General features: G+C 51.2%; 45 protein-coding genes and 1 pseudogene (1 of these 46 running past the window's edge). 41 read left to right on the top strand and 5 right to left on the bottom strand.

Annotated features, from left to right (window positions below):
• A protein-coding gene (locus ABID13_RS16375; protein ID WP_048929523.1) for a 2-hydroxyacyl-CoA dehydratase crosses the window boundary here: on the bottom strand, positions 1-4,094 show its 5' portion. It extends 226 nt beyond the left edge of the window; the window shows 4,094 of its 4,320 coding nt (coding positions 1-4,094); it begins with the start codon at positions 4,092-4,094; the stop codon falls past the left edge of the window.
• Positions 4,095-4,430: 336 nt separating this feature from the next.
• Between ABID13_RS16375 and ABID13_RS16370 the strand changes: the two genes are divergently transcribed.
• From ABID13_RS16370 to ABID13_RS16300, 15 genes and pseudogenes are all read left to right on the top strand, one after another.
• On the top strand, positions 4,431-5,372 hold the full coding sequence (locus ABID13_RS16370; protein ID WP_007863286.1) for a magnesium transporter CorA family protein: 942 nt from the start codon (positions 4,431-4,433) through the stop codon (positions 5,370-5,372).
• A 22-nt stretch (positions 5,373-5,394) separates the two neighbouring features.
• A complete protein-coding gene (locus tag ABID13_RS16365; protein ID WP_007863284.1) occupies positions 5,395-6,246 on the top strand; it encodes a rhomboid family intramembrane serine protease in 852 nt (283 codons plus the stop codon).
• Between the two features lie 163 nt (positions 6,247-6,409).
• Positions 6,410-7,846 carry a pyruvate kinase gene (gene pyk, locus ABID13_RS16360; protein WP_007863283.1) on the top strand — a complete coding sequence of 479 codons (1,437 nt, stop codon included), beginning with the start codon at positions 6,410-6,412 and terminating at the stop codon, positions 7,844-7,846.
• Between the two features lie 116 nt (positions 7,847-7,962).
• Positions 7,963-9,231 (top strand): diaminopimelate decarboxylase, encoded by a 1,269-nt coding sequence (locus ABID13_RS16355; RefSeq protein ID WP_048929522.1) that lies wholly within the window; start codon positions 7,963-7,965, stop codon positions 9,229-9,231.
• A 182-nt stretch (positions 9,232-9,413) separates the two neighbouring features.
• Positions 9,414-10,211 (top strand): pyrroline-5-carboxylate reductase, encoded by a 798-nt coding sequence (gene proC / locus ABID13_RS16350; protein ID WP_048929521.1) that lies wholly within the window; start codon positions 9,414-9,416, stop codon positions 10,209-10,211.
• A 48-nt stretch (positions 10,212-10,259) separates the two neighbouring features.
• A complete protein-coding gene (locus ABID13_RS16345) occupies positions 10,260-10,850 on the top strand; it encodes an NUDIX hydrolase (protein WP_007863280.1) in 591 nt (196 codons plus the stop codon).
• 85 nt (positions 10,851-10,935) lie between these two features.
• Positions 10,936-11,478: a hypothetical protein gene (locus ABID13_RS16340; RefSeq protein WP_007863279.1), complete on the top strand. Its 543-nt coding sequence runs from the start codon at positions 10,936-10,938 to the stop codon at positions 11,476-11,478.
• 1 nt (position 11,479) lies between these two features.
• Positions 11,480-12,052: pseudogene (locus ABID13_RS16335) on the top strand (EamA family transporter); the annotation flags it as partial.
• 57 nt (positions 12,053-12,109) lie between these two features.
• Complete coding sequence (locus ABID13_RS16330) at positions 12,110-13,417, top strand: esterase/lipase family protein (protein WP_242849234.1); 1,308 nt, start codon at positions 12,110-12,112, stop codon at positions 13,415-13,417.
• 318 nt (positions 13,418-13,735) lie between these two features.
• Positions 13,736-14,620, top strand: a complete 885-nt coding sequence (gene xerD, locus ABID13_RS16325) for a site-specific tyrosine recombinase XerD (RefSeq protein ID WP_045091790.1) — start codon at positions 13,736-13,738, stop codon at positions 14,618-14,620.
• Between the two features lie 511 nt (positions 14,621-15,131).
• A complete protein-coding gene (locus ABID13_RS16320; protein WP_007863269.1) occupies positions 15,132-16,169 on the top strand; it encodes a tripartite tricarboxylate transporter substrate binding protein in 1,038 nt (345 codons plus the stop codon).
• A 94-nt stretch (positions 16,170-16,263) separates the two neighbouring features.
• Complete coding sequence (locus tag ABID13_RS16315; protein ID WP_007863267.1) at positions 16,264-16,791, top strand: tripartite tricarboxylate transporter TctB family protein; 528 nt, start codon at positions 16,264-16,266, stop codon at positions 16,789-16,791.
• A 13-nt stretch (positions 16,792-16,804) separates the two neighbouring features.
• A complete protein-coding gene (locus ABID13_RS16310) occupies positions 16,805-18,301 on the top strand; it encodes a tripartite tricarboxylate transporter permease (RefSeq protein WP_007863265.1) in 1,497 nt (498 codons plus the stop codon).
• A 16-nt stretch (positions 18,302-18,317) separates the two neighbouring features.
• Positions 18,318-19,769 carry a sulfatase family protein gene (locus ABID13_RS16305; RefSeq protein ID WP_048929519.1) on the top strand — a complete coding sequence of 484 codons (1,452 nt, stop codon included), beginning with the start codon at positions 18,318-18,320 and terminating at the stop codon, positions 19,767-19,769.
• Between the two features lie 119 nt (positions 19,770-19,888).
• Positions 19,889-21,103 (top strand): ROK family transcriptional regulator, encoded by a 1,215-nt coding sequence (locus ABID13_RS16300; RefSeq protein ID WP_048929518.1) that lies wholly within the window; start codon positions 19,889-19,891, stop codon positions 21,101-21,103.
• Positions 21,104-21,161: 58 nt separating this feature from the next.
• Here ABID13_RS16300 and ABID13_RS16295 read toward each other — a convergent pair whose 3' ends face one another.
• Positions 21,162-22,259, bottom strand: coding sequence for an exonuclease (locus tag ABID13_RS16295; protein ID WP_007863260.1), 1,098 nt, complete (start codon positions 22,257-22,259; stop codon positions 21,162-21,164).
• Between the two features lie 185 nt (positions 22,260-22,444).
• Between ABID13_RS16295 and ruvA the strand changes: the two genes are divergently transcribed.
• The 20 genes from ruvA (at position 22,445) to ABID13_RS16195 (ending at position 48,796) form a co-directional block, all read left to right on the top strand.
• The gene (gene ruvA / locus ABID13_RS16290; protein WP_007863259.1) at positions 22,445-23,074 is read left to right on the top strand and encodes a Holliday junction branch migration protein RuvA; all 630 of its coding nucleotides are present in this window, start codon (positions 22,445-22,447) and stop codon (positions 23,072-23,074) included.
• Between the two features lie 85 nt (positions 23,075-23,159).
• On the top strand, positions 23,160-24,152 hold the full coding sequence (ruvB, locus tag ABID13_RS16285) for a Holliday junction branch migration DNA helicase RuvB (RefSeq protein ID WP_007863258.1): 993 nt from the start codon (positions 23,160-23,162) through the stop codon (positions 24,150-24,152).
• A 104-nt stretch (positions 24,153-24,256) separates the two neighbouring features.
• Positions 24,257-25,123 (top strand): cell division protein ZapA, encoded by an 867-nt coding sequence (locus ABID13_RS16280; RefSeq protein ID WP_048929517.1) that lies wholly within the window; start codon positions 24,257-24,259, stop codon positions 25,121-25,123.
• Positions 25,124-25,221: 98 nt separating this feature from the next.
• Positions 25,222-27,453, top strand: coding sequence for a U32 family peptidase (locus ABID13_RS16275; RefSeq protein ID WP_048929516.1), 2,232 nt, complete (start codon positions 25,222-25,224; stop codon positions 27,451-27,453).
• A gap of 5 nt (positions 27,454-27,458) precedes the next feature.
• Positions 27,459-28,805, top strand: a complete 1,347-nt coding sequence (locus ABID13_RS16270; protein ID WP_045091796.1) for an FtsW/RodA/SpoVE family cell cycle protein — start codon at positions 27,459-27,461, stop codon at positions 28,803-28,805.
• 59 nt (positions 28,806-28,864) lie between these two features.
• The gene (locus ABID13_RS16265) at positions 28,865-30,298 is read left to right on the top strand and encodes a peptidoglycan D,D-transpeptidase FtsI family protein (RefSeq protein ID WP_007863253.1); all 1,434 of its coding nucleotides are present in this window, start codon (positions 28,865-28,867) and stop codon (positions 30,296-30,298) included.
• A 188-nt stretch (positions 30,299-30,486) separates the two neighbouring features.
• Positions 30,487-31,281: an FAD binding domain-containing protein gene (locus ABID13_RS16260; protein WP_007863251.1), complete on the top strand. Its 795-nt coding sequence runs from the start codon at positions 30,487-30,489 to the stop codon at positions 31,279-31,281.
• Entirely contained in the window at positions 31,278-31,748 is a 471-nt protein-coding gene (locus ABID13_RS16255; RefSeq protein WP_007863249.1) for a (2Fe-2S)-binding protein, read from the top strand. The genes ABID13_RS16260 and ABID13_RS16255 overlap by 4 nt, the downstream gene beginning before the upstream one ends.
• On the top strand, positions 31,748-34,066 hold the full coding sequence (locus tag ABID13_RS16250) for a xanthine dehydrogenase family protein molybdopterin-binding subunit (protein WP_007863248.1): 2,319 nt from the start codon (positions 31,748-31,750) through the stop codon (positions 34,064-34,066). The genes ABID13_RS16255 and ABID13_RS16250 overlap by 1 nt, the downstream gene beginning before the upstream one ends.
• 214 nt (positions 34,067-34,280) lie before the next feature.
• A complete protein-coding gene (locus tag ABID13_RS16245) occupies positions 34,281-34,733 on the top strand; it encodes an NUDIX hydrolase (RefSeq protein ID WP_002567924.1) in 453 nt (150 codons plus the stop codon).
• 350 nt (positions 34,734-35,083) lie between these two features.
• The gene (locus ABID13_RS16240) at positions 35,084-36,478 is read left to right on the top strand and encodes an ABC transporter substrate-binding protein (RefSeq protein ID WP_048929515.1); all 1,395 of its coding nucleotides are present in this window, start codon (positions 35,084-35,086) and stop codon (positions 36,476-36,478) included.
• Between the two features lie 19 nt (positions 36,479-36,497).
• Positions 36,498-37,406 carry a carbohydrate ABC transporter permease gene (locus ABID13_RS16235; RefSeq protein WP_048929514.1) on the top strand — a complete coding sequence of 303 codons (909 nt, stop codon included), beginning with the start codon at positions 36,498-36,500 and terminating at the stop codon, positions 37,404-37,406.
• Positions 37,407-37,411: 5 nt separating this feature from the next.
• The gene (locus ABID13_RS16230) at positions 37,412-38,275 is read left to right on the top strand and encodes a carbohydrate ABC transporter permease (protein ID WP_156200038.1); all 864 of its coding nucleotides are present in this window, start codon (positions 37,412-37,414) and stop codon (positions 38,273-38,275) included.
• 9 nt (positions 38,276-38,284) lie between these two features.
• Positions 38,285-40,327 (top strand): glycoside hydrolase family 127 protein, encoded by a 2,043-nt coding sequence (locus ABID13_RS16225; RefSeq protein ID WP_048929513.1) that lies wholly within the window; start codon positions 38,285-38,287, stop codon positions 40,325-40,327.
• An 84-nt stretch (positions 40,328-40,411) separates the two neighbouring features.
• The gene (locus ABID13_RS16220) at positions 40,412-42,073 is read left to right on the top strand and encodes a response regulator transcription factor (protein ID WP_048929512.1); all 1,662 of its coding nucleotides are present in this window, start codon (positions 40,412-40,414) and stop codon (positions 42,071-42,073) included.
• Complete coding sequence (locus ABID13_RS16215; RefSeq protein ID WP_048929511.1) at positions 42,021-43,862, top strand: sensor histidine kinase; 1,842 nt, start codon at positions 42,021-42,023, stop codon at positions 43,860-43,862. Before ABID13_RS16220 ends, ABID13_RS16215 begins: the two co-directional genes overlap by 53 nt.
• 161 nt (positions 43,863-44,023) lie before the next feature.
• Positions 44,024-45,520 carry a carboxypeptidase M32 gene (locus ABID13_RS16210; protein ID WP_007863211.1) on the top strand — a complete coding sequence of 499 codons (1,497 nt, stop codon included), beginning with the start codon at positions 44,024-44,026 and terminating at the stop codon, positions 45,518-45,520.
• 236 nt (positions 45,521-45,756) lie between these two features.
• On the top strand, positions 45,757-46,797 hold the full coding sequence (locus tag ABID13_RS16205) for a M42 family metallopeptidase (protein WP_007863210.1): 1,041 nt from the start codon (positions 45,757-45,759) through the stop codon (positions 46,795-46,797).
• Positions 46,798-47,046: 249 nt separating this feature from the next.
• Positions 47,047-48,000, top strand: a complete 954-nt coding sequence (locus ABID13_RS16200; protein ID WP_048929620.1) for a SpoIID/LytB domain-containing protein — start codon at positions 47,047-47,049, stop codon at positions 47,998-48,000.
• 40 nt (positions 48,001-48,040) lie between these two features.
• The gene (locus tag ABID13_RS16195) at positions 48,041-48,796 is read left to right on the top strand and encodes a M23 family metallopeptidase (protein WP_007863204.1); all 756 of its coding nucleotides are present in this window, start codon (positions 48,041-48,043) and stop codon (positions 48,794-48,796) included.
• A gap of 81 nt (positions 48,797-48,877) precedes the next feature.
• Here the strand turns inward: ABID13_RS16195 and ABID13_RS16190 are convergent, their stop codons facing one another.
• The gene (locus ABID13_RS16190; protein WP_242849233.1) at positions 48,878-49,747 is read right to left on the bottom strand and encodes a YjjW family glycine radical enzyme activase; all 870 of its coding nucleotides are present in this window, start codon (positions 49,745-49,747) and stop codon (positions 48,878-48,880) included.
• A 185-nt stretch (positions 49,748-49,932) separates the two neighbouring features.
• On the opposite strand from ABID13_RS16190, the gene ABID13_RS16185 reads away from it, so the two are divergent.
• Complete coding sequence (locus tag ABID13_RS16185) at positions 49,933-50,442, top strand: CBS domain-containing protein (protein ID WP_007863201.1); 510 nt, start codon at positions 49,933-49,935, stop codon at positions 50,440-50,442.
• Positions 50,443-50,520: 78 nt separating this feature from the next.
• Here the strand turns inward: ABID13_RS16185 and ABID13_RS16180 are convergent, their stop codons facing one another.
• Positions 50,521-51,132, bottom strand: coding sequence for a class I SAM-dependent methyltransferase (locus tag ABID13_RS16180; RefSeq protein ID WP_048929509.1), 612 nt, complete (start codon positions 51,130-51,132; stop codon positions 50,521-50,523).
• A gap of 292 nt (positions 51,133-51,424) precedes the next feature.
• Between ABID13_RS16180 and ABID13_RS16175 the strand changes: the two genes are divergently transcribed.
• Genes ABID13_RS16175 through ABID13_RS16155 form a run of 5 tightly spaced genes read left to right on the top strand, consistent with a single transcriptional unit; the run spans position 51,425 to position 56,894 of the window.
• A complete protein-coding gene (locus ABID13_RS16175; RefSeq protein ID WP_007863196.1) occupies positions 51,425-52,741 on the top strand; it encodes a phenylacetate--CoA ligase family protein in 1,317 nt (438 codons plus the stop codon).
• A gap of 52 nt (positions 52,742-52,793) precedes the next feature.
• The gene (iorA, locus tag ABID13_RS16170) at positions 52,794-54,542 is read left to right on the top strand and encodes an indolepyruvate ferredoxin oxidoreductase subunit alpha (RefSeq protein WP_048929508.1); all 1,749 of its coding nucleotides are present in this window, start codon (positions 52,794-52,796) and stop codon (positions 54,540-54,542) included.
• Between the two features lies 1 nt (position 54,543).
• The gene (locus ABID13_RS16165) at positions 54,544-55,119 is read left to right on the top strand and encodes an indolepyruvate oxidoreductase subunit beta (RefSeq protein WP_007863193.1); all 576 of its coding nucleotides are present in this window, start codon (positions 54,544-54,546) and stop codon (positions 55,117-55,119) included.
• A gap of 36 nt (positions 55,120-55,155) precedes the next feature.
• Positions 55,156-56,454 carry a phenylacetate--CoA ligase family protein gene (locus tag ABID13_RS16160; protein WP_007863191.1) on the top strand — a complete coding sequence of 433 codons (1,299 nt, stop codon included), beginning with the start codon at positions 55,156-55,158 and terminating at the stop codon, positions 56,452-56,454.
• A 17-nt stretch (positions 56,455-56,471) separates the two neighbouring features.
• Positions 56,472-56,894 (top strand): hypothetical protein, encoded by a 423-nt coding sequence (locus ABID13_RS16155; protein WP_007863189.1) that lies wholly within the window; start codon positions 56,472-56,474, stop codon positions 56,892-56,894.
• Between the two features lie 113 nt (positions 56,895-57,007).
• Here the strand turns inward: ABID13_RS16155 and ABID13_RS16150 are convergent, their stop codons facing one another.
• Positions 57,008-57,409 carry a PaaI family thioesterase gene (locus ABID13_RS16150; RefSeq protein WP_007863187.1) on the bottom strand — a complete coding sequence of 134 codons (402 nt, stop codon included), beginning with the start codon at positions 57,407-57,409 and terminating at the stop codon, positions 57,008-57,010.
• Between the last annotated feature and the right edge of the window lie 262 nt (positions 57,410-57,671).

The raw sequence follows: 57,671 nt of genomic DNA, 5'->3' as shown, positions 1-57,671 counted from the left end.
TTGGGCAGACAGCCAAAGGGCTGGGTGCAGATGATATTGTTCACACCGCTGTGGATCAGCTCCAGCATCTCTCCTGTGAGGAACCATCCCTCGCCGGTCTGGTTGCCCAGGGACACAAAGCCCTTGGCCATCTCAGCCAGTTCATTGATGGCGGACGGGGGCGTAAAATGCATGCTGGCTTTCAGCTCTTTCTTAGCTGTCCTGCGGAAATACTCCAGCAGGGAGATACCGGCATTGCACAGCCTTGCGGTAGATTTCTTGGTGCCCAGGTGCTCTGCCTTAAAGTTGCTGTTATAGAAACTGTATAATAGGAAATCCATCAGGTCGGGCATCACTGCCTCAGCCCCCTCGGACTCCAGAAGCTCCACAATGTGGTTGTTGGCAAGAGGGGAGAACTTTACAAGGATCTCACCCACAATACCCACCTTGGGTTTTCTCACATCACGTCTTGGCAGATTGTCAAAATCCCGGACAATTCCCCGGATGTTGCGGCCGAATTCCATCATGGCGGCGTTCCGTTTGGACAGAGACTGGATACAACGGACCTTCCACTTTTCGTGAAGGGCGTTGGCGCTGCCCGGTTCCGCCTCATAGGGCCGTGTGGCGTAAAGCACACGCATGAAGATATCGCCGTACACAATGGCCTGCATGGCCTTTGTGAGCAGAGGGACTGTAAATGTAAAGCCGGGGTTGGTCTCCATGCCGTTGGCATTCACGGAGACAACGGGGATCTGAGGCATACCGGCCTTTTCCAGGGCGCGGCGGATGAATCCCACATAGTTGGATGCGCGGCAGCCGCCGCCTGTCTGGCTCATAAGCACGGCGGTGTGGTCCAGGTCGTATTTCCCCGACAGCAGGGCGTCCATGATCTGTCCGATGACGATCAGGGACGGATAGCAGGCATCGTTGTTCACATACTGGAGCCCCACATCCACCGCGCTGCGGTTATGGTTTTGCAGTACCTCGATCTTATAGCCAAAGGAGCGGATAGCCGGTTCCAGAAGGTCAAAATGGATGGGCGACATCTGGGGGCAGAGAAGGGTATATGTCTTCTTCATCTCCTTGGTAAAATACACACGGTTGTAAGCGCTGGACACCACCTTGCGCTCATAGTGCTTCTGGTCGCGGACCTTTAAGGCGGCGATCAGGGAGCGGATCCGGATCCTGGCAGCGCCCAGGTTGTTCACCTCATCGATCTTCAGCACGGTGTAGATCTTGCCGGAGCGTGTCAGTATCTCGGCAACCTGGTCCGTGGTCACTGCGTCCAGTCCGCATCCAAAGGAGTTGAGTTGTATGAGATCCAGGTTTTCCTGGGTCTTTACAAAGCTGGCCGCCGCATAGAGGCGCGTGTGGTACATCCACTGGTCCGTCACCACCAGGGGCCGTTCCACCTGACCCAGATGGGAGATGGAGTCCTCTGTGAGTACCGCGAACCCATAGGACGTGATCAGTTCCGGGATCCCGTGGTGGATCTCAGGATCCACATGGTAAGGCCGGCCAGCCAGCACCACTGCCCGCTTTCCTGTCTCCTTCAGCCATGCAAGGGTTTCCTCACCCTTTTTCTCCATGTCCAGGCGGGATGCAAGAAGTTCCTGCCAGGCCGCGTGGGCAGCCATCCTGATCTCAGCAGCGGGGATCTCCCCCCGTTTTGTGAATTCCTTTACCAGGGCATCGGTGAGCACCTGCTCATTGGTAAATGCCATAAAGGGATTGACAAAGGAAACATGCTCCTCCTCCAGTGCCTCCACATTGTTTTTGATATTCTCAGCATAGGAGGTGACCATGGGGCAGTTGTAGTGGTTGCCTGCATCCGGGCTTTCATTGCGCTCATATGGAATGCATGGATAAAATATAAACTTGATCCCCTGTTTGATCAGCCAGGATATGTGGCCGTGCACCAGCTTGGCGGGATAACACTCGGACTCGCTGGGAATGGATTCAATCCCCAGTTCATAGAGCTGTCTGGTGGACTGGGGGGAAAGCACCACATGGTAGCGCAGCTTCTGGAAAAATACGGCCCAGAAGGGGAAATTCTCATACATGTTGAGGACACGCGGGATCCCCACCGTGCCGCGGTCCGCCTGGTCTAAGGGCAGGGGATCGTAATCAAACATGCGGTGGTATTTATAATCGAAGAGATTGGGAATCTCTTTTTTGGCCTTCTCAAGCCCCAGCCCGCGTTCACACCGGTTCCCGGAAATGAAACGGCGGCCGCTGCCAAACTGGTTAATGGTCAGTACACAATGGTTGTTGCAGCCCTTGCACCTGGTCATGGAGGTGGTATATTTCAGGGAAATGATCTTATCCAGAGGGAGCATGGAAGTGGCTTCCTCACCGTTCATGTGGAAGCGCTCCTTTGCGATCAGGGCAGCGCCGAATGCGCCCATTATGCCCGCAATGTCAGGGCGGACCGCCTCACACCCGGATATTTTCTCAAAGCTTCTGAGCACCGCGTCATTATAAAAGGTGCCGCCCTGGACCACCACATGGTTTCCCAGGTCAGAGGCATTGGTGATCTTTATAACCTTAAACAGGGCGTTCTTGATAACGGAGTAAGCCAGGCCCGCGGAGATATCCGCCACCGTGGCCCCTTCCTTCTGGGCCTGTTTTACGTTGGAGTTCATGAACACGGTGCAGCGCGTGCCCAGGTCCGTGGGGTTCTTTGCAAACAAGGCTTCCTTTGCAAAATCCTCCACACTGTAGTTCAGGCTCTTTGCAAAGGTCTCAATAAAGGAGCCGCAGCCGGAGGAGCACGCCTCGTTCAGCTGTACACTGTCCACTGTGCCGTCCTTAATCTTGATACACTTCATGTCCTGACCGCCGATATCCAGGATACAGTCCACATCCGGCTCAAAGAACGCGGCGGCATAGTAGTGGGAGATGGTCTCCACCTCCCCCTCATCCAGCATCAGGGCTGCCTTTAACAGGGCCTCCCCATATCCTGTGGAGCAGGAGTAGGCAATATGGGCCGTATCAGGGAGCAGGCCACGTATCTCGCTCAGGGCGTGGATCGCGGTTGCCAGGGGGCTTCCGTTATTATTATCGTAGAAACGGTACAAAAGGGTTCCGTCCTCGGCCACCACAGCCACCTTGGTGGTGGTGGAGCCTGCGTCAATGCCCAGATAGCAGTTCCCTTCATAGGATGCCAGGTCGCCGGACTTTACATGGTTGCAGGCATGGCGGCAGGAGAATTCTTCATAGTCGGCCTGATCCTTAAACAGGGGCTCCATGCGCTTTACCTCAATATCCATCTGGATGCCTGAGGACAGGCGTTGGATGATGGTATCAAGGGCCACAGGGACCTGATCTTCCTGAGGGTTCATGGCAGCTCCCACTGCCGCAAACAGATGGGAGTGGTCCGGTGCGATGATCTGCTCCGGGGTCAGGCGCAGGGTGCGGATAAAACTTTCCCTCAGCTGGGGAAGGAAGTGGAGCGGGCCTCCTAAAAAGGCTACGTTCCCCCTGATGGGTTTGCCGCAGGCCAGACCGCTGATGGTCTGGTTTACAACTGCCTGGAAAATGGAAGCCGCCAGGTCCTCCCTGGTGGCCCCCTCATTGATCAGGGGCTGTATATCGGATTTGGCAAATACGCCGCACCGGGCCGCAATTGGATAGATGGCCTTGTAGTGCTTGGCGTATTGATCCAGGCCCGCGGCGTCTGTCTGGAGCAGGGATGCCATCTGGTCAATAAAAGAACCGGTGCCTCCTGCACAGATTCCGTTCATCCGCTGGTCGATCCCATTGGTAAAATATATAATTTTTGCATCTTCCCCGCCAAGCTCAATGGCTACGTCCGTGTGAGGCGCGTAGTCCTGAAGGGCGGAGGCCACAGCCACCACTTCCTGGACAAAGGGAACATCCAGATGGGATGACAGCGTAAGGCCGCCGGAGCCGGTAATGACGGGGACAACGTCCGTGGGGCCGGTTACCCTGCATGCTTTTTTCAGAAGTTCTGCCAGAGTTTCCTGTATATTGGCATAATGGCGCTCATAATCGGAGAATACTATATGGTAGTTCTGATCCAGTAATGCTATTTTAACGGTTGTGGAACCAATGTCGATTCCAAGTGTAAGGGTAGTTGTATGTAAGCTCATATACGTGGGGTTTTACCCTAACCTCCTTTGTGACTTACAGCCCAGAGGACCGTGAAGTTGTTTTGCGTTCATCATATTACAGTTTTATGGAAAAAACTGTGATTTATGCAACAATCCGCAGACGAGGCTGCGAATACTCACCATAGAGTTTAGCATAAATTAGGAAGGAATACAATTGGGGACAGGCGTTAAAAAATCGTGAAGAAATGGCAAAAATTGTGCATGATTCTAGTAAAATTATTTTGTTTATAAAAAATGGCAGGCTATTTTATTTGACAAACCGCGGGGCAGTCACTATAATGAGAACGTATAATTTCAAAATGGGGGAGAGTTCGCATGATACGGATTTTTAAGACCGAAGACGGTGCTATGCACGAAAAAGAAGAGATGCAGCCTGGCTGCTGGATTGCGTTAACAAACCCTACAGCCTCTGAGATCATTGACATTGCGGATGCATATCAGATTGACCCGGACCACTTAAAGGCGCCTCTGGATGAGGAGGAACGCTCGCGTATTGAGGTGGAGGATGATTACACCCTGGTTCTGGTGGATATCCCGTCCATTGAGGAGCGCAGCGGCAAGGACTGGTTTGTGACCATTCCTTTGGCTATTATTACCACCAACGAGGTGCTGATTACTGTCTGCCTGGAGGAGACACCGGTGCTCACGTCATTTATGGACGGAAGGGTGAGGGATTTCCACACCTTTATGAAGACCAGGTTTATCCTGCAGATCCTTTATAAAAACGCTACCCAATACCTGCAGTACCTCCGGATCATAGACAAAAAGAGTGAGGTCATAGAGCGCAAGCTCCACCAGTCCCAGAAGAACGAGGAGCTGATCGAGCTTTTGGAGCTGGAGAAGTCCCTGGTATATTTTACCACCTCCCTGCGTTCCAATGAGGTGGTGCTGGAAAAACTTCTCAGAACTGAGAAGATCAAGAAGTATCCTGAGGACACGGATCTGCTGGAAGACGTTATCGTGGAAAACAAACAGGCCATTGAGATGGCCAATATCTATAGCGGTATCCTCAGCGGAACCATGGATGCGTTTGCCTCTGTTATTTCCAACAACCTGAATATTGTGATGAAGTTTCTGGCAACCGTGACCATTGTCATGTCCATCCCCACCATGGTGGCCAGCTTCTACGGTATGAATGTCAATTCCAGAGGCATGCCCTTTGCGACCCATCCATACGGATTCGTCATTGTCCTGGGATTTGCCCTGGCTCTGTCACTGCTGGTAGCTTATATTTTTAATAAGAAGGATTTGTTCTGATATCATAAAGAAGGAGTCGTTAATGAAATTTCTAAAGAAGCTTGAACAGAAATTAAGCAGGTATGCCATTGGAGGCATCATCAACTATGTGTGCGCGCTCCAGGCGCTGGGTATTGTGCTGTACCTGATTGCACCGCAGTTTCTGTTTAATTACCTGACGCTGAACCCTGCGGCCATTATGCAGGGACAAATATGGAGAATTTTTACATTTCTTGTGTTCCCACCTGCATTTACCGGGGGCAGTACCATGGGATTTATCCTGTTTAATGCCCTGGCCCTTTACTGTATCCGTACCTTCGGCATGATCGTAGAGCAGGTGTGGGGAAAGTTCCGTTTTAACTGCTATATCATACTGGGCGTGCTGCTGAACGTGATCGCCTCCCTGGTGGTGTACCTGCTTTCTGGTTTCCCGCTGATGCTCACACCCATCCACCTGGTATACTCCTTCTTCTTTGTGTTTGCCCTTATGTTCCCGGAGTCCCAGATCCTTCTGATGATGGTCCTGCCCCTGAAGGCCAAATGGATCGCCGTGGCAGAGGCCGTGATCTATGTGTACGATTTTTACAAGGGCGGCATTTTCACAAAGGTGGAGATCTTTGTATGTATCCTGCACATGTTCATCTTCTTTGGATGGATGGTGGTGGCAGGTGAAACAAGCTATAAGCAGAAGAAACGCCAGAAAGAGTTCCAGAAAAAGATCAAGCCCATGACAGCTGCCAAGACAGGTCATAAGTGCGCGGTATGCGGACGTACGGACAAGGACAGCCCGGGCATGGAGTTCCGCTATTGTTCAAAATGTGAAGGCAGCTATGAGTACTGCATGGATCATTTATATACACATCAGCACGTGAAAAAATCGGATCCCCCCAGCTAACGGACCACAGGCACCCACTGCGGACCTCCGTTATACCCCACTATCTATTCCGGTATTTTCACCATCTTTCAAATAGGATGCATTAAATATCACGAACCAAATATCACGAACAAGGTATCACGAACCAAATATCACACTGTACGAAGTTTATGGAGGACTGACAATGAAGAAAACCAAGATTATCTGTACCATGGGCCCCAATACCAGCGACAAGAACATAATGATGGAACTTGCAAAAAACGGCATGGATGTGGCGCGTTTTAACTTTTCCCACGGGGATTATGAGGAGCATCAGGGACGCCTGGAGCTGTTAAAGGATGTGCGCAAGGAGCTGGATATTCCGGTTGCAGCGCTTTTGGATACAAAAGGACCGGAGATCCGCACCGGCCAGCTGAAGGACGGAAAAAAGGTAACGCTGAAGGAAGGCCAGACCTATACCCTGACCACCCGTGAAGTGACGGGAGATGATACCATCGGTTACATCAACTACAGCGGGCTTAATTCCGATGTGGCTCCCGGCAACAAGATCCTGATTGACGATGGCCTGATTGAGATGGACGTGGTGGAGGTTAAGGACACCGACATCATCTGTACGGTTGTCAACGGCGGAGAGCTGGGAGAGAAGAAGGGCGTGAATGTGCCCAATGTAAAGATCAAGCTTCCGGCCCTGACAGACAAGGATAAGGAGGATATCCGCTTTGGCATCAAGCATGGCTTTGACTTTATTGCGGCTTCCTTTGTCCGTACCGCGGATTGTATCCGGGAGATTAAGGAAATGCTGGAGGAACAGGGTTCCAGCATGAAGGTTATTGCGAAGATTGAGAACGCGGAGGGGATCGAGAACCTGGACGCCATTATTGAGGCGGCTGACGGTATCATGGTGGCCCGAGGCGATATGGGCGTGGAGATCCCGGCTGAGAAGGTACCCCATATCCAGAAGAAGATCATCCGCAAGTGCAATGAGGCATGTAAGATCGTTATCACCGCCACCCAGATGCTGGACTCCATGATCCGCAATCCAAGGCCTACCAGGGCTGAGGTGACGGATGTGGCCAATGCGGTATATGACGGCACCGATGCGGTAATGCTCTCCGGAGAGACAGCCATGGGCAGGTATCCCATCGAGGCGCTGAAGATGATGGTTTCCATCACCCAGGAGACAGAGTCCCATCTGGACTATGCGGGATACCGCCAGAGAAAGGTCACAGAGCAGAACATGAAGAATGTTTCCAATGCCGTGTGCTTTGCCTCTGTGTCCACTGCCCATGACCTGGAAGCGGATGTGATCATTGCTCCCAGCATTACAGGATTTACCACTCAGATGCTTTCCAAATGGAGACCCGGGGCAAGGATCATCGGCATGTCTCCAAGCATGGCAACCGTGCGCCAGATGCAGCTGCAGTGGGGCGTTGTCCCGGTATGGTCACGCCGGGCGGAGTCAACGGACGAACTGATCGAGAGCTCCGTGGAAGAGCTTAAAAACAGAGGTTTTGTGACGGTTGGGGAACTGGCGGTCATCACCGCAGGTGTGGTGACATACGCAAGAAGGCATGAGGCAGCCACACAGACCAATATTATGAGAGTTATTAATATCGAGTAATCAAATAATACTGGACAAAGGAGTCTGACTGGGGGTACAATAATGCGCAAGGATTATTGTGCTTCCTGACAGACTTTTTGCGTTTTACTGTTCTTTAAGAGAAAGGAGTTAGAGTAGTGGAGAAGAGACCATTTGCAACACTTGAACAGCTGAGAGAGATTGAAAAAACATACCCAACCCCCTTCTATCTTTATGATGAAAAGGGAATCAGGGAGAACGCGGCTAAATTAAAACAGGCATTTTCATGGAACAAGGGATATAAGGAGTACTTTGCAGTAAAGGCAACCCCCAATCCATTTTTACTGAATATTTTAAAGGACATGGGATGCGGCACGGACTGCTCGTCCATGACCGAACTTATGATGTCAAAGGCCTGCGGGTTTACAGGCCATGATATCATGTTTTCATCCAATGATACACCTCCTGAGGAGTTTGCCTATGCTCAGAAGATGGGAGCCATCATAAACCTGGACGATATCACCCATATTGAATGCCTGGAGCAGACCTTGGGATATATACCGGAAACCATCAGCTGCCGCTACAATCCGGGCGGGGTCTTTAAGGTGAGCAATGACATTATGGACAATCCCGGGGATTCCAAGTACGGAATGACCAGGGATCAGATGTTCCAGGCATTTAAGACCCTTAAGGCAAAGGGGGCAAAGCATTTCGGCATTCATGCCTTTTTGGCCAGCAATACGGTGACCAATGAGTATTACCCCATGCTGGCAAAGATCCTCTTTGAGCTGGCAGTGGATCTGAAAGAGGAGACAGGGGCGCATGTATCATTTATAAACCTTTCCGGAGGCATCGGCATTCCTTACCGTCCGGACCAGGAGCCCAACGACATCCTGGCCATTGGTGACGGGGTGAGGAAGGTCTATGAGGAGGTTCTGGTACAGGCAGGCATGGATGATGTGGCAGTGTGCACGGAGCTGGGACGCTTTATGATGGGTCCGTACGGCGCTCTGGTCACCAAGGCCATACACGAAAAGCATACCCACAAGGAGTACGTGGGCGTGGACGCCTGCGCGGTCAATCTTATGCGGCCTGCCATGTATGGTGCATATCACCATATTACGGTCATGGGCAAAGAGGAAGCTCCCTGTGACCACGTGTATGATGTGGTGGGATCCCTGTGTGAGAACAATGACAAGTTTGCCATTGACCGCAGCCTTCCGGAGATTGAGAAGGGCGACCTGCTGTTTATCCATGACGCGGGCGCCCATGGATTTGCCATGGGGTATAATTACAACGGCAAATTAAAGTCGGCCGAGCTGCTGCTAAAAGAGGACGGTTCCGTGGAAATGATCCGCCGTGCGGAAACTCCCGAAGATTACTTTGCTACCTTTGATTTTTGTGATATACTGAAATGTGTTGATTGACGGATAAATACTTAATGTCCCTGGCGGGCCGCAAACATGCGGCCTGCCGGGGCTTTTTGGCAGTTTCGTACAGGTATCCGTATCATTTTTCGTTAAGCGGCATCAGAGGGTGCTGGTACGGGAAAAATAGTGTACTCTCGGAGTCTCCTAGAGTACACAATAAGGAAAAGGAGAAAAGGATTATGGCTAAGATCGGCTTTATTGGAATGGGAAATATGGGAAGCGCCATTTTAAACGGGCTTCTCAAGGTATATCAGCCCGGGGATATGATTTTTACAGCCGCACACAGGGAAAAGATGGAGAAGGTTACGGCTGAGACAAAGGTAAAGCATGCCTCATCCAACCGGGAGTGTGCCGGGCAGGTAAAATACCTGATCCTGGCCGTGAAACCCCAGTATTTTGACATTGTATTTGAGGAGATCAGGGATGTGGTGGGACCGGAGCAGGTGATCATTTCTCTGGCTCCCGGGATTTCCATAGAAAATATCAGGACCAGGCTGGGAGGCGGCGTGAGGGTGGTCCGGGCCATGCCCAACACTCCCGCCATGCTGGGCGAGGGGATGACAGGGGTGGCATATGAGGCAGCCGCCTATGATGAGGAGGAGAAGCGGGAGATCGGGCTTATCTTTTCTTCCTGCGGCCGCATGGAGCTGGTGGAGGAACGGCTGATGGACGCGGTGGGCTGTGTCAGCGGAAGTTCCCCTGCGTTTGTGTATATGTTTATCGAAGCCCTGGCCGACAGCGGAGTAAAGTACGGGCTTCCCAGAAAGACCGCCTATGCCATGGCTGCACAGACCGTGATGGGAAGCGCAAAGATGGTGCTGGAAACAGGAAGGCATCCAGGCCAGTTAAAGGATGAGGTGTGTTCACCGGGAGGCACCACCATTGCTGGGGTTTCCGCCCTGGAGGAACATGGGTTCAGAAGTTCTGTGATCCAGGCGGCGGATGCCTGCTATGACAAGACCCAGAGGATGAAATAGGATTTAAAACAGTATGGACAAATAAAAATCAGGAAAGGGTTAAGAAAGATGGAACGCAAAGTTGAAAATGAGGGAATGCCGGTGGTGCGCCTGGGCAGGGAACTGAAATATGAGGGCAATATCCTGAAAATGTATGAGGATACGGTCCTTGCCAATGGCCATGAGGCAAAGTGGGATTTCATCCACCATGACGGCGCTGCCGCAGTGCTGCCTGTTGCAGATGACGGAAAGATACTGATGGTGCGCCAGTACAGGAATGCGCTGAACCGCTTTACCCTGGAGATACCAGCGGGAAAGCTGGATGCCCCGGATGAGCCAAAGGTGGAGTGCGCCTTCAGGGAGCTGGAGGAGGAGACAGGATTTAGGGTGGAGTCCAAAGAAAAGCTGGAGTATCTTATGAGCCTTACCACCACGGTGGCATTCTGCGATGAGGCCATTGATATTTTTGTGGCCCACAACCTGATCCCATCCCATCAGCACCTGGACGAGGATGAGGTGATCAATGTGGTTCCCTGTGAACTGGCGGAGCTGGAGGAAATGATCTATACAGGAAAGATTACGGACGGGAAAACCATAGCCGCTGTCATGGCCTATGCCAGAAAGTACCGCTCCGTGGATAAGAAGGACGACATGGTGTAAGAGGACATGGCATATTGTCCCATTTACCCGCATACATTAATTTGAACATGAAAGAAAACACACTCCGGAAGGGAGGATGTATGCTGTGGGGATGAGACGGTTGAGACTGAGTCTTGCAACACTTACATACCAGGACTGGCTTCTGTTCTGCTTTGTCCTGGGGATTTTTGGCGGGACGGCGGCAGCTCTGGCATTTGGCGGGCCGGTGGTTCAGGGAAGCATCCTTGGGGCGGCCGGAGCGGCTGGTATAGGGGGAGAATACGGCTTAAAGGAGTTTCTGGGAGTGTGGAAGCAGAGGGCCTTTGAGACAGGGGCAGGGTGGCTGGCAGGGCTTACGGTGTGCAGCCAGATGCTGTTTGGCTTTCTCACCTTTTACGCGGGCATGTCCCTGGCCGTTGTGATGTCCGTGCTCACCATGCAAAAGGGAATTTTGGGAATTGCAGCCTTCCTTTTTGCCGTGCTTCCCCATGGACTGGTCTACCTTATGATCTGGTATGTGCTTTCCGGATGGTCCGGACAGTTTCAGAAAAAACTGCATATCCTGCCTGGAATGCTTTTGGTCGCCATGGCCGGTGCGGGGGCATTTCTGGAAGTGTACATATCGCCTTTACTGACAGGACTATTATAAAATGCTTTTATTTGCTTTTGGATCAACTTTATTTGCCGGCCTTACGGCGGTTTTATCAAAAATCGGGGTCAGGGACACGGATTCGGATGTGGCTACGGCGATCCGGACCGGGGTTGTATTATTATTTTCATGGATCATGGTGTTTCTTACAGGATCCATTGAAACCATAGGTTTGATCAGTGCCAGGACATGTTTGTTCCTGGTGCTTTCCGGCCTTGCCACAGGGGCGTCCTGGCTGCTCTATTTTCAGGCCCTGTACCTGGGGGATGTGAATAAGGTGGCACCCATTGATAAGTCCAGTACCATCATCACCATGATCCTGGCAGCTGTGATCTTAGGTGAGGGACTGGGGGCCATGAAGCTTTTCTGCATGGTGTTAATGGGTACGGGAACCATGCTTATGATCCGGCGGACTCCCGGGGTTACTGAGGGACGGGGAGGAAAGGGCTGGATGGCGGCAGCCCTCATGTCAGCTGTATTTGCAAGCCTGACAGCTATATTAGGAAAAATCGGGATCCAGCGGCTGTTCCTGGGAGAAAAGCTGACTGTGAAGTCCGCTGCAGGCCTGGCGCTGATGATTGCGGGGACCTTGCTTTTACTGGTTTAAAGGAGGAACTGAGAGGAAATACATATGAAGGGTGGAAAATTTGGACATGCATATCTGAAACGTCTGTTTCTTGCGTTTTATATTCCCTTTGCCGTGAATATTCCCCTGTCTGCCTATGCATGGTATAAGGGAGTGTGGCCGGGCACAGAGGAAATGGGCGGCCTGCCCAGAAACGCGGCGCTGATCGTTATCCCGGGAATTTCCTGGGTGATCTGGATGGCCTATCAGATACTGCCCAGGAAAAAGGACGTCTTTGCATCCTGGCGCATTACGGTCATGGAGGGGGGCAGAAGCCTGTGCTATGCTGCTCTCTACGGTTTCTGCGCCCAGTCTGTGATCTTTTTAAAATTGTACCCTGGGCTTATGGACAGACTGGGGGACAGCCGGGTCCTGTGGATTAACGGCATTTACGCGGTCGTGATGCTATTTATCCTTCTCTGGAACGGTATACTGCGCATGTTCCTCACCTCCAAACGCCTGAGGCTCAGGACCAGAATCCTTATGCTGCTGGCCATGTGGATACCGGCGGTAAACCTGCTGGTGCTGCTCCACGCCATGAGGCTGGTTCATGAGGAATATGATTTTGAGTGCTATAAGGAGTCGGTCCGCCGGGTGAGGGCGGAATCGGATCTGTGCAGCACAAAATACCCCCTTCTTCTGGTCCATGGAGTTGGATTCAGGGATCTCAGGTATTTCAATTACTGGGGAAGGATCCCAAGGGAACTTGCAAGGTATGGGGCATCGGTGTACTACGGCAACCAGGAGGCGTTTGCCACAGTGGCCTGGAATGCAGGGGATATCCGAAAAAAGATAGAGCAGATCGTGGAGGAGACAGGCTGCGGCAAGGTCAATATCATTGCTCATTCAAAGGGCGGGCTGGATTCCCGGTTCGCCATCTCAAAGCTGGGGGCAGCGCCTATGGTGGCGTCCCTGACCACCATCAATACGCCTCACAGGGGATGCCGCTTTGTGGATTATGCATGCAGGCTTCCGGAGGGCCTGTACAGGACCATAGCCAGGGGTTTTGATTACTGGTTCGGCCGGTTCGGGGACTCCCATCCCGATTTCTACACGGCTACCCACCAGTTTAGCACGGAGTCCAGCCGTGTGTTTAATGAGGATGTACCGGATATGCCCGGTATCTATTATCAGAGCTATACTTCGCTGATGAAGGATTTCCTCAGCGACCCGCTTTTGTGGTTCCCCTATCTGCTCATCCAGGCAGTGGACGGGGCCAATGACGGCCTGGTGACCCCGGAGTCGGCCATGTGGGGGATTTCAGGGGGATTGTCACCAACCAAAAGCACAGGGGCATTTCCCATGGCGATATGATTGATCTGAAGCGTGAGGATTACAGGGGATTTGATGTGGTGGAGTTCTATGTGAAATTGGTGGAAGAGCTGAAAAACAGGGGATTTTAGGCCCCTGGACCACTTGTTGAGGAAAAAAGTTTTTTTGGGATTTTACAACATGTTGTCACGCCAAAATTCCCCCTTCCAACATGTAGTATGTTTTATGTTAAGTAACGTAAAATGAGGGCCTAAGTGGGAAAAATGTGTTTGATTTTATAGGAAAATGTGGCTATAATGATAGTCAGCAAACGGTTTTTAAGAGATTTTTGTGAGAAATGGGCAGGGGTAATAAAAAGAGATGACATCTGAGATAAAGAGTTTTGTGAACTACCTTCGGGATGTGAGGAAAACTTCCAGGAATACAGAAATATCCTATCAGCGGGACCTGATGCAGCTGGCCGCGTACTTGGAGGATAAGGGGATAACAGAGGTTGCCAAGGTGACCAGGACCAGCCTGAATTCTTATATCCTTTTTTTGGAAAAAGAGGGCAAGGCCACCACGACTATATCAAGGGAACTGGCCTCTATCAAGGCTTTTTTCAGTTATCTGTTCAGGGAAGGTATGATCCGCCGGGACCCGGCAGAACTTTTAAAGGCTCCTAAGATTGAGAAAAAGACGCCGGTGATACTGAGTGTCAACGAGGTCAATGCATTACTGGAACAGCCGGGGACCGCATCGGCCAAGGAGATACGTGATAAGGCCATGCTGGAGCTGTTGTACGCCACCGGGATCAGGGTATCTGAACTCATCGGACTGGGGCTTAAGGACCTGAACATGCAGGTGGGCTATATCACCTGCCGGGACGGGCAGAAGGAGCGCATGGTGCCCTTTGGAAAGAATGCCAAGCAGGCCATGGCAGTGTATCTGGAGCGGGGAAGGAAGGAACTTTTAAAGGGAAATGAATCCGAGTGGCTCTTTACCAACTGCAGCGGAAAGGCCATGAGCAGGCAGGGCTTTTGGAAGATCATCAAGTACTATGGGGAGAAGGCCGGAATAGAGGCAGACATCACCCCCCACACATTGCGCCATTCCTTTGCGGCCCATCTGATCCGCGGGGGAGCGGATATCCGCGCGGTACAGGCAATGCTGGGCCATTCTGATTCCACCACCACACAGATGTATGCGGCATATTCCGGCAGCACGATGGGGGAGACCTACAGGGCGGCGCTGAGGAGAAAATGATAGAAGGGTAATGATATCAGGGAAATGGTATCAGAAAAAGGGAACTCCTATGGGGTTCCCTTTTTTGCCTACGATCCGGCGATGTGATCCCATACATCTGCCGGGATTTCAGCACCAGACAATAGGAGTGTACCGGTCTGAGGATGGAGGTTCAAAAGAGAGGGAAAGAATAGGATATGACAGCGTACCCTGGCAGAGTGGGAGTTCCGCCAGGGTATTTTACTGCGTTTTTACCACAGAAAAAAGATTAGGGGAACTGTTGGGAATAACAAAAAAATGAAACTTATTGCCTTTGTGGCAATAAGAAGCTAAAAATCCCCCTGCCAGATCCGACATTATGCCATAAAATATGGATTAAATTTGTATACTTTATACTATTTACACAAAAAGTTCTGCTTGCTATAATAAAAACATCTCAATTATGTGGATGGGCGTATGACCTGATTTTAAAAAATAGGAAAATTCGCACATTACTTTTTACCACCAAGAGAAAAAGGAGGAAGAATAATCGATGAAAAAACGTATGGTATGTCTTACACTTGCACTCAGCATGATGATTGGAGGCCTCACCGCATGCGGCTCTGCTGATTCCGGCACAACAGGGGCTTCTGCCGCTCCTGCATCATCCACGGTTTCTGCAGCCAAGGAGGCTGATTCCCAGGACATTGCCTGGCCTGAGGGACCGGTCCAGATCATTGTGGGAGCCAATGCCGGAGGAGGCATTGACACGGCGGCCCGCCTGATCGGAAAGTATATGGAAAAGTATATGGGGCAGTCCTTTGTTGTGACAAACACAACAGGAGGTGCAGGGAGCATAGCGGCCAATGACGTAAAGAATGCAAAGGCGGACGGCTACACATTCCTGGTAGCCCACGAAGCCATCCTCACCAATAAGATCGCAGGAACAACGGACTTTGATTACGATGCTTTTGCGTGTGCGGGTATTCCCTTCCAGGTCTATACCACCTGTCTGCTGAGCAAAAAGTATGCCTCAGTCCCGGAACTGGCGGATGCTGCAAAGGCCAGCCCGGGCACCATCAAGTTCGGAACAGAGCTTGCCACCAATGACACTGCCATTATTGCCATGATGGAAGATAATTTCGGCGTTTCCTTCCAGCTGGTGGACGCGGGAGCGGTATCGGACCAGATCGCATCCATGATGGGGGACCACATTGATTTTATGAAAGCGCCCGTGGGGCTTGCAAAGGATTATGTGGCTTCCGGGGATTTCCACATTCTGGCCTTTTTTAACCAGGAACATAATCCCGATTATCCGGACGTGCCCACCATGAAGGAAGAAGGGGTGGATTTTGTGGTTGACAAGTTTTTCGGCTGTTTCTTTCCAAAGGATACGGATCCGGCCATTATTGAAAAGTTCTCCTCCGCACTGGAGCAGATCTGCCAGGATCCTGATTTCCAAAAGGAAGCCGCGGACGTGATGTATGGAGTGGATTATATTGCTCCTGCCGATATGCCTGCCTACTTTGAAAATTGTAAAACCCGCCTGGTGGAATATCAGGACCTTCTGGAGGAACACTACAGCAAATAACAGTATTGACATCGTATCACAGAAGACGGGGGGATCGCTTTTGAGCGCGCCTGGGCGTTTTTGCGGTCCTTTGGAGTCTCACTGGGAGGGAAAAATGAAGAAATACAAAGATATTATCATGGGAGCCGTGCTGTTTGCGGTGGGGCTGATTTATTTTTTAATGTCGTTTTCCATCAAGCTTACCTATATTGACCAGATCGTGGGTTCGCGGATGTTTCCCCAGATCTGCGGTGTCGTCCTCATGGGACTGTCAATGTCCCTGGCGGTATCAGCCGTGATGCATCTTCGGCAGCCGCGGCCGGAAACAGACAGTGTGGATGCGGAGGAAATGGCTGACCGGGTGATGGGGCGGGACCGCGAAAAGCATGTGCTTGCACCGGCTGTAAAAACGCTTCTGGTCCTGGTCAGCTTTGCCGTGTTCTGCTGGCTGCTGGATAAGATTGGTTTTGCATTTGCGGCCTTTCTTTATCTGTTCAGCCAGATGCTGCTGATCGCCGGACGAAAGCTGAAGGCAAAGGATATTGTATTTTATCTGGTCCTGTCCGCTGTGCTCTCAGCAGGGATTTACTATCTGTTTTACAAAGGATTTTCACTGATGCTGCCCAAGGCAAGCTGGTTCTGAGAGGGAGGAGATTATGGCAAATTATATCATAGGTTTTTCGCAGATTATGAATCCGCTGTGCCTGCTCCTTGGACTTTTGGGCACATTTCTGGGCATCTTTTTCGGAGCCAGCCCGGGTATGACATCCTCCATGGGAATTGCCCTGGCGCTGCCCCTTACCTATAGCATGGGGATCGTCAATGGCATGTCCCTGCTTTTGGGGATTTACATAGGCAGCATTTCCGGGGGCCTGATCACGGCCATCCTCATTAATATACCTGGTACGCCGGCCTCTGTGGCCACCACCTTTGACGGTCATCCCATGGCACTTCGGGGAGAGGGAGGCCGGGCTATCCGCGTGGGCACCCTGTATTCGTTCCTTGGAGGCATGGTCAGCCTGGCGGCGCTGTTTTTGATCTCTCCCATACTGGCCAAGTGGGCGCTTAAATTCAGTTATGAGGAATATTTCTCCATTGCGGTTTTGTCCCTGCTTTTGATCTCCAGCCTTTCAGGCAAATCCATTGTAAAGGGATTGGTCAGCGCACTTATCGGAGTCATGTTCACCACCATAGGAATGGCTCCCGTGGACACGGTGCGGCGATACACCTTTGGGCTGACCAGCCTGGACGGCGGCCTGAAGCTGCTTCCCCTGATGATCGGCATCTATGCAGTGGCCGAAGTGCTGAAGGTGGCTGCAGCCTCCGACCAGGGAGACATGAAGCCCCTGAATTATAAGTCAAAGGGGCTGGGAGTCACATGGAAGGAGTTTAGGGAACAGTTTAAGAATTTTACCGTGTCCTCCCTGCTGGGGGTGGGGATCGGGATCCTTCCAGGTCTGGGGGCAGCCATTTCCAACCTGATCGCTTATTCCGTATCCAAGAAAATGTCCAAGCATCCGGAGCGCTATGGGACGGGCTGTATTGACGGTCTGATCGCATCGGAGACTGCCAACAACGCGGTGTCCGGAGGAGCGCTGATCCCCCTTCTGACCATGGGAATCCCCGGGGACGCAGGCACCACCATGCTGCTGGCCGCCTTTATGCTCAAGGGCATCACGCCGGGTCCGCTGCTTTTTGACACGTATTCCGATGTGATCTATGCAATGTTTGCGATCCTGATCGTGGCAAACATCATGATGCTCCTGATCCAGATCTACGGCCTGCCTGTATTCCTGAAACTGCTTTCCATTCCAAAGAACATATTGCTTCCAGTTGTGATGGTCCTGGCCAGCATTGGGGCATTTGCCATGAACAACCGCATCTTTGACGTATGGTCCATTCTGTTTTTTGCCATTGTGGGATATGGGCTGAGCTGGTTTGAGTTCCCTCCTGCACCCATTGTGCTGGGATTTGTACTGGGCCCCATTATTGAACTTAATTTCCGCAGGGGCATGATGTCCAGCTATGGAACATTTTTTAACTTTTTTACCCGTCCGATCTCCGGAACAGTACTTGTGCTCACTATTTTACTGCTCATCATTCAGATCGTGCGCACGATCCGCACCCGGCAGAAGACGAAAATAAATTCATGAATGGAGTAGTGGAACAATGACTGAAGCAACCAATCTTTTAATTTTATTCAGCGACCAGCACAGCAAACATATGCTGGGCTGCTATGGCAATCCGGCAGTCAAAACCCCCTGTCTGGATGCGCTGGCGGCCGATGGGGTCTGCTTTGACGCCGCGTATGCAAACTGTCCCGTATGCGTGCCCTCCCGGGCATCCATGGCCATTGGGGATTACGGGTCCCGCCACGGCTACTGGGACAATGCCTATGCTTATGACGGAAAGGTCAAAAGCTGGGGCAGCCGTCTGACAGAACAGGGATTTTCAGTGACCACCATTGGAAAGCTGCATTTTAAGGGGGACATGCCGGAGACCGGTTTCCCGGACCAGCGTATTCCTCTTCATATTAAGGACGGGATTGGGGATGTGTACGGGGAAATCCGTGACAGACAGATCACCAGGCCCCAGTTTTGCAAAGCCCTGGAGGAGGCCAGGGCCGGGGAATCTGATTACACCAGGTATGACAGGGAGGTGGCCAGGCGGGCGGCTGAATTTTTAAGAACAGAGGGCAGTGTCTCCAAAAGCCCCTTTGCGCTGATGGCCGGTTTTGTGGCTCCCCATTTTCCGCTGGTCGTGCCGCAGGAATATGTGGATCTTTACCCTGACCCCGAGGCCCTTCCGCTTCCCGTGCAGTTTGACCGGGAAGAATGGCCCCATCATCCGGTGGTGGATGATTACCGCCGTTACTGTTGCCAGGAGGATCTTCCTGATTCCGTGAAACGCAATGCCATCCGCATCTATTATGGGCTTTGTTCGTTCCTGGATGCCCAGGTGGGCGTGGTCCTTAAGGCACTGGAGGAAACGGGGCTGGATAAAAACACCCGCGTCCTGTACTGCACGGACCATGGCGATACCATGGGGGAGCATGGGCTGTTCTTTAAGTCCACCATGTACGAGGGAAGCGTTTCCATTCCCATGATCTTTAGCGGGCCCGGCATCCGGAAAGGGAAGCGGAACGCCACAGGGGTATCCCTGGTGGATATTTACCCCACTGCCATTGAGTGTCTGGGAGGTGTGATGTGTGAGGAGGACAGGAGACTGCCCGGCCGTTCCCTTCTTGCGTTTGCAGGGGGAAAGGAGGAGCCGGAGCGGGCGGTGTATTCCGAATATCTGGGCTTTGGCATCTATACCGGGGAGTTTATGCTGCGCAGGGGACGCTTTAAATATATCCACTATGTGGGGGAACGGCCCCAGCTCTTTGATCTGAAGGAGGACCCGGAGGAATGCAGGGATCTGGCCGGGGACCCGGAGTATTGTGAAGTGATAAGAAGAATGGAGAAGGAACTTCGCACCCTGGTGGACCCTGAAAAGGCGGAAGAGGATGCCCGGATTGCCCAGAGGGCGCTGTTAGACCGGTTTGGCGGTCAGGAGGCATTTCTGAAAACATTCCATCCATCCCTGTTTTCACCAATTCCTGATCTGGAGGAGAAGTGAATCGTCCTCTTTTCCTCCCCGTCCATCCGTTGACAAAATCCTTTGAAGTCCGATATAATGATGACAATGATCAAGTTGGGTTGCAGAAAAAGAAAGTTAACGAAATGGGGGAATATGTTATGCAGTGGGATTCATTACAGCTCTCAGAGGGGGCATTGGATGCTTTTTCTTATGTACTGCGCAACAATCCTGCCACCAAGGCGGATATCTGCCGCTGTATGGGCAAGGGGATCTCCACCGTTAACCGCTATATGACTGAGCTGTGTGAAAAGGGGCTGGTCCTGGAAAGCGGTGTGGCGGATTCTTCCGGAGGGAGAAAACCCGTCCTATATTCCATCAACAGCCAAAGCTATCTGATCTGTTGTGTCAATATATCCACCATCTACTGTGAGGTCGCAGTGGTGGACATGGCGCTCCATGTGCTGAAGATCGACAGCATTTCCATAGGAGCCAAGGATACGCCGGATGAAATAATCGCCCGCATTGGACAGGCCTACCGGAATCAGCTTGCTTTTCTGGGGGCGGATGAGAATCGCTTCCTGGGGATGGGGGTCAGCGTGTTCGGCGCCATCAAGAATGAGCAGGGTGTGCTCTATAAGCCCATTATACAGTACATGAATGAGCAGTGGGACGGCTACCCGATCCTGCAGCGGCTGCAGGAGGAGATCCCCCTGACACTGTACGCGGAAAAAGGGATCAACGCAGCCGCCATGCTGGAATATAATCACGGAAAGGCGCGGGACAGCAGCAACATCATCTATGTGCTGTGTGCCATGAATATCCGGTCCGCTGTGATACAGAATGGACATATCACAGGGAACTCCCCGTTTTTCGAGGATGCCTTTGGCCATATGGTCATCAACTACGATGGCCCCCTATGCCAGTGCGGACAATACGGGTGCCTTAACTGCTATGCGGCCATACCCGCTGTCCTGGAAGGGTTTTCCAAAGAGGTAAAACGGGGCCACAGCACCATGATTGGGGGGGATGTGGACCATGTAACAATCCAGCAGGTGTGCGCTGCTGCCCGTGCCAATGACATTCCCGCAGTGAATGCCATTACGGATAAGGCGCATATGCTGGGGATCGCCCTGGCCAATTACATCAATATCATCTGCCCGGACAAGGTCATCCTGGCAGGGCTTATGGTCAAGGAGTCGGAACTGTATTATGATACGGCGGTCAAAACAGCCCGGGCACGCCTTGGCTTTACCGGCAATCAGGATGTGACCTTCCAGCGCCTGGGGAGCTTTTCCAACTCCCTTACCGTGGGAGCCGGAGCCATGCTTCTGGAAAAGCTGATACATGGAAGGCCTCCTGTGCAGCATTCCTAAACCGCACAGGTACGGTAAGGTGCGTTTGTTCCCCTCAAGGCCTTTTGGAAAACGGAACTTATGCTTCCCGCTTATGGCTTATGTAGTCCAGTATCTGGCGGGCATATGAGTCCGCTGAATCTGAGTCGGAGAGCAGGTCCGGGGAATATGCCACATAGTCCAGGGGCGCTTTGTAATCCTCCTTCAGGCAGGGGGACCACAGCGGGCCGAACTGGGGCAGGAACAGGCCGCACTTCTTTGAATAACAGGTGCGGGCAGTGGCCTTTTTCCTGGCATCCTTGTCCACGTATTCGCCCACGCTTTTGTGGACCGCCGTGTCCTCAAAGGGCAGGTAGTAGTAATCCCTGTAATTGGGATAAAAGTACTTCAGTTCACCCTGATACAGGGCAATATTGCATGTCAGCACGTCCCGGTGGAGCTCCAGGCTCACCGGGGCGGTGTCGTATTCCAGGGGAACCGGGATGGAATAGGGACTTTTCCAGGTCAGGTTCAGAAAGGGACCGGGAATGCCGTCCGCGCAGTAGAGCTGCTGTGAGTCCAGGGCAAAGGGCGCCTCCATCATATCCGCATAATTGAGGATGGGAAGGATGGAGGGCATTCCCTTTAAGTCATCCTCATTGTGCAGGATCAGGAGGTCATACAGAAAGGATTCGTGGGTGACCAGGTAATCCCTGTACACCTCAATGAGCTGTCCGCCGGAGTATTTGTCCTCCCGGGATACGCCTAAGAACTGCTCGATGGATTTCTGCTTCATATTCTCAAGGCCCAAAAGCTTGCGGTAGGGCTTTATTTTTTTGTAAATATCCACGCTGGCAATATTGTCAAAATTGTAATCCAGGCCCAGCCGTCTGCAGCATTTCAGCAGGTATGGGATATCAAACCCGTCTCCGTTAAAATGCACCAGCACCTTAAACCGTTCCATGAATGTGAAAAATGTGGTCAGCAGCTGGGCTTCCGATTCCCTGGTGTCCGCAAACCACTGGACCAGCTTCCAGCCAAAGCCGTCATGGTAGGTACAGCCGATCAGGTAGAGCTGTGAGGTGTCCCCGGAAAATCCGGTGGTCTCAATGTCAAAAAACAGCAGGTCCCGGAGGGCGCCGATCCGCTCCAGGGGATATGTATCAGGCAGGTCAACGGGATGCTTGATGGTTATCATGGGTATCACTCCTTTGTGATCTGTGGTTTGTCAGTTTTCCTTGTATACTGAAGGTAGTTTAACCCATAATCCCTTCTGATGCAAGTGGCCGAAACAGAATATTTGTTCGACCCGCTTGCATTGGGATAAGGGGTATGTTATGATGAATGGCAGGAAATGAAACAGAGAAAGAATGGGAACAAGATATGATTTCATACGTAAAAGGGCCTCTTATGGGCATTGAAGAGGATGTGATCGTGGTGGAGGCCGGCAGCCTGGGACTGGCTGTCCATGTGCCTGTTTCCCTGCTTCCGGAACTGCCGGGGCTGGGGCAGGAAGTGACGGTTTATACATATTTTCAGGTGAGGGAGGACGCCATGACGCTGTATGGTTTTCTCCATCCCCAGGACAGGGACATGTTCCGGCAGCTGCTGGGGGTAAACGGGATCGGGCCAAAGGGCGCCCTGGGGATCTTATCCGTGCTCAGGCCGGATGACCTGAGGCTTGCCATTGTGAGCGAGGATGTGAAAGCCCTGGCAAAGGCTCCGGGGATCGGGACCAAGACAGCCCAGAGGATGATCCTGGATCTGAAGGACAAGATATCCATGGATGATGTGCTGGGATCCATGGCTTCAGGGACGGATCTGGGGACAGGTTCCGGCGCGGCCGCCATGGCCGGGCTGGCGGAAGCGGCTAAGGAGGCGGTCCAGGCTTTGGTGGCCCTGGGGTATACCAACTCAGAGGCGTCAAGGGCTGTGAAACAGGTGGAGATCGTGGATGGGATGACATCCGAGGATGTGTTAAAGGCATCCTTAAAGCATCTGTCTTTCCTGTAAGCATATCTGCAGTGGGCAAGGGAAAACAAAGGTCCCCTTGGCCGCTGAGGGCAAGGGCGGATGATAATGATTGGTTGAGGTGTGTATGGAACGCAGAATTATAACAACGGAAGTGACGGCGGAGGAAGAGCGCATGGAGGTTACCCTGCGCCCCCAGTGTCTTAAGGATTATGTGGGGCAGGAAAAGCTTAAGTCCACCCTGAATGTATATATAGAGGCGGCCAGGAACCGGAATGAGGCCCTGGACCATGTGCTGTTTTACGGCCCTCCGGGGCTGGGCAAGACCACCCTTGCGGGGATCATTGCCAATGAGATGGGAAGCAATATGAAGGTGACCAGCGGGCCGGCCATTGAGAAGCCGGGTGAGATGGCCGCCATCCTCAACAATCTCCAGGAGGGGGATGTGCTGTTTGTGGATGAGATCCACCGCCTCAACCGGCAGGTGGAGGAAGTGCTGTACCCGGCCATGGAGGATTTTGCCATTGACATTATGCTGGGAAAGGACTCCACTGCCAGGTCCATACGTTTGGACCTGCCTCATTTTACACTGGTGGGGGCCACCACCAGGGCCGGCCTTCTCACAGCGCCGCTTCGGGACCGGTTTGGTGTAGTGCAGAGGCTGGAGTTTTATTCTCCCGGGGAGCTGACCACCATCATCCTTCACTCAGCCCGTGTGCTGGGGGTGGAGATCGAGGAGTCGGGGGCCCTGGAGTTAGCCAGACGGTCACGGGGTACCCCCAGGCTGGCCAACCGTCTTTTAAAGCGGGTCAGGGATTTTGCACAGGTCAAATATGACGGTGTGATCACAAAGGAAGTAACTGATTTTGCGCTGGATATCATGGATGTGGACAAGCTGGGGCTGGATCAGAATGACAGGAATATCCTGCTGATGATCATTGAAAAATTTTCCGGCGGTCCGGTGGGATTGGATACCCTGGCAGCCGCTCTGGGAGAGGATTCCGGCACGCTGGAGGAAGTGTACGAACCGTACCTGCTCATGAACGGCCTGATCAACAGGACTCCAAGAGGCCGCATGGCAACGGAATCGGCCTATCACCATCTGGGACTTAAAATGTAGAAAAACGCTGTATACACGGTCTTGAGGCTTTGGATATGATATGGTATAATGTCGTCAGACATGATACGGCACCGGATCGGTGTCACGAAAAACAGGAGAGCAGAATGGATTCTAAGAATTATACACAGGTTTTAATAGATGGAAAGATATATACATTGGGCGGGATCGAGGAGGAGGCATACCTTCAGAAGGCTGCCAGCTATGTAAATGACAAGAACGCCCAGATGCGCAGACTGCCCGGTTTTACAAAGCAGAACGCGGATTATCAGATGGTCATGACGGAACTGAACATTGCCGATGACTATTTCAAAGCCATGGAATGGGGCGAGGGCATGGAACGCCAGAAGAATGACATGGAGAAAGAAACATACAGCTTAAAGCATGAGCTGGTAAGCACCCAGATGAAGCTGGAGGCAGTGTTAAAGGACCTGGAGGAACGGCAGAAGGAGCTGGACCGCTTTACCAGGACCATAGCCCAGATGGAAGGGGAATTAAAGGAAGTCAGGGAGGAGTACGAAGCCCTTAAGAGCAGCAGGGAGGAAGGGGAACTCTCTCAGGTAAGAATGGTATCAGATGTTAAGACTGTCTCTGAGGCAGAACTGGTGGAGACGGTGGAAGCAGTGACCCAGGCAGCAAAGACTGCGGATGCAGGGGGGACAGAGATGCCGGACCCGGCGCAGGAAGACAGGATCCCGGCGCAGGAAAACAGGATCCAGGCGCAGGAAAACAGGATCCAGGCGCAGGAAGACAGGATGCGGGAGCAGGAAGCACAGGGACAGGCTGCCCGGGAACAGGACACGACAGACAAAAGGGAAAGCAGTTCAGGCAGCAGACCGGAGCAGACCGGAGCAGCTGAAGCTGCAGCTACATTACAGACCGCACAGACCGCAGGCATTTCCGATGAGGAGCTTGCAAAAAGGGCCTTGCAGGCAGCTAAGAAGGCCAATTCACACAGGGGCGGGCGCAGATAAGGCAGCACGGGCTTTTGCCCGGACGCTGTGACAGATACAGGGGGATGTCTCATGGGGATACGTGAGGCATTTTTTCTTTCAGGAAAGGTTGTAGGAATATGGAAAAAAGACAGGTGGAAATACTGGCGCCGGCCGGTTCATGGGAGAGCATGAAGGCGGCTGTGGCGGCTGGCGCAGATGCGGTTTATATGGGAGGCAGCCGGTTCGGGGCCAGGGCCTATGCGGATAATCCGGATGAAAAGGGGCTTGTGGAGGCCATTGATCATGTGCATCTGCACGGACGCAGGCTGTATATGACGGTCAATACCCTGTTTAAGGAATCGGAGCTAAAAGAGCTGGCGGCATACATGAAGCCCTACTATGATCAGGGACTGGACGGAGTGATCGTGCAGGACCTGGGAGCGTTACAGGTCCTGAAGGAGAATTTCCCCGGCCTGGAGCTGCATGCCAGCACCCAGATGACCATCACCAGCGTGTATGGAGCCAGAATGCTAAGAGACCTTGGCTGCAACCGGGTGGTGACTTCCAGGGAAATGTCCCTGGATGAGATACGCCGCGTCCATGAGCAGGTGGATGTGGAGATTGAAAGTTTTGTCCATGGCGCCCTGTGTTACTGCTATTCAGGCCAATGCCTGATGAGCAGCCTTATCGGAGGAAGAAGCGGGAACAGGGGAAGGTGCGCCCAGCCCTGCCGTCTTCCCTACCGGGTGTATGAGGGCGGGGAGGGTAAATCTGCCGCCCTGAACCGGGAGAATGAAAAGCATGTCCTGAGCCTGAAAGACCTCTGTACCCTGGACATACTGCCGGATATCATTGATTCCGGCGTGTATTCCCTGAAGATAGAGGGCAGGATGAAAAGCCCCAGATACACGGCCGGGGTGGTGAGTGTTTACCGCAGGTACGTGGACCTCTACCTGGAACAGGGAAGAAGGGGGTACCGAGTAGAGGAGGCGGACCGGAAGATGCTTCTGGACCTGTTCGACCGCGGAGGGTTTACCTCAGGGTATTATGAAGCCCACAATGGACGGGATATGGTGGCACTTAAGGAAAAGCCGGAATTCAGGGAGGGGAACCAGAAGCTTTTTGATTATCTGGACCGCACCTATGTGACCGCACAGCAAAAGGAGCCTGTCAGCGGCCATGTGATTCTGGAGACAGGAAAGCCGTCTGTCATGACCCTAAGCTGTGGCGGTGTTAAGGCGGCTGTCAGCGGGCAGGCGCCCGAGGCGGCGCAGAAGCAGCCCATGACAGAGGAAAAAGTATTAAAACAGCTGAACAAAACAGGCAACACGCCATTTGTCTTTGAACGTCTGAGCGCAGAGCTGAAGGGAGATCTGTTCCTGCCCGTGCAGGCCCTGAACGAACTGCGAAGATCCGGCTTGGAATCCCTGCAGTCCGCCATACTGAAGGAGTATAGACGCGGGCCGGGGATGTCTAAAGAGGGAGTGCTGTCTGAAAACAAAGACAGCACTGATCCGTCAGAGAAGCCGGCAGCCCAACCCTGGATCCTTGCCGTTTCCCTGGAGGAGCCCTGCCAGCTGGAACCCGCACTGAGGCAGCAGGAGGTTTCCGATGTGTATGTGGATGCGGATGGGTTCGGTCCGGACACATGGAAGGGTACGGCGGACCGGTGTCATAAGAGGGGGAAATCCTGTTATCTCACCCTGCCCCATATTTTCAGGAGCCATGCCCTTGTGTTTTTTAAAGACCATATGACGGAACTTAAACATGCAGGCTTTGACGGAGTGGTGGTCCGCGCCCTGGAAGAGATCCGGTGGCTGGAGGACCAGCAGATCGCCCTGCCGTTTATAACGGACGCGTCTGTTTACGCCTGGAACAGCAGGACCATTGGCGAACTGGCTTCAAGGGAACCCCGGGCAGTGACCATGCCGTGGGAGCTTAACAGCCGGGAACTGGAGCCTGTGCTTGCGGCCTGCAGCCGTGCCGGGGTGCCGGGAGAACTGGTGGTATACGGATATGCGCCCATGATGGTGTCGGCCCAATGCATAACCAGGACCGTTAAGTCATGTACCCATAAACGCGGCCTGTTAAGGATGAAGGACCGGACCGGGGCAGTATTGATGGTGAAAAATCACTGCCATTTCTGTTACAATACCATCTACAATCCGTCCCCCCTGTCTTTGCTGGGAAATGAAGGCCTGATCCGGCGCATGGGTACAGCTCGTGTCCGTCTTCAGTTTACAGTGGAGGACGGGCAGCAGACAGGTAAGGTACTGGAAGCGTTTTCCAAGGCCTTTATGGGCGGGGAAACGGCTGAACCTCCCTTTAAGGATTTTACCAGGGGACATTTTAAGCGCGGAGTGGAGTGACGTTTATGACCAATCTGATCGTTGAGGTTTCAAAATATCTGATGATACTGCTGATGGCGGTTTACACCTATGCCAACTTCCGCTTTTTTTCCTTTCAGGATATGGAAAAGAAGCGGAGGGTGTGCGGCGGACAGAACCGGGCCATGTTCTCCATCCATTTTCTGGCGTACCTGGTCATGTACTTAAAGACCGGGAATGAAAGCGTTAAGATGATGCTCATTGCATTTTACGTGGCCCAGGTGGTGTTCTTTCTGTGCTATATCTATATGTACCGTTTCCTGTACCGGAATGTCTCCCGTCTGCTGGTGAACAATACGTGCATGCTGCTTTGCGTGGGTTTTATCATGCTCACCAGGCTGTCCTTGGACAAGGGGCTGGATAAGGCGGTGCGCCAGTTTGTGATCGTGGTCATATCAGCGGCTTTGTCCTGGCTGGTCCCCTATGTGATGGAGCGGGTGTGGCAGCTGTATAAGCTTCAGTGGGTGTACGCGGGAGCCGGGATCCTGGTGCTTCTTATTGTATACCTGACTGGAAATGAAAGCTTTGGCGCCCAGCTGTCCCTGACGTTTGGAGGATTTTCCGTACAGCCCTCCGAGTTTGTGAAACTCACCTTTGTGCTCTTTACAGCCTCCATGTTTTACCAGTCCACGGACTTTAAGACAGTTGTGACAGCAACCGCTGTGGCGGCTGCCCATGTGCTTATTATGGTGTTGTCCAAGGACCTTGGGGGCGCTCTGATCTTTTTTATCACCTACCTGCTCATGCTGTTTGTGGCCACCAATAACTGGTTTTATCTGGGGGCGGGAACCATTCTGGGAGCGGGTGCGTCCGTGGGGGCCTACCAGCTGTTTGACCATGTTAAGCGCAGGGTCCTGGCCTGGAGCAATCCCTGGGCGGACATTGACAACAAGGGGTATCAGATCACCCAGTCCCTGTTTGCCATTGGCACGGGCGGCTGGTTCGGCATGGGACTCTGCCAGGGGATGCCGGGAAAGATCCCTGTGGTGGAAAAGGATTTTATCTTTTCCGCTGTGTCCGAGGAGATGGGAGGCATCTTTGCCATCTGTGTGCTCCTCATCTGCCTGGGATGTTTTATCCAGTTCATGATGATCGCCACCAGCATGCAGGCTGTATTCTATAAACTGATCGCCTTTGGCCTGGGGATGGAATATATAATCCAGGTATTCCTGACCGTGGGCGGCGTGACAAAGTTCATTCCCTCCACCGGGGTGACCCTGCCCTTTGTAAGTTATGGGGGAAGCTCCATACTCAGCACATTTATCCTGTTTGGCATGATCCAGGGATTGTATATATTGAAGCGCAATGACCAGGAGGAGCTGGAGGAAGGCTAGAACCTGGTCCGCGGCGGCAGGCCGGTATTCGGATATGCTCAAAGGAAGGAGATGGAACCATGGCAAAAAAAGCAAATCCCAATCCAAGGGCTAATAAAAACATTCTGGGGGTCACTTATCTCATGGTGGCCGTGTTCCTGGGACTGGCCGTGTATCTGGGGTATTTTCTCCAGGTCAGGAGCGAGGATGTGATCAATAACTCGTACAATGCCCGCCTGGACAGTTTTTCGGACCGGATCGTCAGGGGGAAGATCCTGGCAGCGGACGGCACTGTTCTGGCTCAGACCCAGGTGGATGGGGAGGGGAATGAGACACGGGTCTACGATTTCGGCAGTGTCTTTGACCATGTGGTGGGCTATTCCACCAAGGGAAAAACCGGCATTGAGGCCATGGCTAACTTTTACCTGCTCACATCCCATGTGAACCTGGTGGAACAGGTGGCCAATGAACTGGCAGGCCACAAGAACCTGGGAGATAATGTTTATACCACTCTGGATGCCCAGCTACAGCAGGCAGCTTACGCTGCCCTGGGGGACCGGAAAGGCGTTGTGATCGCCATGGAGCCGGATACGGGCAAGGTCCTGGCCATGGTTTCAAAACCGGGCTATGACCCCAATACGCTGCTTCAGGACTGGGATGTTCTGACATCAGGGGAGAATAGGGAGGGCCAGCTGTTAAACCGCGCGGCCCAGGGGCTGTACCCGCCCGGCTCCACCTTTAAGATCGTGACCGCCCTGGAATATATGAGGGAGCATCCGGACAATTACAGGGACTATCAGTTTGACTGCAGGGGCGTGTACGAGAATGGGGATTACAGGATTAAATGCTACCACAGCACGGCCCACGGCCATCAGGATTTCACCCTGGCATTTGCAAATTCCTGCAACGGTGCATTTTCCAGCCTGGGGCTGGACCTGAACCTGGGAAAATTCAGGGAAACAGCAAAAAGCCTGCTGTTTGATTCGCCCCTTCCTGTGGCAGGGATGCCCTATAAACAGAGCTCCTTCCAAATGGGGCCGGGGGCCGATACCTGGGAAATACTCCAGACATCCATCGGGCAGGGAACCACCCAGATCACGCCTCTTCACAACGCCATGATAACAGCATCCATTGCCAATGGCGGGACCCTGATGAAGCCCTATTTCCTGAGTTCGGTTGAGTCGGCCGGGGGCGAGGAGATAAAGAGGTTTATGCCCTCCGCCTATGGAAGCCTGATGACAGCCGGGGAGGCGGCCGGACTTACGGAGCTGATGCGGGCGGTTGTGACAGAGGGGACAGGTTCCGGTGTGCGCACGGATGCCTATACGGTGGCGGCCAAGACCGGTTCGGCGGAGTTTGAGACCGGGAAGGAGACACATGCCTGGTTTACGGGATTTGCCCCGGCCGAGTCACCCAGGCTGGTGGTTACCGTGCTGGTGGAGGAAGGCGGCAGCGGAGGAAGGGCGGCGGCGCCCATTGCGCGGCAATTGTTTGATATTTATATGAGCCGGTGAAACCGGTCTTATCTTGTAAAAGAATAACGATATTTGTAGAAAACAGGGAGATTTCATGTTATAATCTCCCTGTTTGTTTTGCCCTTTTATCTCCTTATATACCGGAGCTTTTTCAAACCCGGTCCAGGGAAAGGGAAGTGTTGCACGATTATCTTGCTAAGTGTCTATGACAAGAAAGGAGAACGCGCGTGTTTCGAGCGGAAGATTATGTAAAAGTGGACAGCCTGGCAGAAGCTTATGAGCTGTGCCAGAAACGCAGCAGCCTGGTAGTGGGCGGAATGGTCTGGCTGAAGATGACCAATGTGACAAAGCGTACGATCGTGGACCTGTCAGGTCTGGGATTGGATCAGATAGAGGAGACAGGGGAGGAATTCAGGATCGGATGTATGAGCACCCTGCGCCAGATAGAGACACACCAGGGGCTGAACCAGTATTTTGGCGGCATATTCAGGGAATGTACCCGTCACATTGTGGGAGTGCAGATGCGCAACTGTGCAACTGTGGGAGGAAGTATCTACAGCCGCTTCGGTTTTTCAGACATTCTTACATGCATGATGGCTCTGGACACCTATGTGGAGCTTTACCACGGAGGGATCATGCCGTTGTCCGAGTTTGCAAAAAGACCGGTGCGCAGGGATGACAAGGATATCCTGGTGCGCGTGATCATAAAAAAGGACGGGCGCAAGGCGGCCTATACCACACAGAGGAACAGCAGTACGGATTTTCCGCTTCTGGCCTGCTGTGTATCCCGCAGGGGCAGCAATTGGTATGTGGCTGTGGGGGCCAGACCGTCCAAGGCCCAGGTGGTAACCATCACGGATGACGGTTATGACAGCCTGGCCCAGCTGGCCCGTGAGGCGGCTGATTCATTTACCTATGGCACTAATACCAGGGGAAGCAGCCGGTACCGCCGTCAGCTGGCATCTGTCTATATCCGCCGCCTGATGGAACGTCTCACAGGAAGGAGTGTGACCATAGGATGAATATACAGTTTCGGTTAAACGGAAAAAATGTGCAGGCGGATGTGGAGCCGGATGTAATTCTTTTGGACCTGGTAAGGGAACTGGGGTGTTACAGCGTGAAACGGGGCTGTGAGACAGCTAACTGCGGATTGTGTACGGTATGGCTGGACGGAAAGCCGGTGCTCTCCTGTTCCACCCTGGCAGTGCGCGTGGACGGACGCCATGTGACCACACTGGAGGGCCTTCAGAAGGAGGCGGAGGAGTTCGGCATGTTCCTGGCAGCTGAGGGCGGGGAGCAGTGCGGATTCTGCAGCCCCGGGTTTATCATGAATGTGCTGGCCATGGAAAAGGAGCTGGACCATCCGGATGAGGATGAGGTCCGGGAATATCTGTCAGGCAACCTGTGCCGCTGCAGCGGATACATGTCCCAGCTGCGGGCGGTGAAACAATATCTGGACAGGAAAAATGGCGTGGGAGGTGATGTCTGATGGAGAATTTACAGATGAGGAATTTCCGTATCGTAGGCGCGCCGGTGATTAAAAAAGATGCCAAGGCGCTTGTGACAGGAAAGCCTGTGTTTACAGATGACCTGGCGCTGAAGGACTGCCTGGTGGTAAAGGTGCTCAGAAGCCCCTATGCCCATGCGCTGATCACTGAGATCGACTGCGCGGTAGCGGTTAAGATCCCGGGCATTGAGTGTATCATCACACATAAGGACGTGCCCCGGAAACGCTTTACCATGGCAGGGCAGACCTATCCGGAGCCCAGCCCTTACGACAGGCTGATCCTGGATGAGCGCCTGCGCTTTGTGGGGGATGCGGTGGCTGTTGTGGCCGGTGAAACTGAGGCGGCCGTGGACCATGCCATGCGCCTGATCCGTGTGAAGTACCAAGTGCTGGAGCCGGTGCTGGACATGCATGACTCCAAGGATGGGGACATCCTGGTGCACCCTGAGGACAGCTGGGAGAGCCATTGCGATGTGGGCGCCGACAACAGGAGGAACCTGTGCGCCTCGGGAAAGGAGACCCATGGAGACCTGGAGGAAGCGTTTGCAGGGTGTACCCATGTCATTGAGCGCGTGTATCATACAAAGGCAAACCAGCAGGCCATGATGGAGACATTCCGGGCATACACTTACATGGATGTGTACGGGCGCCTGAATATCGTGGCATCCACCCAGGTGCCCTTCCATACAAGGCGTATCCTTGCCCATGCCCTGGACGTTCCCAAATCCAGGATCCGGGTGATCAAGCCTCGGATCGGCGGCGGCTTCGGCGCCAAACAGACCGTGGTGGCAGAGGTTTATCCCGCCATTGTCACAATGAAGACGGGCAAGCCCGCTAAGATCATATACAGCCGCTATGAGTCCCAAATCGCATCCTCACCCCGCCATGAGATGGAAGTGCGGGTAAAGCTGGGCTGCGATGACAGAGGAGTCCTGCAGGCAATGGATGTGTACACTCTGTCCAACACAGGCGCCTATGGTGAGCACGGACCGACCACAGTGGGACTGTCGGGCCATAAGTCCATTCCGCTGTACCGCACACCCAAGGCATTCCGGTTTGCCTATGACGTGGTTTACACCAACCGTATGTCCGCAGGCGCATACCGGGGATACGGGGCCACCCAGGGGATCTTTGCTGTGGAGTCAGCTGTCAGTGAGCTGGCGGCCCAGATGGGCATGGACCCTGTGGCCATGCGGGAGCTGAACATGGTAAAGGAAGGGGACATTATGCCTGCTTACTACGGTGAGCCGGCCAACAGCTGTGCATTGGACCGCTGCGTTGCAAAGGTCAAGGAAATGATAGGCTGGGATGAGAAATACCCCAGAAGGGCAGTGAGCGGTACAAAGGTGCGCGGCGTGGGACTTGCCATGGCCATGCAGGGCTCTGCCATCTCCGGCGTGGATGTGGCCAGTGTGTGTGTGAAGGTCAATGACGATGGTTTCTACAGCCTGATGATCGGAGCCGCGGACATGGGCACGGGATGTGACACCACCCTGGCTCAGGTGGCTGCGGAAAGTCTGGGCTGTGAACTGGAGGACATTGTGGTCTACGGAACCGACACCGACATCTCACCCTATGATTCAGGTTCCTATGCTTCCAGTACGGCATACCTTACCGGTATGGCAGTGGTAAAAACCTGCGAAGCCCTGAAAAAGAAGATCCTGCACAAGGCAGCCAGGTACCTGGAGTGCAGGGAGGACGAGCTGGAGTTTGACGGCAAACGCGTATACAAGCTTTCCTGCGAGGAGGACGGGACCAGGAAAGAGATGACCATCAAAGACATAGGAAACCGAGTTATGTGCAGCAATGAGGACGCCCTTCAGGTCACGGAGTCCCATTCCTCACCTGTGTCCCCGCCGCCTTTTATGGCAGGAGCCGCAGAGGTGGAAGTGGATACGGAGACAGGGGATGTGAAGCTGATCCGTTTTGTGGCAGCCGTGGACTGCGGCACTCCTCTGAACATCAACCTGGCAAGGGTACAGACCGAGGGCGGTTTGGCCCAGGGAATCGGTATGGCCCTGTATGAGGATGTGACTTACTCTGAAACAGGCAGAGTGCATGAAAACTCATTTATGCAGTACAAGGTTCCCAGCCGCCAGGATGTTGGAAACGTACAGGTGGAGTTTGAGTGCAGCTACGAGCCCACAGGGCCTTACGGAGCTAAATCCATTGGTGAGATCGTGATCAACACGCCTTCACCTGCCATTGCCAATGCAGTGTACAACGCAGTGGGGGTTCGGATCAGGGAGCTGCCCATTACGGCGGAAAAGGTGTTTAATGGTATGAATGGGCTGGATTAACGGAAAGAAGCAGATGGGGCAACAAGGGGAAAAATAAATAAAAATGTAAAATCTCCAAGTATAATTCCCAATTACCTCCCAATTCAAAACACAGATAAACCTTGCATATCCCTTCCAAAAGTTGTATACTAAGACCAGTTATGGTTAGCACGGCCCTGTGAATGATCAGGGCTGTATTACAACCAGGTTCACACCAACACCAGGAGGGATTGCAATGATTGAAGCAACGAGCTGCGGCGGTGTGGTTATATTTCGAGGGAAGATTCTCGTCCTTTACAAAAATTATAAGAATAAATATGAAGGATGGGTTTTGCCTAAGGGAACAGTAGAAGCTGGCGAAGAATATAAGGAAACGGCGCTCCGGGAAGTGAAAGAGGAGACCGGTGTCAGTGCATCCATTATCAAGTATATCGGCAAGAGCCAATACTCCTTTAATACCCCGCAGGATGTGGTGGAAAAGGACGTACACTGGTATCTGATGATGGCCGACAGCTATTACAGCAAACCACAGCGGGAAGAATACTTTCTGGATTCAGGATATTATAAATTTTATGAGGCATACCATCTGCTGAAGTTTTCTAATGAGAAGCAGATACTGGAAAAGGCTTATAATGAGTATCTGGATTTAAAGAAGAGTAATCTTTGGGGAAGCAAGAAGTATTTTTAAGTAAATAGTAACGCATATAAGGGCGCGCCGGGATGACCGGGGCGCCTTTTGATGCAGTGTATTTTCTCTGGCACATCTTCCGCTTACGATATCGGTCCAAAATCCGGTCTCTTGTACATATGATCAGACACCCTTTCTCTGAACATGGAGTGCCCTATGATTTCGGTTGGAGAGTACACGGATGGTATGGTATCCCGGAGAATGGTATACTGGATGCAGATGAACAAAAGTTTCAAAGAAAGTATAGTTTTTGAATAAAATGCCTCTATAAAACAAGGCTCCAAATACGGTATGATTGAAGTACAAAGTATTGGGAACAGGCATAAAAAAATTATGTTAGGAGGGGTCTTATGAAGAAGAAATTATTATGTATGGTCCTGAGTCTTGCCTGCATGTTTACGCTTCCGGGATGCCAAAGCACCACTAGTGGCACAGAAGACGGAACAACAGGAAAAACACAGGAAAACAAGCAGGAGGAGAAGATTAAACTGCGTTATTCCTTTTGGGGCAGCACGAATGAAAAGGACGCCATTACAAAATCCTGTGAGGCATTTACTGCACAGAATCCCAACATTGAAGTGGAGATCATCCATATTCCGGCGGATTATGAGGCAAAATTAAGTGCAATGATAGCGGGCGGGGAAGAGCCGGATCTGGCTAATCTGAGGGATTATTTTGCAATGCCCCTGGCAGAATCAGGCAAGCTGTATAATATTTTGGATTTGATCGATCAGGACCCGGATATCGACAGAAAGGATTATCTGGATTTTGCTTACCGGTATTATTCTCCGGATGCGGCGTATGGTTTAAATACGGCAACCGAATTATTCGCCATGTTTTATAACAAGAAGATATTTGAAAATGCAGGTGTGGAAGGACTGCCGTCTTCGGTGGAAGATGCCCTGACAATGGATGAGTTTATTGCACTGGCGCAGAAACTTACATTAGATTCCCAGGGGAGAAATGCTGCTGATCCGGATTTCGATCCAACCAATATTGTCCAGTACGGCCTTATGTTTGATTTCGGTGTACAGCAGTATATGGGTGCCGTGTATTCCAATGAAGGAAGTTATGTCAGTGAGGATGGGATGAAATGGACGTTAAATCAACCACAGTCCGTAGAGGCGCTCCAGACTATTTCCGATCTTGTTAATGTGTACCATGTTGCTCCGAACCCATCGGAATTAAAGGCACTTCCGTCTCTGGCTGTAGCGCTTCAGACCGATAAGGCGGCAATGATCTGGGCCGGCGCGTGGGTAGCGCTGGATCTGGGCCTGGGGGATACGGAGTTTGATGTAGGTGTGCTGCCGGTCTTTAAAGAAGGGGTTTATGCTACCTGCCCGGCTCAGGGTACGGCGGGAATCTTTAAATCGACCCAGCATCCGGAGGAAACCTTTAAACTCTGGAAATGGCTCATGGACCCAGGTAATAATATAGACCTTTACGCGTCCGGACTGTGGATGCCTCTTTTGACTGATTACTATCAGGAAAAGGATCTGCTTGATACATGGGCTACTGTGGCTCCGGCTCATCCTTCCGGATATATGGGAAGCCATGTGGAGGTGGTCCTGGACGGATATGTGGCTGCAAATCCTTCCGGGTACGTGAAAAATTATACGGAAATCAATGCACTGGTAACGCCTGCTCTGGAAAGTGCATTCCTGGGAAATGAAAGCGTCCAGGAAGCGCTGGACCGGATCGCGCCGGATGTGGAGAAGCTTTTGAAGGGAAGATACGATAAATAGCGGTTTGAGGAGGAGAGCCATGGAAAGCAAATATGTGAAGCACAAAAGGCGTAAAGAAAATATGATAGGTATCCTGTTCTCGCTTCCGGCCATCCTTGGTTTTATCTGCTTTGCGCTTGGCCCCATGCTCGCCAGTCTTGTGTTGGGTTTTACAGAATATACGACCTCCAGTTCCCCGCATTTTGTGGGGCTGGAGAACTTTAAACGCATGTTTTCAGGACAGGATACATTCTTTTACCAGGCATTGTCCGTCACTCTTCATTTTGCTGTAATGAACGTAATCGTCTGTATGACAACAGGATTTGCCATAGCAATGCTGCTGGACCACAGGTCGATGAGGTTTCGCCCATTTTTTCGGGCGGTATTTTATATACCCACCATAATTCCCTATGTCGCCACGGCCATGGTGTTTATGTGGATGATGAGCCCTGATTTTGGACTATTCAATATCATTTTGAAAGGGCTTGGATTTACGGGAAGTAAGTGGATTTACAGTGAGAGCACGGTACTGCGTTCTCTGCTGCTGATCACTTCGTGGACTGCGGGAAATGTGATGGTGGTCTTCCTGGCCGGTTTACAGGGAGTGCCCAGGCAGCTCTATGAAGCAGTGGAGGTGGACGGCGGAAATTCCCTGCATAAATTTATGTATGTGACCATTCCGATGATGACTCCCATTGTATTTTTTAACGGTCTGATGTTCCTTATTGCAAGCTTGCAGGGATTTATGCCCGCGGCTGTTATAACCGCAGGAGGGCCAAACAATGCCACTCTATTTTATACATATTATATGTACAGACAGGCATTTGAGTTTTCCAATATGGGGTATGCATCCGCATTGGGATGGATCTTATTTGTGGTGATTGCTATCATTACCGGGATTGTATTTAAAACATCAAAATACTGGGTGTTTTATTCAGATGAGGAGTGACGTGTATGGCGCGCAGATACATGAAAGTAATAAAAAAAATAGCCTTTTATCTATTGGTGATCCTGTTGGCGTCCATATGGATCATGCCTCTTTACTGGCTTGTACGCAGTTCATTTATGGGAATTGAGGATATGTTCAGGAATCCGCCGGTGTGGATACCCACCAGGTGGCGGTTTGAAAATTACAGGGATGCCCTTACAGCATTGCCGTTTGTACGGTATTTTCTGAACACAGTTTTGATCGTTTGTTTCAGTGTTATGGGCATTTTGGTAAGCTGTTCATTGAGTGCATACGGCTTAAGCAGGATTAAGTGGAACTATAGGGACACGGTATTCACCATATTGATGTCTACTATGATACTCCCATATTTCACTACCTTGATACCTAACTTTATTATGTGGAAAAAGTTGGGATTCATTAATACATTTATACCCATGATCGTACCCACATGGTTTTGTATGGGAATTGCCAGTGTATATGGCGGGGGAATGTTTAATATATTTCTTCTGCGCCAGTTTATAAGAACCATACCTAAGGAACTGGACGAGGCGGCATTTGTGGACGGAGCAGGGCACTGGGCTGTTTTTACACAGATCATTCTTCCGTTGTCAAAACCATCGCTGACCTGCGTGGGATTGTTTACGTTTCTCAATTCATGGAATGACCTGATTAATCCATTGATTTATTTGAATTCCGATAAAAAGTACACGATCCAGCTTGGTCTGCGTACCTTTATTGGATATTTCAACGCAGAATGGCATTTAATGATGGCTGCAGCGTGTGCGGCAATTATACCAGTGGTATTGGTATTTCTTGTGGGGCAGAAGTATTTTGTGGAAGGAATTGCCACAACGGGATTGAAAGGATGATGGATTAGTATGATGAACAAAAAGATAGAGCCGGTTTTGTGGAAATGTGTCCGGGTGGAAGGTGGTTTTTGGGGAGATCATCAACGGGTTAATAGAGATGTGACAATTCCCTATCTCTATGAAAAGTATACAAGCACCGGCCGTTTTGAATTGCTGAAACAGCAGTGGTCTCCAACACAGAAACAGACCCCCCACCATTTCTGGGATTCCGACCATGGAAAATTGATAGAAGCCGCCGCGTACTCCCTGGCTGTGGAACATGATCCTGTTCTGGAGCAGCAGATGGATGAAATAATCGAATTGTTAGGCAGTGTGCAGCGTCCGGACGGGTATCTTAATTCCTACTTTACTATGTTTTGCCCGGAGAAAGAATTCACGGATCTGATGATGATGCACGAGCTGTACTGCGCCGGACACCTGACCGAGGCGGCAGTAGCCTATTATCTGGCAACAGGTAAGAGAACACTGTTAGATATCATGTGCAGATACATTGATTATATTGACAGTCGGATTGGGGCGGACGAGGGAAAGATCCACGGATATGACGGCCATCCTGAATTGGAGCTGGCCTTAATCAGGCTCTATCATATAACGGGCAATAAAAAGCATTTGGAGTTGGCGGAATACCTGGTAAATCAGAGAGGGACGCAGCCCTATTTCTTTGAGGATGAGGCCAGGCGTCAGGGAATCGACCTAAACGAAAGGGTAGAACCCGCATACGACATTGGGAGTTTTTTTGTTAACCAATGGGGGAATAAGAAACAGGATGAGCTGGACCCAATGGTAATACCCAAAAGAAATCAGGAACGGGTATATAAATACTATCTGCCGTCAAAAGGAGCATTTGCTCAGTTTAGCGCCAATGCTCCTGTAAGGGAGTTGAAGGAACCGGCAGGACATGCGGTCCGGGCAATGTATCTGTATTGTGCCATGGCGGACCTGGCCAGAGAAGACAGCTCGCTTCGCGAACCACTGGTGAGATTGTGGGATGCTTTGATTTCTTCACAGGTATATATAACGGGCGGAATTGGACAGTCGCAGGAGTGTGAACGCTTTTCCTTTTCCTATGACCTGCCCAATGAAAGGAATTACAGTGAAACGTGCGCATCCATTGGACTGTTAATGTGGGCTCACAGAATGCTGCACCTGGAGATGGATGGAAAATATGCGGATATGATGGAACGGACATTATATAACGGCATATTAAGCGGTATTTCGTATGAGGGAGATGCATTCTTCTATGCCAATTACATGGAGATGTACCCCAAGCTGTTTGAAGAAGGAAGTTCTGTTCTCCAGACAGATGACAGGATAAGTCCGTCCAGGAACAAATGGTTTACAATTTCCTGCTGTCCTGCCAATATATCCAGAACCCTGTCAATGCTGGGTGGATATATGTACTCATCTGATGATACCAATATTTATGTTCATTTATATAACAACAGCAGTGCAAGTATCCCCACAGGTACAGGTGAGGTGCGTATTACCCAGGAAACCTTATATCCATGGGAGGGGGACATATGTATTGCTGTAGATTGTCCGGCCGATACTGTGTTCGGCTTGAATTTGAGGATACCGGCATGGTGTGATGAGTGGGAAGTTACAGTTAATGGAAAGCTGGAACCGATCAGCTGTTCAAAGGGGTACGCTGCAATCAGGCGCAGTTGGAATTCAGGTGATTGTGTACGGTTGTCTCTTTCTATGGAACCGCGTTTTTGTTGGACGAATCCGCGAGTAAGACAGAATTGCGGAAAGGCAGCTGTTATGCGGGGACCCATTGTATATTGCCTGGAGGAAGCTGATAATTTTAAGAACCTTCATGATTTTAAGGTGGATGTCACAGTGCCTGCGAGAGCAGAGCAGAGCAGCCTGTTCGGGGGAATTACTGTTCTAAAGTTAAAGGGATACGTATCAGATATGGAAGACTGGGGAAGTCCCTTATATCGTGACAACCGGGCAGCGAAACGAAAAGCAGCAGAGGTTACGGCAGTGCCGTACCATCTTTGGGGAAATCGCGGCCTTGGAGAAATGCTCATATGGATGCAGGCGTAATAGAAGCAGCAAAGGGTGCTGGCAGTTTTGTTTCTGCCGGCATCCTTAAGTGCGTTTTATAATAGCGTAAAAGGAGATGGTAGAATGGCCAGGATCGTTGTTGTGGATGATGAATACAGTCAGCTGAGGCTTTTGGGGGATATACTCAGGCGCTTTTGTCCGGAGTACGAGATTGAAACCTTTGGCGATTCCACGGAAGCTATGGAATATCTCTTGGAACATGAGGTGGAGGTCCTTTTGCTGGACATCAAAATGCCGGGAATGACCGGGTTCCAGCTTCTCTCACATATTATACGGGATGATGACATGATGGTTGTCATCATATCTGCGTACAATGATTTTGAATTTGCACAGACCGCAATCCGAAAGGGCGTGGATGAGTATCTGTTAAAGCCCGTTTCACGAAAGGAGATAGACAGGCTGAGCCAGCAGATAAAGAAGCACATAGGCCGGGTAGAACAGAGAAGGCAGCAGGCGCAGGAACGTGAAACAGCACTTCCCATACTGGGGTCTTTGACACCGTCAGAGATCAACAGACTCCTTTCAAGATGGATCGAACAGAATCTGAAAGAAGAGGAACGGAAGAAAATATGCAGTTTGTTCCCGTGTAATATGGGCTTTGCAGTTGTGATCAGGCTGACACAGCGAAAGAGGATCAGGGAACTGTACTCTTCTGGTTATCTGCAATATTCCATTGTGCCAAAGATCCAGCAGATGATATACGGACATCTCCAGGTGTGCGGAAAGATCCTCACCGGAATTGGAGACTGGAACAGCCTGGAGATCCTTGTTGTTGCAGGTGACGTGAATGAGGACAGCCGTGAACAGGCTCAGGGCCTTCTAAAGCATGTAATGAGGCAGGTGGAAAAGGAAATGGGGATTGCATTTGCGGCAGGTATCAGCAGTTTATCCTATAACCTCACCGGTCAGATAGGCATTTGCTACAGGCAGGCATTAAAAGCTCTGAGGTATGGATATGTAATGAACCACGGCCGGTGCCAGCAATATAAGGAGAGTTTGGAGGAAAATGAAACGGGCAGCCCTATGCGTTTTTTTGAGGCAGGCGTGACGGAAGTTTCCGGGTGGCGCGCAATGGGAGAACAGCAGTTAAAGGAAGCGGTACAGAAGGGATTCAATGATTTGTGCAGACATAGTGCCGATGTGGAGTTGGACTTACTGGTCAGGCAGTTTATCTATTTGTTTCGGAGCGGGGCAAGCTATGTAAGTGAGTTTTATTCCACAGAGAGCGGAGCAGACATTCTGCAAAAGATAGAACAGAATCTCATGTATGAAGAAGATTGTGCTGGTTTATGCGGCAATTTGAAGAATGCGATTGAGCAGTTGTTTAGTGTTGTGAAAAATGACAGTGCATCGGATATGGCTGAAAATATGAAACGGTGCAGACATTATATTAATGAGCATTATTCGGAACCGGTGTCGCTGGTCAGTCTTTCCGATTATATACACTTAAGCCCATCTTATGTCAGCAGCATGTTTAAAGCTTTTATGGGAATTGGTTTTAAAGAGTATCTGACACGCGTACGGATGAAAAAGGCTTGTGAAATGCTGAGGGATACTGGCATGAAGGTATACGAAATCGCAATAAAAGCCGGATACAGTGATTACATTAGCTTTATCAAATCATTTAAAAAAGAGATCGGGCTTACCCCACAAAAATACAGGATGGTTACCAATGATTGTGAGAAAAATGATTCAGAACTTGATTGGATGGAAACACAGGCTTGAAAATGCAAGCCTGCAGTTTCAATTTCATCTCTTCTATATAGGGATGCTGATGGTGCTTGTTCCCTCTATCACCATATTCTGCTACATAGAGAGCCAGAAAATTTTATATGAAGTGGTAACGGCGGATATCAGAAACCTGGTACAAAAATCCAATCAGATAGCAGATTCTAAACTACAACTTGCAAAGGAATATGTATTTGGTTTTCTGGCAGATGAGGATACCCGGAGACTGCTGGCAGAATCAGAAAATACCGATGATCAGGGAAGGCTGTATTTCCTGGACGGAGAACTCAAAAAGGTTGCCGACCGGTATTTCCTTTCATCTCCGGACATTTATTCGGTCAACATTATGACGGAGCGGTATAATTTCGGGATTTCACTGAACCAGAATTATATTCCTTATGCGAGCTTTGAAAAATCGGAACTGTATAAAATCGGAAAAGAGAGCAGGAAACGGCTGTCATGGGTTCCGACTTATAAGTTCTATGAAATGTATGGCCAGCCTGAATTAGAACAGTTTACTAATATTGATTATTATTATATGTTTTCCATGGTTAAAAATCTAAGGAATGAGAAAACTCCAACTTCAAAGGGATACCAGATATTGACAATCAATTTTACAGATGGATTTTGGGATGATGTTTTTCTCACGATCCCAGAGTATCAAAACATCGAATATTTTATTATTGATCCAAATGGCTGCATCATATCTCATACGGATAAGAACAGGATTGGAACCGTGATCCATGCAGACTGGCCATCTCAGATATGTGAAGAAAAAAGCGGAAGCGGGATGGTTGAGATGGGTGGGAAAAAATGGATGATATCATATAGCAAATCCACGGTTACGGGATGGACATCCGTGTTTGCAATTGATCAACAAGAGTTTCATGGACTATATTTGTCACAACTGAGAAAAAGCAGCTTTATGATTTTTACCATGATCATAATCAGCACTGCAGCATTTTCGCTGGCTATCCGCCGTCTTGTTGTACATCCGGTTATGGATCTGACCGATCAGGTGGCTTTGGTTGAGGATAATCCAGATCACCGGATCAGGGAAAAGGGGAGTGCAGAGTTTCGGAACTTGATCCACACTTATAATCGGATGAATGATAATGTTCAGAAGCTGACCATGCAGAATTATGAAACCATACGTCTTTACCAGGAGTCCAAATTAAAAGAACTGAATCTCCAGTTAAATCCACATTTTATCTATAATGTATTGAATCTGCTGAATCTGGAATTAATCCGGGAGGATGAGCTGGAATGCAGCGAACTGGTGGATGATGTAATATTCATGATGAGATATATACTGGATTCGGATAATGTGACAGAGGAATTGCAGACGGATCTGGAATATACCCTGCATTATATTGATGTCATAAACCGCAGATATGACGGAATCTACCAATTAAAGATTGATGTGGATCCGCAGCTGTGCAAGACAAAAGTTCCTAAATTCATGCTCCAGCCCATTGTGGAGAATGTATTCAAACACGCTTTTATCCATGAACAGGAAGACCGGTATATTAAAATTGTCTGTTGCAAAAGGGGATGTAACAGGTACTTTTCGGTAGAGGACAATGGAAGCGGTATGGATATGGATCAAATAAAGCGGATCAACGAAGGAAAAGAGGGATCGGTTGGACTTAATATGACAAGAGAACGCGTCAAATATCTGTATGGGGATGAAGCCGCTTTATATGCGGAACTGACACCGGATGGCGGCACCAGAATCTGCATCATATTGCCGGATACAGCCATTGAGCCCGTTTTCCAGGGCTGAAAAAGAATTTCCTGAAAATGCATTGCAACCCATGGAAATATATGGTAGCGTATATACTATCAACCCTGCATCTATGCATAAATACGCGGTCTGCGGGGACACTCTCTGTGAGTGTCCTTTTGCAGTACAGGAGCGGACAGGAAGCGGAAAGGAGCATTACAATGGCAAAATCATACGACAAGTTAAAAACATACATGGACAAGGCCATGGCCATCAAGACTGCCATGACCTTATTTGAGTGGGACAATGAGACGCTGGCGCCCAAGGAGGCCGGAGAACTGACGTCCCATGTGATCGGTGTGCTGTCAGGGGAATATTTCCAGGCAGTCACCTGTGACGAGATGAGAAAACTGCTGAAGCAGTGCGGCGAGGAAGGCGGGCTTTCACAGGCGGAGGCAGCCAATGTGCGGGAACTATCCCAGGAGCTGGAGCAGATCGAATGTATCCCCCAGGACGAATACCAGGACTTTGCCCGGCTGACGGCCAGGGCCACCAGCGTGTGGGCAAAGGCAAAACAGGAACAGGACTTTGATGCATTTGCCCCCACACTTAAAAAGGTGATCGATTATCAGAAGAAATTTGCAGGCTACCGCAAAAAGAACGGGAAAAAGCTGTACGATGTCATGCTGGATGATTATGAAAAGGGCTTCTCCATGGAGAATCTGGACGAATTTTTCAGCCTGATGAAAAAAGAACTGGTTCCCTTCCTAAAGCAGGTGGTGGATGATGGAAAACAGATTGACGACAGCTTTTTAACAGGTGATTATTCTGAGGAGAAGCAGGAAAAGCTGGGACGTTTCCTGGCAGCGTATGTGGGCTTTGACTTTGACCGGGGCGTCATGGCGGTCAGCGCCCATCCTTTTACCACCAATCTTCACAATAAGGATGTGCGGATCACCACACATTATACGGACTGCATGGACAGCTCCCTTTTTTCCGTCATACACGAAGCAGGCCATGGTATCTACGAACTGGGAATCCGGGATGACCTGACCCTGACCCCGGCGGGGCAGGGAGCCAGTATGGGAATGCATGAATCCCAGTCCCGGTTCTTTGAGAATATCATTGGCCGCAACCGGGCCTTCTGGGTACCTATCTATAAGAAGGTACAGGAAATGTTCCCGGAGCAGCTGGGGGATGTGAACCTGGACCGGTTTGTGGAAGCCATCAACAAGGTAACGCCCGGCCTGATCCGCACTGAGGCGGATGAACTGAGCTACAGCCTTCATGTGCTGATCCGGTATGAGATTGAGAAAATGCTCATCGAGGAAAACCTGGACGTGGAAAAACTGCCTGAGATCTGGGCGGACAAATATGAGGAATATCTGGGAATACGCCCTGAGAATCCGGCCCAGGGAGTGCTCCAGGACATCCACTGGTCCCAGGGATCCTTTGGATACTTCCCCTCCTATGCCCTGGGCAGCGCCTTTGGGGCGCAGCTGTATTACCATATGAAAAAGACCATGGATTTTGAGGGCCTGCTGGAAGATGGAAAGGTGGACGTTATCCGTGAATACCTGAGGGAGAACATCCACCAGTACGGAAAGCTGAAGACCAGCCGCCAGCTCTTAAAGGATATCACCGGGGAAGATTTTAATCCTGAATATTATGTAAGGTATCTGAAGGAGAAATATAAAAAGATCTATGCACTGGACTGAACGTGTGCGGATCCGCAGTGTAATGCCACAGTATAAAGCTGCAGTAAAAAGCCGCAGTATAAATCCGCAGTAAAAAGATGCAGAAGGCAGGATGGGAGCACATGTCCGCGCATGCTCCCGCCCTGCCTCTTGTTGTTGCAGCGTATTTCTGATAAAATGGTTTCATGTGTTCATGGAAAACCCTCAGGTCATAGGGGGCAAGTAAAGGAGAAGGGGACAGGTAAAGGAGAAATGAGATGACAGATTCTGGAAAATATGTGGAGTACATAATGGAGCAGGCGCAGAAGCTGCTTGCCATTGACAGCCCTTCCGGCTACGGCAGGGAGGTAAGGGAATATCTGTTAAAGGAATGCGAGGCCTTGGGGATCACTGCATGGCCTACGGTAAAGGGCGGCGTCCTTGCGGACCTGGGAGGAAGGGATCCGGAGAATGCGGTCCTGTTAGAGGCCCACTGTGATACGCTGGGGGCCATGGTGGCCAGGATCAAGGAGAACGGAAGGCTTCAGCTGACCAATATAGGCGGCATGAAGCCGGCCAACGGGGAGGCTGAGAATGTAAGGATCATCACAAAGTCCAATGGTATTTACGAGGGTACCTGCCAGCTGGTCAACGCCTCGGTCCATGTGAACGGGGAGTATGAACAGACCACACGTACCTGGGATACGGTGGAAATCCTTATTGATGAAAAGGTAAGTTCCAGGGAGGAGGCGGCTGCCCTTGGTATCATGCCGGGGGATTATGTGTGCTTTGAGCCCAGGACAAGGGTGACTGCATCCGGTTACATTAAAAGCCGTTTTCTGGATGACAAGCTCTCAGCCGCGATCCTCATGGGATATGCCAGATATTTGAAGGAGGAATCCGTGACTCCTGAACGCAAGGTTTACGTTCATTTCACCATATATGAGGAGGTGGGGCACGGAGGTTCATCCCCGGTGCCGGAGGGCGTTACCGAGGCCTGGTCCGTGGATATGGGATGTGTGGGTGAAGGGCTCCAGTGTACGGAACATCAGGTGTCCATCTGTGCCAAGGACAGCGGGGGTCCGTACAATTACGAGATCGTCTGCAGGCTTATAGAACTGGCCAAGGGAAAGGGGATCGGATATGCGGTGGACGTATACCCCCATTACGGTTCTGATGTGGAAACCACATTAAAAGCAGGACACGATATCCGCCACGCCCTGATCGGCCCCGGTGTTTACGCATCCCACGGTTATGAGAGAAGCCACCGGGACGGGGTGGAGAACACCTTCAGGCTGATCCAGGCATATCTGGGGTGAGCTTTTGTGAACGCTGTATCTTCAGCAGCCCGCGTGTCCGCCTGTAAGCGGGTTAAAACCATATAATTTTCTAAATATCGCCCATTGGCCCAGGCCGGTGCGGCGATATTTTTGGATTGCAGAAAAGGCGACACATAGGGCGGGAGGACAGGACATATATTGATGATAGAGGCATTTCAAACGTGTCCCAAGGCGGGTTTTAAAACACGCTGCAGGGCAGATCGTCCGGTACAGGAGGGAGGTGATCGTGTGAACAAACGCATTATCTGGGCAGCCGTCACAGGACTTATGGTGCCCTATGTGGGAACCCTTGCATGGACAGGCACCATCAGGGGGGAGGAGCTGCGGTATGAGCAGCAGAAGGAGGTGTCCGGCAGGCGCAGGATACTCCTTGACAGAAGCAATGGCTCCTATTATATGGACATGGAGGAATACCTGCCCGGTGTGATCGCCAGACAGATGCCGGTGGAATATGAACCGGAGGCACTAAAAGCCCAGGCCATTATTGCCCGCACCTATATCTGCCGTCAGATGGAGGCCGCAGGGGAGGAAAATGAGATTGCCGAGTCAGCCCTGGACATGGATTATGTGGAGTCGGAGCAGCTGAAAAGCCTGTGGGGATCCAGCCGTTTTCCTCAGTATTATAAAAAGCTGGAAGATGCGGTTAAGGCCACATCCGGTGTGGTGATGACCTACGAAAACAGATGCATAGACCCCATGTTCTGCCGTGCCACGGCGGGGATGACAAGAAAAGGGGATTTCACCCACCCCTATCTGGAACCGGCGGATTGTCCAGGGGATGTGGAGGCGGAGGGATACATGCAGATCGCCGTATTTTCAAAGGAGGATTTTGTGTCCGCAATCAACGGTATTCCGGAGGGGGAGACAGGAACGCGCCAGGTGGATATTTCCCAGGTCCCGGGTACGGTACAGATTGTTTCCAGGGATGAATCCGGCTATGTGGACCAGGTCCAGATAGGAAATGCAGGTTACTCCGGGGAGGAGATACAATATGCCCTGGGGCTTAAGTCCGCCTGCTTTACCATGGAGTCCTATGAGGATGGCATAAGGGCGGTGGCAAAGGGGATCGGACATGGTTATGGACTGAGCCAGGCCACTGCCAATGAGAAGGCAAAGGCGGGGTGGAAGGCGGAAGAAATCCTGGGTTATTTTTATAAAAATATTACTTTCATTTCTGAATAAGTCGCTTTGGTTTGGTAAGAATAGTACCGAGGTGATAAACGTGAAAGAGAAAGTAAACCAGATGCTCAAGGATAAGTTATTTCTTGTCATGCTAGTGTTAGGCCTGCTGACTATTGTAGCCGCAGCAGGTGTCATTACCGTACAAAGAGGAAAAGGTACTGAGACAAATCCATACCTTGAAATGCCGCAGCCAGAAATGATTGCCCAGGAAACAGCTCCGGAGACACCTCAGGTAGCAGGCGCTTCCGAGGCAGTAAAAGACACACAAAAGGTTACCCCGGCTCCTACCCAGGCAGCCGTGGCAAAGAACGAAAACCAGGGCAATGACCTGGCAGCAGAGGCAGGAGCAGGAAAAGACGCGGCGGACGCTCTTGTGCTTAACTTTACGGACGCCAGCAAAATGCAGTGGCCTGTAAGAGGCAATGTGCTTCTGGACTACAGCATGGACCAGACCATCTATTTCCCCACCCTCGACCAGTATAAGTGCAACCCTGGAATCATCATCCAGTCCGATGTAAGCACACCGGTGGCCGCACCTGCCAATGCCAGGATCCTGGAAGTTGGCTCCAACGAGGAGATCGGAAATTATGTGGTTATGGATCTGGGCAACGAATACACAGCAACCTGCGGACAGCTTAAGGAAGTATGCGTGGCAGAGGGAGAATACCTGAAAGAGGGACAGACCCTGGGCTATGTATCGGAGCCTACCAAGTATTATTCCGTAGAAGGCGTCAATGTATTCTTTGAGATGAAGCACCAGGACAAGGCGGTCGATCCCCTGAGTTATATGGAATAAATTGCCTGTGGATAAAAATGGATGCGAGCAGAAAACCGGCCGGGAAACCAGCCGGTTTTATTCATATCTCCTGTTTGCAACTTAAATGATCACAATATCCTCCACCCCGTTGGAGCGGGCGATGCAGGCCAGTGTTTCCATCAGGTCCATGGAGGGAGATACTTGGTCCGCCAGCTCTCCCCGGACGCCCCAGTTGCGGAAGCGGATCAGCTTATAGCGGACGGAGGGGACCCGGGCAATGATCCGGCTGGCAGCGTCCACTGTGTGTGCGTTATCCAAATATCCGGGTATTACCACGGTCCTGATCTCAAAAAGCTTATCCTCCTCCAACAGATAATCCAGGTTATCTAACACCAGGTCCATGGAACTGCCTGTGAGCATACGGTGCTCCTTTTCGTCCATGGACTTAATATCCAGCATGGCCTTGTCCATCTCCTCCATCAGCCACGGCAGGTCCCTGAGTGGGACCTGTCCGTTGGTGTCTATGAATGCGGACTTTCCCAGTTCATGGACTTTGGCGAAGAGCTGCGCCAGGAAATGGCTGTGCAGGGTACATTCCCCTCCGGAAGTGGTGATCCCTCTTGCAAATGCAAGGGGCTTTTTTATTTCCTCCAGTACCTGGTTGGGTGTCATGTACCTGGTCTTGGGGCTGGAACTGTGGGGACATGCCTGGATGCATTGGTCGCAGCCGCAGCACAGGGCGGGATCCCATCTGACGGTTCCCTCCTCCGCTGTCAGGGCATGGGTGGGACAGACGCCCACACACGTGCCGCAGTGGCAGCAGAGATGGATGGTCTCCGGGTTGTGACAGTATTTGCAGGCAAATCCGCAGCCCTGAAGAAAGATGGCCACACGGTTGCCCGGCCCGTCCACCAGGGAGGAGGGAATAATGCGGTTGACCGGCGCTGAGACGGACGGTATAAAATTGGTTGCAGCAGATCCTGTTATCATATTTACCTCTTCTTTGGCCCTGAAAATGACGGCCATAAATAGTCTACTTATATATTAAGGGAAAAGTTGATTTTATAAAAGTCTAACTTCTTAAGAAATTTCAGATTTTTATAATAATTTGTTCACATTCGGTTCAGAGCCACATTCTATACTAATAGGAGAATACAGGAAGAAGGAGTGAAAATATGAATATATTATTTTTCCTGACTCCTAAAAGTGACGTGGCGTATATAAGTGAAGATGATACGTTGAGACAGGCTTTGGAGAAGATGGAACACCATAAGTATTCCGCTGTACCAATTGTCAGCAGGACCGGCAGGTATGTGGGCACGCTGACAGAGGGGGACCTGTTATGGGGGATCAAGAATCAGTTTAATCTGGACCTTAAGGGGGCGGAGAGAATACCTGTGACCGCAATCCGCCGCCGGTGTGACAACCGTCCGGTGAAGGCAGATGCAGATATGGAGGATTTGATCGGTAAGGCCCTGAACCAGAACTTTGTGCCGGTTCTGGATGATCAGAAGTGCTTTATCGGGATCATTACCAGAAAGGATATTATCAAGTATTTCTATCAGAAGTGTGAGACTGTAAAGGAGCGCTCCAAGAAGTGTCTGGAGCAGGACGGCGGGGAGCAGAAAAAGCCGGATCTGTCAGCCGTGGTAAAGCTGCGCAGCCAGGAAGGCGCTTTTGTATAGGAAGGATCAGCCATATGTGAAAAATGTAAAAAAACCGATGATCCGGAAAGTGTACCAGTTCCGGACCATCGGTTTTTCCTATTTGGCGACAACAAAGCACAGAGGGATCCGGCCGCTGTCAAGGGTGCGGTATTCCGCAACTGAAAATCCATGATCGGCAAGGAATTTCAGAAACTGGGACTGGGTCCACTGGTGATAGGTACGAAATCCGGTCTTTTCCATAAGCTTCATCCGAATCCGGGAACCTGTATATTCCCCGTGTACAAAGGTGGGGCAAAAGAGCAGGCCGCCGGGCTTTAACACCCGCCTGATCTCAGCCAGGGCCTGCTGGGGACAGGGCATGATGTGGAGGGCGTTGGAAATGACTACTGCGTCAAATGTTCCCGGCGCATAGGGCAGGGACGTTGCGTCCAGCACGGAAAAATGCAGGCGGGAGGAACGGTTATGTTTTTTTGCCTGGGCGATCATGGCCTCTGAGAAGTCGGTGGCTTCCCACAGCCGGACCTGGCGTGAAAGGGGATAGGACAGCTGCCCGGTGCCGCATGCCAGTTCCAGCACATTCATATCTTTTGAAAGGTACGGCCTGATGCGCAGGCAGATATCCTTGTAAAGACCGGAGTTGCTTTTCATAAACGGGTCATATAGTTTTGAGACTTTCTGCCAATAAGTTTTGTTATCAGGTTCTTGCATGTGTATCACTCCTTGGGGATAATATGTGAACGGTTAGAGTGGGCTAACAAAATCATAGCACACATGGAAGGGAAATACAAGGCGGCTGCGTCATGTAACAAATGGAAATAATTGTGCAAAAAATAAATCCGTCTGACCTCATCTGCCAAAGTTGACATGAAATTTGCATGAAAACAGCAGACAAACTTATAAAAAGATGGTATAATGTCGCCAGACATTACGCTGCGCCAATTCGTTGACACGTCAAAGTGTGACAGAAAAGGCAGGCGGGGAAAAGGAGGTCAGACGAACGATGATATGGGCAAAAGAAGAAACGATGTCCAGAGCGGAGATTGAATCCGTTCAGTTAACCCGCTTAAAGGATACGGTGAAACGGGCCTATGAAAAAGTGCCCGCGTACCGGGCTAAGATGGAAGCAGCCGGCATTCAGCCGGATGACATACAGACCCTGAAGGACCTGCAGAAACTTCCATTTACGATCAAACAGGATATGAGGGATAATTATCCGTACGGACTGTTTGCGGTCCCGCGAAAGGAACTGCTTAGGATCCATGCATCCAGCGGGACCACGGGAAAACCCACGGTTGTGGGATATACCCAGAATGACCTGGATGTGTGGAGGGAATGTGTGGCCCGTATTGCTGTGGCAGGCGGCGCCACTGATGAGGATGTGGCACAGATCTGTTTTGGATACGGTATGTTTACCGGAGCCCTGGGCCTCCACAACGGCCTGGAAAAGGTGGGAGCAGCCATTGTCCCCTCATCCACGGGCAACACCCAGAAGCAGCTCATGTATATGAAGGATTTTGAAACCACCCTTCTGGTGGCAACCCCTTCCTATGCCATGAGGATTGCGGAGGTGGCACTGGAGATGGGCCTGGATCCCAAAAAGGATCTGAAGGTAAAGAGCCTTGTGCTGGGCAGTGAGCTGATGACGGAGGCCATGAGGAACGAGCTTTACAAGGTATGGGGAGAGGATGTGAACCTGACCCAGAATTACGGCATGAGTGAGCTTATGGGGCCTGGCGTTTCAGGGGAATGTCTTGAGCTGAACGGAATGCATATCAACGAGGACCATTTTATCGCCGAGGTCATAGACCCCAAGACAGGTCAGGTGCTTCCGGCAGGGGAAAAGGGCGAACTGGTCATTACCTGCATTACAAAGGAGGCGCTGCCCCTGATCCGCTACCGCACAAGGGATATCACAAGGCTGATGTATGAGCCATGCCCATGCGGCCGCACCACTGCAAGGATGGAGAACCTGTCAGGCCGCACGGACGATATGCTGAAGATCCGCGGCGTCAATGTATTCCCAAGCCAGATTGAGGAAGTGCTGATCAACACGGATGGGATCGGGCCTAACTATGAGATCCTGGTGGACAGGAAGAACCATTCAGACCTTCTCACCATTAAGGTGGAAGTGGAGGCGGAGAGCATGATGGACTCCTACGCCGCCCTGGAAAAACTGGACCAGAGCCTCAGGGAGAAGATGCGCATGATGCTTGGCCTGGATGCAAAGATACAGCTTGTTTCCCCCAACACCCTGCAGCGGTTTGAAGGAAAAGCAAAGCGGGTGACTGACTTAAGGGTTGGAAAAAACGAGGTTTAATACTCTGGGACTCCCAGATAAACTATATGATAGCAAAGGAAGGAAGATAAACGTGTCCGAGAAAAAAATATTACTTGGCAATGAAGCCATTGCAAGAGGCGCATATGAGGCGGGCGTAAAGGTCTCAGCCGCATATCCTGGCACACCCAGTACAGAGGTAAGCGAGGCCCTTGTTCAGTATGATGAAATTTATGCGGAGTGGGCGCCCAATGAGAAGGTGGCCACCGAGGTTGCCATCGGAGCATCCATTGCAGGGGTGCGCTCCATGTGCGTGATGAAGCATGTGGGAATGAATGTGGCGGCAGACCCCCTTTATACCGCGGCCTACACTGGTGTGAGAGGCGGTATGGTGCTTGTGGTCGCGGATGACCCAGGCATGTACAGTTCCCAGAATGAGCAGGACAGCCGTATGGTTGCAAGGGCAGCCATGGTTCCTGTGGTGGAACCCTCCGACAGCGCAGAGGCCAAGGAATTCATGAAATATGCCTATGATCTGAGCGAAAAATACGATACCCCGGTCCTCTTAAGAAGTACCACCAGATTATCCCACTCACAGGGTGTGGTGGAACTGGAGGAGCGGGCTGAGCCGTTTGACATTCCATATGAAAGGGATGTTGCCAAATACGTGATGATGCCGGGAAATGCCATCAAACGCCATCTGGTGGTGGAAGCCCGCATGAAGCAGCTGGCCCTGGACGCCAACGAACTTCCCATCAACCGGGTGGAATACAACGACCTGTCCGTGGGATTTATCACAAACGGCATTGCCTACCAGTACGTGAAGGAGGCCATGCCGGAAGCATCCGTATTAAAGCTGGGCCTTGTCAATCCTCTTCCAAGAAAACTGATCGAGGAATTCGCGTCAAAGGTGGATAAGCTTTACATATTTGAAGAGCTGGAGCCGGTGGTGGAAGAACAGGTAAAGGCATGGGGGATCACCAAGGCAGTGGGCAAGGAAATATTCACGGTACAGGGCGAATACAGCGCCAACCTTATTCGTGAACGGGTATTAGGACAGACTCCGGAAATGGATAAGGCTGCCCAAGTACCTGCAAGGCCTCCCATTCTCTGTCCCGGATGTCCGCACAGAAGTGTGTATACTGTGCTGAACAAATTAAAGATCCATGCGGCAGGAGATATCGGCTGCTATACACTGGGCGCGGTTGCACCCTTAAGCGTAATAGACACCACCATCTGTATGGGAGCCAGCATCAGCACCCTTCACGGAATGGAGAAGGCCAAGGGAAAGGATTACATCCATAACTGGGTGGCTGTTATCGGAGATTCCACCTTTATGCACACAGGTATCAATTCCCTGATGAACATGGTGTATAACCAGGCCACGGGGACCGTCATCATCCTTGATAACTCCACCACCGGCATGACAGGACACCAGGAGCATGCAGCAACGGGTAAGACATTGAAGGGGCAGGTAGTGCCGGCCATCAACATTTTCGGCCTGTGTAAATCCCTGGGAATTGAGCATGTGATCGAGGTGGATGCATTTGACCAGGCAGAGCTGGAGAAGGTGATCAAAGAGGAGGTGGCCAGGGAGGCTGTTTCCGTTATCATCACAAAAGCTCCATGTGCCCTGCTTAAAGGGATCAAGTTCCCCAACAAATGCAGACCGGTTCCGGATAAATGTAAAAAGTGCGGCGCCTGTCTGAGGCCCGGATGCCCTGCCCTTACAAAGAATGAGGACGGACTGATATCCATTGACGAGACCATGTGCAATGGCTGCGGCCTGTGCATGCAGCTGTGTAAATTCGATGCCATTGAGCAGATAAAGGTGGGTGAATAAGATGACTTGTAAGAATATTATGATCGTAGGCGTGGGCGGACAGGGAACCCTTCTGACCAGCCGTATCCTTGGAAAGCTTGCAACAGGCGCGGGATATGATGTAAAGCTGTCCGAAGTCCACGGCATGGCCCAGAGAGGCGGAAGCGTGGTCACCTTTGTCCGCTATGGGGAAAAGGTAAGCGAACCCATTGTGGAGGAAGGACAGGCGGATGTGCTCATTGCATTTGAACGTCTGGAGGCGCTGCGGTATCTGCATTTCCTTAAAAAGGACGGGGTGGTCATTGTCAATGACTGGCGTATTGACCCGATCACAGTGGTTACAGGAGTGGCATCCTATCCCGAGAATGTGCTTGATACTTTAAAAGAGATGCGCAAGACCATTGTGGTGGAAGCCACAGCCGAGGCCAAGAAGCTGGGGGCTCCCAAGGCATTTAACATCATAGTGCTGGGGGCGGCGGCCAGGCACATGGGCTTTGAAAAACAGGACTGGCTGAGCGTGATCGAAACAACGGTTCCGCCTAAGACCATAGAGGTGAATAAGCAGGCATTTGAGATCGGATACGCGCTTTCACTGTAAGAAGGACTTTTATAGATACGGAGGGTTTACAGTCAGATGATATGGAATGAGACAAAGGAATGTATGAGCAGGGATGAGATGACAAACCTGCAGAGCGCAAGGCTGGCAAAGCTGGTGGATAAGGTATACCACAATGTGGAATATTACAGGAAGAAAATGCAGGCAGTGGGTCTGGAGCCAGGTGATATCAAGGGGATCGAGGACCTGGATAAACTGCCGTTTACCACAAAGGACGATTTGAGGGATACATACCCATTCGGTATGTTTGCAGTGCCCAATTCACAGATCACCCGTATCCATGCATCCAGCGGCACCACGGGAAAGGCAACTGTGGTGGGCTATACCCGCAAGGACATCGATGTCTGGAGCGAATGTGTGGCAAGGTGTATCACCATGGCGGGCCTGGGCCGGGATGACACCATCCAGGTGGCATACGGATACGGTCTGTTCACCGGCGGCCTGGGAGCCCATTACGGGGCGGAGGAGATGGGGGCCACTGTGGTTCCCATGTCCACTGGAAATACAAAGAAGCTGGTTACCATGATGGTGGATTTCGGAGTGACAGGCATCATGTGCACCCCCTCCTACCTGCTGCATATAGCGGAGACCATTGAGGAGATGGGGGTAAGGGATCAGATCAAGCTGAAGGCATCCATCAATGGTGCGGAGCCATGGACCGATAAGATGAGGGCCCAGATCGAGCGTCAGCTGGGAATCCATGCCCACGATATCTATGGCCTCAGCGAGATCATGGGGCCGGGCGTGGCAACGGACTGCCAGTACCACACGGGACTCCACATCCATGAGGATCATTTCCTTCCCGAGATCGTGGACCAGCACACATTAAAGCCATTGCGGGACGGTATGGAAGGCGAGCTGGTTATCTCCACGCTTACCAAGGAGGGACTGCCTCTGATCCGTTACCGCACAAAGGATCTGACCAGCCTGGAGCACGGTCCCTGTGAATGCGGCAGGACCACGGCCAGGATCGCACGGTTCACAGGAAGAACGGATGACATGCTGATCATCCGCGGCGTCAATGTATTCCCATCCCAGATCGAGTCGGCTCTCTTGGAAATGGGAGGGACCACCCCCCATTACCTTCTCATTGTGGACAGGATCAACAACCTGGATACCCTGGAGGTGCAGGTGGAGGTGGAGGAGAGATTCTTCTCCGATGAGATCCGTGAGTTGGAGAATCTGACAGGAAAGATCGCACACGTGATCCAGGAGGCCATCGGCCTGGCAGTGAAGGTGAAGCTGGTGGAGCCAAAGAGCATTGAGCGCAGCATGGGCAAGACAAAACATGTGATTGATAAAAGGACACTGATTTAGGAAAGGCAGGTACATTTATGTTTGTAAAGCAATTGTCTGTATTCATCGAAAACCGTGAGGGAAGGCTGGAGCAGGTAACAGAAGTGCTGAAGGAGGAGAACATTAATATCCTGTCGTTGAGCATGGCTGACACCACGGAATATGGTATGCTGAGAATGATCGTATCCGATCCGGAAAAGGCCAGGAACGGTCTGAGGGAGAAAGGTTTTTCCGCCATGCTGACAGATGTTCTGGCCGTGAAGTTGGAGGACCATGTGGGTGAGCTTCACAAGATGACCCACACCCTGTGCGGCCAGGGACTTAATATCGAGTATATGTACGCGCTGGCTTCTGCCAACAGAAGGGCTATGATCGTAAAAGCCTCCGATGGTGAGACAGCCGCAAAGGCCATTACAGATGGCGGGCTGGTACTCTATAGCAATGAGGAGATGTGCTGGTAAACGGATATACAAAAAGGGCCGGGGTTTTGATACCCGGCCCTTTGCGCGGTGCCTGGCCTTTGTATAGCTGGCCTTTGTATAGTTATCCTTTGTATGTGCACCTGGCGCGTTCCCTATCCCTTGGAGAATCCGCTGGCAGTGACATGGGCTACCGCATTGCCCAGGTCATCGGTCACCTCCACCAGGTAGTAACAGGTGCTGCGGCCTTCCTTTACCCTGTGTGCCTGGGCAATGAGGCGGCTGCCTCTGGCAACTCCCAGGTATGTGATCTGTGAGGTGGTGGATACATGAAGCGGTTTATTCCAGTTGGATGCAACTGCAAAGGCAAAATCTGCCAGGGTGAAGATGGCTCCGCCCATGACAGTATTGGCTGCATTCAGGTGGTGGGGTTGTATTTCCAACGAACATTTTGCATATCCGTCATCCACTTCCTCGATTGTGGCCCCATTGTCCGTGGCAAATCGGTCCTTTGCAAAAAATTCTCGAATCTGTTCCAGTTCCTGCGGGTTGTTCATGGCTGGTCCCTCCTGTTTGTTAGCATGTAAACACTATATAACAGGAAAATACAGGTTGTCAATGGTGGAAAAGAAAAAGGCAGGGCCCATTGGGGTCCTGCCTCAGACTGTAGACAAAATGGTTCCTGGTGCGATGCACCCGGAACCATTTTGAATTTTATATAGAGATATATTGGTTCGAATATCCAGACAAAAGAACAGGGGTTCCTTAGCCCGCCCTTTCTCCATTTCCAGATTGCCAGTTTCTTTAGATTCATACATG

Source organism: Enterocloster citroniae, assembly GCF_040545455.1.
Classification (GTDB): domain Bacteria; phylum Bacillota; class Clostridia; order Lachnospirales; family Lachnospiraceae; genus Enterocloster; species Enterocloster citroniae.
The sequence above is the reverse complement of the archived record's forward strand: the minus strand, read 5'-3'. Positions and strand labels throughout refer to the sequence as shown.

What these genes read in the sequence shown, in the direction of transcription:
- ABID13_RS16180 (WP_048929509.1), bottom strand. Translation starts at nt 51,132, where the DNA reads ATGCAAGAACCTGATAACAAAACTTATTGGCAGAAAGTCTCAAAACTA.
- ABID13_RS16150 (WP_007863187.1), bottom strand. Translation starts at nt 57,409, where the DNA reads ATGAACAACCCGCAGGAACTGGAACAGATTCGAGAATTTTTTGCAAAG.
- ABID13_RS16160 (WP_007863191.1), top strand. Translation starts at nt 55,156, where the DNA reads ATGATATGGAATGAGACAAAGGAATGTATGAGCAGGGATGAGATGACA.
- ABID13_RS16345 (WP_007863280.1), top strand. Translation starts at nt 10,260, where the DNA reads ATGGAACGCAAAGTTGAAAATGAGGGAATGCCGGTGGTGCGCCTGGGC.
- ABID13_RS16295 (WP_007863260.1), bottom strand. Translation starts at nt 22,259, where the DNA reads ATGATAACCATCAAGCATCCCGTTGACCTGCCTGATACATATCCCCTG.
- ABID13_RS16310 (WP_007863265.1), top strand. Translation starts at nt 16,805, where the DNA reads ATGGCAAATTATATCATAGGTTTTTCGCAGATTATGAATCCGCTGTGC.
- ABID13_RS16235 (WP_048929514.1), top strand. Translation starts at nt 36,498, where the DNA reads ATGGAAAGCAAATATGTGAAGCACAAAAGGCGTAAAGAAAATATGATA.
- ABID13_RS16215 (WP_048929511.1), top strand. Translation starts at nt 42,021, where the DNA reads ATGATTGTGAGAAAAATGATTCAGAACTTGATTGGATGGAAACACAGG.
- ABID13_RS16300 (WP_048929518.1), top strand. Translation starts at nt 19,889, where the DNA reads ATGCAGTGGGATTCATTACAGCTCTCAGAGGGGGCATTGGATGCTTTT.
- pyk (WP_007863283.1), top strand. Translation starts at nt 6,410, where the DNA reads ATGAAGAAAACCAAGATTATCTGTACCATGGGCCCCAATACCAGCGAC.
- xerD (WP_045091790.1), top strand. Translation starts at nt 13,736, where the DNA reads ATGACATCTGAGATAAAGAGTTTTGTGAACTACCTTCGGGATGTGAGG.
- ABID13_RS16305 (WP_048929519.1), top strand. Translation starts at nt 18,318, where the DNA reads ATGACTGAAGCAACCAATCTTTTAATTTTATTCAGCGACCAGCACAGC.
- ABID13_RS16315 (WP_007863267.1), top strand. Translation starts at nt 16,264, where the DNA reads ATGAAGAAATACAAAGATATTATCATGGGAGCCGTGCTGTTTGCGGTG.
- ABID13_RS16165 (WP_007863193.1), top strand. Translation starts at nt 54,544, where the DNA reads ATGACTTGTAAGAATATTATGATCGTAGGCGTGGGCGGACAGGGAACC.
- ABID13_RS16230 (WP_156200038.1), top strand. Translation starts at nt 37,412, where the DNA reads ATGGCGCGCAGATACATGAAAGTAATAAAAAAAATAGCCTTTTATCTA.
- ABID13_RS16175 (WP_007863196.1), top strand. Translation starts at nt 51,425, where the DNA reads ATGATATGGGCAAAAGAAGAAACGATGTCCAGAGCGGAGATTGAATCC.
- ABID13_RS16205 (WP_007863210.1), top strand. Translation starts at nt 45,757, where the DNA reads ATGACAGATTCTGGAAAATATGTGGAGTACATAATGGAGCAGGCGCAG.
- ruvB (WP_007863258.1), top strand. Translation starts at nt 23,160, where the DNA reads ATGGAACGCAGAATTATAACAACGGAAGTGACGGCGGAGGAAGAGCGC.
- proC (WP_048929521.1), top strand. Translation starts at nt 9,414, where the DNA reads ATGGCTAAGATCGGCTTTATTGGAATGGGAAATATGGGAAGCGCCATT.
- ABID13_RS16240 (WP_048929515.1), top strand. Translation starts at nt 35,084, where the DNA reads ATGAAGAAGAAATTATTATGTATGGTCCTGAGTCTTGCCTGCATGTTT.
- ABID13_RS16210 (WP_007863211.1), top strand. Translation starts at nt 44,024, where the DNA reads ATGGCAAAATCATACGACAAGTTAAAAACATACATGGACAAGGCCATG.
- ABID13_RS16155 (WP_007863189.1), top strand. Translation starts at nt 56,472, where the DNA reads ATGTTTGTAAAGCAATTGTCTGTATTCATCGAAAACCGTGAGGGAAGG.
- ABID13_RS16250 (WP_007863248.1), top strand. Translation starts at nt 31,748, where the DNA reads ATGGAGAATTTACAGATGAGGAATTTCCGTATCGTAGGCGCGCCGGTG.
- ABID13_RS16265 (WP_007863253.1), top strand. Translation starts at nt 28,865, where the DNA reads ATGGCAAAAAAAGCAAATCCCAATCCAAGGGCTAATAAAAACATTCTG.
- ABID13_RS16190 (WP_242849233.1), bottom strand. Translation starts at nt 49,747, where the DNA reads ATGATAACAGGATCTGCTGCAACCAATTTTATACCGTCCGTCTCAGCG.
- ABID13_RS16280 (WP_048929517.1), top strand. Translation starts at nt 24,257, where the DNA reads ATGGATTCTAAGAATTATACACAGGTTTTAATAGATGGAAAGATATAT.
- ruvA (WP_007863259.1), top strand. Translation starts at nt 22,445, where the DNA reads ATGATTTCATACGTAAAAGGGCCTCTTATGGGCATTGAAGAGGATGTG.
- ABID13_RS16255 (WP_007863249.1), top strand. Translation starts at nt 31,278, where the DNA reads ATGAATATACAGTTTCGGTTAAACGGAAAAAATGTGCAGGCGGATGTG.
- ABID13_RS16220 (WP_048929512.1), top strand. Translation starts at nt 40,412, where the DNA reads ATGGCCAGGATCGTTGTTGTGGATGATGAATACAGTCAGCTGAGGCTT.
- ABID13_RS16275 (WP_048929516.1), top strand. Translation starts at nt 25,222, where the DNA reads ATGGAAAAAAGACAGGTGGAAATACTGGCGCCGGCCGGTTCATGGGAG.
- ABID13_RS16225 (WP_048929513.1), top strand. Translation starts at nt 38,285, where the DNA reads ATGATGAACAAAAAGATAGAGCCGGTTTTGTGGAAATGTGTCCGGGTG.
- ABID13_RS16330 (WP_242849234.1), top strand. Translation starts at nt 12,110, where the DNA reads ATGAAGGGTGGAAAATTTGGACATGCATATCTGAAACGTCTGTTTCTT.
- ABID13_RS16185 (WP_007863201.1), top strand. Translation starts at nt 49,933, where the DNA reads ATGAATATATTATTTTTCCTGACTCCTAAAAGTGACGTGGCGTATATA.
- ABID13_RS16245 (WP_002567924.1), top strand. Translation starts at nt 34,281, where the DNA reads ATGATTGAAGCAACGAGCTGCGGCGGTGTGGTTATATTTCGAGGGAAG.
- ABID13_RS16320 (WP_007863269.1), top strand. Translation starts at nt 15,132, where the DNA reads ATGAAAAAACGTATGGTATGTCTTACACTTGCACTCAGCATGATGATT.
- ABID13_RS16365 (WP_007863284.1), top strand. Translation starts at nt 5,395, where the DNA reads ATGAAATTTCTAAAGAAGCTTGAACAGAAATTAAGCAGGTATGCCATT.
- ABID13_RS16370 (WP_007863286.1), top strand. Translation starts at nt 4,431, where the DNA reads ATGATACGGATTTTTAAGACCGAAGACGGTGCTATGCACGAAAAAGAA.
- ABID13_RS16270 (WP_045091796.1), top strand. Translation starts at nt 27,459, where the DNA reads ATGACCAATCTGATCGTTGAGGTTTCAAAATATCTGATGATACTGCTG.